The 57671-nt window shown below is 55.0% G+C and carries 45 protein-coding genes, 1 pseudogene and 1 other annotated feature (1 of these 47 running past the window's edge); of the genes and pseudogenes, 28 read left to right on the top strand and 18 right to left on the bottom strand.

The genetic code is table 11. The features are described from left to right. A protein-coding gene (gene ettA, locus OB87_RS00230; RefSeq protein WP_033567441.1) for an energy-dependent translational throttle protein EttA crosses the window boundary here: on the bottom strand, window positions 1-1478 show its 5' portion. Its footprint begins 187 nt before the window's first position; 1478 of the gene's 1665 nt are visible here — the first part of the coding sequence; its start codon is at window positions 1476-1478; its stop codon lies off the left edge, out of view. 456 nt (window positions 1479-1934) lie between these two features. Here ettA and sltY point away from each other — a divergent pair, with 456 nt between their 5' ends. Together sltY and trpR are read left to right on the top strand one after the other, a co-directional pair. Continuing rightward, window positions 1935-3866 (top strand): murein transglycosylase, encoded by a 1932-nt coding sequence (gene sltY, locus OB87_RS00225; RefSeq protein ID WP_033567440.1) that lies wholly within the window; start codon window positions 1935-1937, stop codon window positions 3864-3866. Between the two features lie 188 nt (window positions 3867-4054). After that, entirely contained in the window at window positions 4055-4387 is a 333-nt protein-coding gene (gene trpR, locus OB87_RS00220; protein ID WP_033567439.1) for a trp operon repressor, read from the top strand. Between the two features lie 14 nt (window positions 4388-4401). Here trpR and yjjX read toward each other — a convergent pair whose 3' ends face one another. Beyond that, entirely contained in the window at window positions 4402-4941 is a 540-nt protein-coding gene (yjjX, locus tag OB87_RS00215) for an inosine/xanthosine triphosphatase (protein WP_033567438.1), read from the bottom strand. A 51-nt stretch (window positions 4942-4992) separates the two neighbouring features. Between yjjX and gpmB the strand changes: the two genes are divergently transcribed. After that, window positions 4993-5643, top strand: a complete 651-nt coding sequence (gene gpmB / locus OB87_RS00210) for a 2,3-diphosphoglycerate-dependent phosphoglycerate mutase GpmB (RefSeq protein ID WP_033567437.1) — start codon at window positions 4993-4995, stop codon at window positions 5641-5643. Here the strand turns inward: gpmB and robA are convergent. After that, window positions 5640-6506 (bottom strand): MDR efflux pump AcrAB transcriptional activator RobA, encoded by an 867-nt coding sequence (gene robA / locus OB87_RS00205; RefSeq protein ID WP_033567436.1) that lies wholly within the window; start codon window positions 6504-6506, stop codon window positions 5640-5642. The genes gpmB and robA overlap by 4 nt on opposite strands. 205 nt (window positions 6507-6711) lie before the next feature. Here robA and creA point away from each other — a divergent pair, with 205 nt between their 5' ends. Then, window positions 6712-7185 (top strand): protein CreA, encoded by a 474-nt coding sequence (creA, locus tag OB87_RS00200; protein WP_072025397.1) that lies wholly within the window; start codon window positions 6712-6714, stop codon window positions 7183-7185. Window positions 7186-7278: 93 nt separating this feature from the next. On the opposite strand, the gene arcA is transcribed toward creA, so the two are convergent. Next, window positions 7279-7995: a two-component system response regulator ArcA gene (arcA, locus tag OB87_RS00195; RefSeq protein ID WP_012768295.1), complete on the bottom strand. Its 717-nt coding sequence runs from the start codon at window positions 7993-7995 to the stop codon at window positions 7279-7281. 565 nt (window positions 7996-8560) lie between these two features. On the opposite strand from arcA, the gene OB87_RS00190 reads away from it, so the two are divergent. The 4 genes from OB87_RS00190 (at window position 8561) to thrC (ending at window position 14377) form a co-directional block, all read left to right on the top strand. Continuing rightward, a complete protein-coding gene (locus tag OB87_RS00190; protein ID WP_033567434.1) occupies window positions 8561-9262 on the top strand; it encodes a tRNA/rRNA methyltransferase in 702 nt (233 codons plus the stop codon). Window positions 9263-9463: 201 nt separating this feature from the next. Continuing rightward, window positions 9464-9583: a sequence feature (Thr leader region), on the top strand. 112 nt (window positions 9584-9695) lie between these two features. Continuing rightward, on the top strand, window positions 9696-12152 hold the full coding sequence (gene thrA, locus OB87_RS00185) for a bifunctional aspartate kinase/homoserine dehydrogenase I (protein ID WP_033567433.1): 2457 nt from the start codon (window positions 9696-9698) through the stop codon (window positions 12150-12152). A 2-nt stretch (window positions 12153-12154) separates the two neighbouring features. Then, entirely contained in the window at window positions 12155-13084 is a 930-nt protein-coding gene (gene thrB, locus OB87_RS00180) for a homoserine kinase (protein WP_033567432.1), read from the top strand. A gap of 3 nt (window positions 13085-13087) precedes the next feature. Further along, window positions 13088-14377, top strand: a complete 1290-nt coding sequence (gene thrC, locus OB87_RS00175; RefSeq protein ID WP_033567431.1) for a threonine synthase — start codon at window positions 13088-13090, stop codon at window positions 14375-14377. 92 nt (window positions 14378-14469) lie between these two features. On the opposite strand, the gene yaaA is transcribed toward thrC, so the two are convergent. Beyond that, window positions 14470-15249: a peroxide stress protein YaaA gene (gene yaaA / locus OB87_RS00170; RefSeq protein WP_033567430.1), complete on the bottom strand. Its 780-nt coding sequence runs from the start codon at window positions 15247-15249 to the stop codon at window positions 14470-14472. Between the two features lie 331 nt (window positions 15250-15580). Between yaaA and tal the strand changes: the two genes are divergently transcribed. Continuing rightward, the gene (gene tal, locus OB87_RS00165) at window positions 15581-16534 is read left to right on the top strand and encodes a transaldolase (RefSeq protein ID WP_033567510.1); all 954 of its coding nucleotides are present in this window, start codon (window positions 15581-15583) and stop codon (window positions 16532-16534) included. A 30-nt stretch (window positions 16535-16564) separates the two neighbouring features. On the opposite strand, the pseudogene OB87_RS00160 reads toward tal, so the two are convergent. Further along, window positions 16565-17710 (bottom strand): annotated as a pseudogene (locus OB87_RS00160) (GGDEF domain-containing protein). 411 nt (window positions 17711-18121) lie between these two features. On the opposite strand from OB87_RS00160, the gene mog reads away from it, so the two are divergent. Both mog and OB87_RS00150 read left to right on the top strand, forming a co-directional pair. Beyond that, window positions 18122-18709 carry a molybdopterin adenylyltransferase gene (gene mog, locus OB87_RS00155; protein ID WP_033567429.1) on the top strand — a complete coding sequence of 196 codons (588 nt, stop codon included), beginning with the start codon at window positions 18122-18124 and terminating at the stop codon, window positions 18707-18709. A gap of 128 nt (window positions 18710-18837) precedes the next feature. Continuing rightward, entirely contained in the window at window positions 18838-20157 is a 1320-nt protein-coding gene (locus OB87_RS00150; RefSeq protein WP_033567428.1) for an MFS transporter, read from the top strand. A gap of 157 nt (window positions 20158-20314) precedes the next feature. Here OB87_RS00150 and satP read toward each other — a convergent pair whose 3' ends face one another. Next, window positions 20315-20887 carry an acetate uptake transporter gene (satP, locus tag OB87_RS00145; RefSeq protein ID WP_022634932.1) on the bottom strand — a complete coding sequence of 191 codons (573 nt, stop codon included), beginning with the start codon at window positions 20885-20887 and terminating at the stop codon, window positions 20315-20317. 385 nt (window positions 20888-21272) lie between these two features. Between satP and dnaK the strand changes: the two genes are divergently transcribed. The 4 genes from dnaK to nhaR all read left to right on the top strand — a co-directional run bounded on the left by dnaK (window position 21273) and on the right by nhaR (window position 26727). Further along, window positions 21273-23183, top strand: a complete 1911-nt coding sequence (dnaK, locus tag OB87_RS00140; protein ID WP_033567427.1) for a molecular chaperone DnaK — start codon at window positions 21273-21275, stop codon at window positions 23181-23183. 109 nt (window positions 23184-23292) lie between these two features. Beyond that, on the top strand, window positions 23293-24426 hold the full coding sequence (gene dnaJ / locus OB87_RS00135) for a molecular chaperone DnaJ (protein WP_033567426.1): 1134 nt from the start codon (window positions 23293-23295) through the stop codon (window positions 24424-24426). Between the two features lie 212 nt (window positions 24427-24638). Then, window positions 24639-25814, top strand: coding sequence for a Na+/H+ antiporter NhaA (nhaA, locus tag OB87_RS00130; protein ID WP_033567425.1), 1176 nt, complete (start codon window positions 24639-24641; stop codon window positions 25812-25814). A gap of 22 nt (window positions 25815-25836) precedes the next feature. Continuing rightward, window positions 25837-26727, top strand: coding sequence for a transcriptional activator NhaR (gene nhaR, locus OB87_RS00125; RefSeq protein WP_033567424.1), 891 nt, complete (start codon window positions 25837-25839; stop codon window positions 26725-26727). 69 nt (window positions 26728-26796) lie between these two features. On the opposite strand, the gene rpsT is transcribed toward nhaR, so the two are convergent. After that, window positions 26797-27060 carry a 30S ribosomal protein S20 gene (gene rpsT / locus OB87_RS00120; protein WP_033567423.1) on the bottom strand — a complete coding sequence of 88 codons (264 nt, stop codon included), beginning with the start codon at window positions 27058-27060 and terminating at the stop codon, window positions 26797-26799. Window positions 27061-27455: 395 nt separating this feature from the next. Between rpsT and ribF the strand changes: the two genes are divergently transcribed. The 9 genes from ribF (at window position 27456) to carB (ending at window position 40073) form a co-directional block, all read left to right on the top strand. Further along, window positions 27456-28397 carry a bifunctional riboflavin kinase/FAD synthetase gene (gene ribF, locus OB87_RS00115; protein WP_033567422.1) on the top strand — a complete coding sequence of 314 codons (942 nt, stop codon included), beginning with the start codon at window positions 27456-27458 and terminating at the stop codon, window positions 28395-28397. A gap of 34 nt (window positions 28398-28431) precedes the next feature. Continuing rightward, entirely contained in the window at window positions 28432-31257 is a 2826-nt protein-coding gene (gene ileS, locus OB87_RS00110; RefSeq protein WP_033567421.1) for an isoleucine--tRNA ligase, read from the top strand. Continuing rightward, window positions 31257-31763, top strand: coding sequence for a signal peptidase II (gene lspA, locus OB87_RS00105; protein ID WP_033567420.1), 507 nt, complete (start codon window positions 31257-31259; stop codon window positions 31761-31763). Before ileS ends, lspA begins: the two co-directional genes overlap by 1 nt. A 3-nt stretch (window positions 31764-31766) precedes the next feature. Then, entirely contained in the window at window positions 31767-32240 is a 474-nt protein-coding gene (fkpB, locus tag OB87_RS00100) for an FKBP-type peptidyl-prolyl cis-trans isomerase (RefSeq protein WP_033567419.1), read from the top strand. Further along, complete coding sequence (ispH, locus tag OB87_RS00095; protein ID WP_033567418.1) at window positions 32221-33171, top strand: 4-hydroxy-3-methylbut-2-enyl diphosphate reductase; 951 nt, start codon at window positions 32221-32223, stop codon at window positions 33169-33171. Before fkpB ends, ispH begins: the two co-directional genes overlap by 20 nt. 72 nt (window positions 33172-33243) lie before the next feature. After that, window positions 33244-34161: a ribonucleoside hydrolase RihC gene (gene rihC / locus OB87_RS00090; protein ID WP_033567417.1), complete on the top strand. Its 918-nt coding sequence runs from the start codon at window positions 33244-33246 to the stop codon at window positions 34159-34161. Window positions 34162-34337: 176 nt separating this feature from the next. Next, window positions 34338-35159 (top strand): 4-hydroxy-tetrahydrodipicolinate reductase, encoded by an 822-nt coding sequence (dapB, locus tag OB87_RS00085; protein ID WP_033567416.1) that lies wholly within the window; start codon window positions 34338-34340, stop codon window positions 35157-35159. A 453-nt stretch (window positions 35160-35612) separates the two neighbouring features. Next, window positions 35613-36761 carry a glutamine-hydrolyzing carbamoyl-phosphate synthase small subunit gene (gene carA / locus OB87_RS00080; protein ID WP_033567509.1) on the top strand — a complete coding sequence of 383 codons (1149 nt, stop codon included), beginning with the start codon at window positions 35613-35615 and terminating at the stop codon, window positions 36759-36761. An 87-nt stretch (window positions 36762-36848) separates the two neighbouring features. After that, the gene (gene carB, locus OB87_RS00075; RefSeq protein ID WP_033567415.1) at window positions 36849-40073 is read left to right on the top strand and encodes a carbamoyl-phosphate synthase large subunit; all 3225 of its coding nucleotides are present in this window, start codon (window positions 36849-36851) and stop codon (window positions 40071-40073) included. 98 nt (window positions 40074-40171) lie between these two features. Here carB and OB87_RS00070 read toward each other — a convergent pair whose 3' ends face one another. Further along, window positions 40172-40786: a LysE family translocator gene (locus tag OB87_RS00070; protein ID WP_033567414.1), complete on the bottom strand. Its 615-nt coding sequence runs from the start codon at window positions 40784-40786 to the stop codon at window positions 40172-40174. Window positions 40787-40946: 160 nt separating this feature from the next. On the opposite strand from OB87_RS00070, the gene OB87_RS00065 reads away from it, so the two are divergent. The 3 genes from OB87_RS00065 (at window position 40947) to folA (ending at window position 42771) form a co-directional block, all read left to right on the top strand. Next, window positions 40947-41726: a threonine/serine exporter family protein gene (locus OB87_RS00065; RefSeq protein ID WP_033567413.1), complete on the top strand. Its 780-nt coding sequence runs from the start codon at window positions 40947-40949 to the stop codon at window positions 41724-41726. Further along, the gene (locus OB87_RS00060; protein WP_033567412.1) at window positions 41711-42181 is read left to right on the top strand and encodes a threonine/serine exporter; all 471 of its coding nucleotides are present in this window, start codon (window positions 41711-41713) and stop codon (window positions 42179-42181) included. The genes OB87_RS00065 and OB87_RS00060 overlap by 16 nt, the downstream gene beginning before the upstream one ends. Before the next feature lie 107 nt (window positions 42182-42288). Next, a complete protein-coding gene (gene folA, locus OB87_RS00055) occupies window positions 42289-42771 on the top strand; it encodes a type 3 dihydrofolate reductase (protein ID WP_033567411.1) in 483 nt (160 codons plus the stop codon). 105 nt (window positions 42772-42876) lie between these two features. Here folA and apaH read toward each other — a convergent pair whose 3' ends face one another. The 6 genes from apaH to lptD all read right to left on the bottom strand — a co-directional run bounded on the left by apaH (window position 42877) and on the right by lptD (window position 49759). Continuing rightward, entirely contained in the window at window positions 42877-43719 is an 843-nt protein-coding gene (apaH, locus tag OB87_RS00050; protein WP_033567410.1) for a bis(5'-nucleosyl)-tetraphosphatase (symmetrical) ApaH, read from the bottom strand. Between the two features lie 6 nt (window positions 43720-43725). Then, entirely contained in the window at window positions 43726-44103 is a 378-nt protein-coding gene (gene apaG / locus OB87_RS00045) for a Co2+/Mg2+ efflux protein ApaG (protein ID WP_033567409.1), read from the bottom strand. A gap of 15 nt (window positions 44104-44118) precedes the next feature. Then, complete coding sequence (rsmA, locus tag OB87_RS00040; RefSeq protein WP_033567408.1) at window positions 44119-44937, bottom strand: 16S rRNA (adenine(1518)-N(6)/adenine(1519)-N(6))-dimethyltransferase RsmA; 819 nt, start codon at window positions 44935-44937, stop codon at window positions 44119-44121. Continuing rightward, a complete protein-coding gene (gene pdxA / locus OB87_RS00035; protein ID WP_033567407.1) occupies window positions 44930-45931 on the bottom strand; it encodes a 4-hydroxythreonine-4-phosphate dehydrogenase PdxA in 1002 nt (333 codons plus the stop codon). Before pdxA ends, rsmA begins: the two co-directional genes overlap by 8 nt. Continuing rightward, window positions 45931-47223, bottom strand: coding sequence for a peptidylprolyl isomerase SurA (gene surA / locus OB87_RS00030; protein ID WP_033567406.1), 1293 nt, complete (start codon window positions 47221-47223; stop codon window positions 45931-45933). Before surA ends, pdxA begins: the two co-directional genes overlap by 1 nt. Window positions 47224-47335: 112 nt before the next feature. Then, window positions 47336-49759: an LPS assembly protein LptD gene (gene lptD, locus OB87_RS00025; protein ID WP_081977326.1), complete on the bottom strand. Its 2424-nt coding sequence runs from the start codon at window positions 49757-49759 to the stop codon at window positions 47336-47338. 150 nt (window positions 49760-49909) lie between these two features. Between lptD and djlA the strand changes: the two genes are divergently transcribed. Beyond that, a complete protein-coding gene (gene djlA, locus OB87_RS00020) occupies window positions 49910-50905 on the top strand; it encodes a co-chaperone DjlA (protein ID WP_033567405.1) in 996 nt (331 codons plus the stop codon). A 96-nt stretch (window positions 50906-51001) separates the two neighbouring features. Here the strand turns inward: djlA and rluA are convergent, their stop codons facing one another. From rluA to OB87_RS00005, 3 genes are all read right to left on the bottom strand, one after another. Next, window positions 51002-51655: a bifunctional tRNA pseudouridine(32) synthase/23S rRNA pseudouridine(746) synthase RluA gene (gene rluA, locus OB87_RS00015; RefSeq protein WP_033567404.1), complete on the bottom strand. Its 654-nt coding sequence runs from the start codon at window positions 51653-51655 to the stop codon at window positions 51002-51004. 87 nt (window positions 51656-51742) lie between these two features. After that, window positions 51743-54646, bottom strand: coding sequence for an RNA polymerase-associated protein RapA (gene rapA, locus OB87_RS00010; RefSeq protein ID WP_033567403.1), 2904 nt, complete (start codon window positions 54644-54646; stop codon window positions 51743-51745). A gap of 211 nt (window positions 54647-54857) precedes the next feature. Further along, entirely contained in the window at window positions 54858-57230 is a 2373-nt protein-coding gene (locus OB87_RS00005) for a DNA polymerase II (protein WP_033567402.1), read from the bottom strand. Between the last annotated feature and the right edge of the window lie 441 nt (window positions 57231-57671).

The raw sequence follows: 57671 nt of genomic DNA, 5'->3' as shown, positions 1-57671 counted from the left end.
CAACCGGGGAATTCCAGCAGGGCGTTTTCCAGCGCGCGCAGGGTTTCGATATCCAGGTCGTTGGTTGGTTCGTCAAGCAGCAGCATGTTGCCGCCAACCTGCAGTAGTTTTGCCAGGTGCACGCGACCACGTTCGCCGCCAGAGAGCTCCCCGATACGTTTGCCCTGATCGACGCCTTTGAAGTTGAAGCGGCCGACATAGGCGCGGCTCGGGATCTCGAAATTACCGATACGCATAATGTCCTGACCGCCGGAGACTTCTTCCCATACGGTCTTGCTGCCGTCCATTTTGTCGCGGAACTGATCCACTGACGCCAGTTGCACCGTTTCGCCCAGCGAGATTGTACCGGAGTCCGGCTGTTCCTGCGCGGACAACATACGGAACAGGGTCGATTTACCGGCACCGTTGGGGCCGATAATCCCGACGATGGAGCCTTTCGGGATGGCGAACGACAGGTTATCAATCAGCACCCGGTCACCGTAGGATTTGGTGAGATTCTGCACTTCCAGCACTTTGTCGCCAAGGCGTGGGCCAGGCGGAATGAACAGTTCGCTGGTTTCGTTGCGTTTCTGGTATTCGACGCTGTTGAGTTCGTCGAAACGAGCCAAGCGTGCCTTGCCCTTGGCCTGACGGCCCTTCGGATTCTGACGCACCCACTCCAGCTCTTTCTCGATGGATTTACGACGAGCGGCTTCGGTGGAGGCTTCCTGTGCCAGACGCTGATCTTTCTGTTCCAGCCAGGACGAGTAGTTGCCTTCCCACGGAATCCCTTCGCCGCGGTCTAGCTCCAGAATCCAGCCAGCAACGTTATCAAGGAAGTAGCGGTCATGGGTGATGGCAACGACGGTGCCTTCGTAGTCGTGCAGGAAACGTTCCAGCCAGGCGACCGATTCCGCATCCAGGTGGTTGGTAGGTTCGTCGAGCAGCAGCATGTCCGGTTTTTCCAGCAACAGGCGGCAGATTGCGACGCGGCGACGTTCCCCCCCGGAGAGGTTGGCGATTTTCGCTTCCCACGGCGGCAGGCGCAGCGCATCAGCGGCCCGCTCAAGCTGGTTATCGAGATTATGACCGTCCTGAGCCTGAATAATCGATTCCAGCTCACCCTGTTCTTTCGCCAGCTTGTCAAAGTCGGCCTCTGGGTCGGCATAGGCGGCATAGACTTCATCCAGACGAGTCAGCGCGCGTTTCACGTCGCTGACAGCCTCTTCAACCGCTTCACGGACGGTATGTTCCAGATTTAGCTGGGGTTCCTGAGGCAGGTAACCGATCTTGATCCCTGGTTGCGGGCGGGCTTCGCCTTCGATGTCTTTATCAATCCCGGCCATGATGCGCAGCAGGGTGGATTTACCCGCCCCGTTCAGACCCAGCACGCCGATTTTGGCACCTGGGAAAAAACTGAGGGAAATATTTTTCAGGATATGGCGCTTCGGCGGCACAACCTTGCCGACGCGATGCATGGTGTAAACGTATTGAGCCACGTTGCTCTGAGCCTCTTTCTGTCCAGTTTAGCGTTATGCCATTAAAAGCATGGCGCCTGTAGGGGCATGATACCGGAAGCGCGCTGACGCTGCCGGTAAAAGGAATTTACTGTTGACGGAGTTTAGCTGTTTTCGCCGCGTGATCCCAGCCATCCCGTCATCGTGTTGCTGACTCTGGGAGGCAGCTTCCACCCACGATGGAATCATTGGGGTGAATATCAGCCGAAACTGCGGGCGCTCTGGTAAAAGGGGAGTAACGCTGCGAATTTCGTTCTGTTTTAAGCTGCTTTCGGCGTATCGTTGCCGGGTAGGATATGCCACACTGATTTAGTTTGAAAAAACTAACGTCAGCCAATGCAGTGCGGGTGTCATCGGTATGAGGACGATTGTCGTGAACATCGATGAGGATGTTTGGCGGTAATGTTGGAAACGATAACGAGTGAGGTCAGGGCAGTTATGTTCAAATTGGGGTATTGGCGATATGTGGCCGCCGTGCTGTGTCTCATTGGTGTATCGTGTCAGGCGCTAGCGGACTCTCTGGATGAGCAGCGGCAACGTTATCAGCAAGTAAAGTCTGCGTGGGACAATAACCAGATGGATGTGGTTTCCCAGCTAATGCCGACATTACGTGATTACCCGCTTTACCCTTATCTGGAATACCGGGCGCTGACGCAGGATTTATCGACGGTTAGCGAGGCGCAGGTCAAACAGTTTATGGCTTCGCATCCGACACTGCCTGCGGTACGCACGCTCAATAACAGCTTTATCAATGAACTGGCTCGACGTCAGGACTGGAATGGCCTGCTGGTGTTCAGCCCGGAGCAACCCAAGCCGGTCGCCTCTCTCTGCAACTATCTGTATGCCAAAGTCATGGTGGGGCAACCGCAAGGCGTTTGGGAACAGACCCGTGAAATCTGGCTGACCGGACGCTCATTGCCGTCGACCTGTGACAAGTTATTTTCTGCCTGGCAGCAGCAGGGCGGCTTGACGTCGCTCATGGTTCTTGAACGGATGCGGCTGGCGATGGATGCAGGTAGTGCCGGTCTGGTGAATCATCTTTCCAGACAATTGCCAGCAGATTACAAGACCATCACTGACGCGTTACTAAGATTGCAAAGTAACCCTAAAACGATCGAGCGTTTTGCTCGTTCTGTCGGCCCGACGGATTTTACCCGAAGAGCCGTATTATCAGCATTCAACCGCATTGCACGTCAGGATCCGGATGAGGCGCGGGCGTTGCTGCCGCAACTGATTCGCCTGCAAAAAATGCGTCCACAGGAGCGCCAGAGCATGGAGGATGACATCGCCTGGCGTCTGATGAGTAGCGATGCTACCGATGAGCAGGTGCGCTGGCGTGATGCCGTCATTTTGCGTAGTGCTTCTGTACCTCTGTTGGAACGGCGCGTTCGCATGGCATTGGGACAGGGAGATAGGCCGGGGCTGAAACAATGGATGGCGCGCTTGCCGGTCGATGTGCAGCAAAAGGATGAGTGGCGCTACTGGCGAGCGATACTGTTGATCGAACAAGGGCAAAAGCAGGAAGGCGAGAACCAACTGCGTGAGCTGATGACGATTCGTGGTTTTTACCCGATGGCCGCCGCGCAAAAGCTCAATGTGAACTATCCGCTGACCATTATGATTGCCGCTAAACCGGATCGTTCTATCGGGCAACTACCAGAAGTGGCGCGGGTACGCGAACTGATGTTTTGGGGACTGGAAAGCCTGGCTCGTTCAGAATGGGCAGGGCTGGTGGCCAGCCGGGAGCGGCCGCAGCAGGAAGCGTTGGCGCGTTTTGCCTTCGAACAGCATTGGTATGACCTGAGTGTCCAGGCCACAATTGTGGCGAAACTCTGGGACAATCTGGAGGAACGCTTCCCGTTGGCATGGAATGATGATTTCCGTCGGGCAACGCAAGGTAAGGGGATCAGCCAGAGTTATGCTATGGCGATAGCCCGTCAGGAAAGCGCCTGGAATCCGCAAGCGCGTTCCGCCGTGGGAGCCGCTGGCCTGATGCAACTGATGCCAGCCACTGCGCAGCACACTGCTGAAATGTTTAATATTGCCAGCTATACCAACAGCAGCCAGTTACTGGATCCGCAGATGAATATCCAGCTTGGCACCAGCTATTTGGACTCTGTGTACCAGTCGTTCGGCCAGAACCGCATTTTGGCATCCGCTGCCTATAACGCCGGGCCATCGCGGGTGAGTAACTGGTTGAAAGACAGTGATGGCCGTGTTGATGCGATTGCCTTTGTGGAAAGCATTCCATTTTCCGAAACGCGGGGATACGTCAAAAATGTACTGGCCTATGATGTTTTCTACCGTAGCCTGATGCAACAGCGCCCGACAACGTTGCTGATGGACAACGAGTGGCAGCGGCGTTACTGACTGTTAGCGGGGATTGCGCGATATGCGTATTCCCCGCCTTGCACCGATGAAGAAAAGTCCCACCATGTTGGCAGTCATTACCTTATAACTGTCTCGTTAAGGTGGGCGTTTATCCTATTTGTTACGCTTTTTTTCATTATGAATAGTATGTTATGCTGATGTACTAGTTAAATAGTATGGCGGCCATTATGACATCACCTTCACTTCATGATCCGGTATTTTCCGAACAAGACGATGAAAACTGGCAGGCGTTTGTCAGCCTGTTTCAACAGGCGATGGCTGAAGGGCTGGAACAACCGCTGCTGCAATTGCTGTTAACGCCGGATGAGCGAACCGCGCTGGGAACCCGGGTTCGTATTATTCAGGAATTAATGCGTGGTGAGATGAGTCAGCGTGAGCTGAAAAATGAGCTGGGTGCGGGCATTGCGACCATCACCCGAGGTTCCAATAGCCTTAAATCTGCCCCGGCCAGGCTGAAAGTCTGGCTGGAGGAACAGTTGCTACCAGAGAAGAAGGGATAGCCTTCGGGATGCAATCAAGCGGATGGTGCATGAATCGGGTGCTGATAAACCGGGTTATGAAATGGCACCAGCGCCAGCAGTAACGCCTGATAATACACGCTGGTTCTCGACAATTTGCCATCCGTGAATACGCCGATCGCGCCACCCTGACGCTTGATGTCCTGAATGCCGGTCAAGCGAGCCATTTCATCGCCCAGTTCACGACCTTCGCCAATTCCTTGCAGGATGCTTTCTGGCAATACCAGGCTGGCTGAACGGGATTCGCCGCGGATGACTGCATTTTCAATCACCATCCAGGCGAACGTCATGCTTTCTTCGATACCGGCTTCCACGCCTACCCAGAAATCAGCTTCCGGACGGACCTGCCGCGCTCTCATCACCCGGTTCCTGGCACCTGTTCTGGTTTCGACAGAACCTAATGGTTGGCTAGGAACCCCACTATCGACATCAACCCCTTCAATGCGGCAATTATCCACACCAAAAACGTCGGCAAATGCTAAAGTGATGGCGTTAATCTTGGCCGGGTTGGTCGTAGAAGCGACAACATGGTACATAATGTTTCCCTACCTTGTAGTTAATTTGACGCAGTATAACGGAAAAAAATCATGTTACAGGTATATCTTGTTCGCCATGGTGAAACAGAGTGGAACGTGGCGCGACGCATTCAAGGGCAGTCGGACAGTCCGCTAACCTCCGGTGGCGAGCATCAGGCCCAACTGGTGGCTACAAGGGTCCGGAAGCTGGGGATTACCCATATCTTTACCAGCGATCTGGGGCGTACCCGCCGTACCGCCGAGATTATCTCGCAGGCTTGCGGCGATTGTCCGGTGATTATGGAGCCAGCGCTGAGAGAACTGAACATGGGCGTGCTGGAGGAAAGGCTGATTGATTCGCTGAGCCTCGAAGAAGAGCGCTGGCGTAAACAATTGGTGGACGGCACCCGCGATGGCCGTATTCCCAACGGAGAATCCATGTCGGAATTGGCGCTGCGTATGCAGAGCGTGCTGGCAAAGTGCCTGGCGCTGCCGGAAGGCAGCCGACCGCTGCTGGTGAGTCACGGTATTGCGCTGGGCTGTCTGCTGAGTACGTTGCTGGGATTACCGGCCTGGGCGGAGCGTCGCTTGCGGCTACGCAACTGTTCATTGTCTCGCGTTGATTATCAACAGAGCCCCTGGCTGGCACCCGGATGGATAGTAGAAACCGCCGGAGACGTCTCCCATCTTGACGCTCCAGCGTTGGATGAATTACAGCGTTAATGCTGAATGGGGATCAGGTATTCGCAGCGGATGATCTTGGGCGGTTCAGCATCCTTGTGGCCTTGGGGGTAAAAGCGTTCGGCATCAAAACCTTTACGGCGAGTCAGTTTATACGTCGGTAGGCAGGTGTCGTATAACGTGATGATGAAATCCTGTAAATCATCTGCCGGGCCTTCGTAAATAAACATGGCATAGTCGCCGCTCGGTAATACCACCGGCTCGCCAGGATGCACACCCTCTGGGACATGATGCGGCTCCAGCGCGGTGGTATACAGCACTTCATGTTCATCATCCTTCTCCTTACTTGGGCGAGAATGATGCAGACCATACAGCACCGGCGGGACCTGTTTGACTTCTCCCAAATACTGCCGCCAAAAATGGACGCGTATCTCGGTACGAAAACAGGTAATTTGCTCCAGGTTACAGGTATAGCTCTGGGTCAGCCCAACCAGCTGTGTTTCCGGCAAGTTGACAAATGCCGGTTGCGGCATGGTAAAGGCACCAAGGCGAATCGGTGGGTGGATACCAAAAGTATTCCAGTCATCCGACCGACGATAGGACGCTGGCGTCTGGGCAAACTGCTTTTTGAACGCACGGGTGAACGTCTGTTGTGAATCGAAACGGTACTGCAAGGCGATATCAAGAATCGGGCGACTGGTCAGACACAGTGCAACAGCCGCTTTGGTGAGCCGACGGGCACGAATGTATGAGCCAATAGCATGACCCGTTACGTCCTTGAACATTCTCTGCAAATGCCACTTGGAATAGCCGGCCTTGGCTGCGACATTATCCAGCGATAAAGGCTGGTCAAGATGACCCTCCAGCCAGTTGAGCAGGTCACGTATGATACTGGCTTGATCCATAGATCGTCCTCATAGAACACACCGAGAGCTAAGCGTATAAGCCCGGCATAATAGCAATTTTTTCCCTGGGGCACTTACCAAGATTTTTGTGCCTGATGATTAAAGAATCTGATTAACATAGGACGTTGAAGAAATCTATCCGATAAACGATTTTTGAACCACAGAAACCACGCCATGGCGGCAACAAAGTGAGAGAAAGGCAATGATGAAAAGACGAATTGCATTGATGGTGACAGCCCTGCTCTGCGGTGTAACGTCAGCCTGGGCCGAGGAAATCGGATCGGTCGATACGGTTTTCAAACTGTTGGGGCCAGACCACAAAATCATCGTGGAAGCGTTTGACGATCCGGATGTGGCAAACGTGACCTGTTATCTGAGCAGAGCCAAAACCGGCGGCATCAAAGGAGGGCTTGGCCTGGCGGAGGATACGTCAGATGCTGCCATTTCCTGCCAGCAAGTGGGGCCGATTACCCTGAGCGACAAGATTACCGGCAGCAAGGGAAAAGGCAGCGTGGTGTTTCAGCAACGCACGTCGCTGATTTTCAAGAAACTGCAGGTGGTGCGTTTTTACGATGCAAAACGCAATGCGCTGGTTTATCTGACCTATTCCGACCGTATAGTAGAAGGGTCGCCGAAAAACGCGCTCAGCGCGGTGCCGATTCTGCCCTGGAGTAAGTAACAGCTATTTCAGAAATAAATCGAGTTTTACAAATAAGAAAGCCGGGGCAGACCCGGCTTTTTACATACTGGCGCGTGATGAACGCGCTGGGAATCAGTCTTCCAGATCGCCGCAGAAGCGGTAACCTTCGCCGTGAATGGTGGCGATGATCTCTGGCGTATCGGCAGTGGATTCGAAATGTTTGCGGATACGGCGGATGGTGACGTCTACCGTACGGTCATGCGGCTTCAGCTCGCGGCCGGTCATTTTCTTCAGTAGTTCGGCACGGGATTGGATTTTTCCCGGATTCTCGCAGAAATGCAGCATCGCGCGGAATTCGCTACGCGGCAGTTTGTACTGCTCACCGTTCGGGCTGACCAGCGAACGGCTGTTGATATCCAGTTCCCAACCGTTGAAACGGTAGCTTTCTACCAGACGACGCTCTTCGGTGCCGCCGCCCAGGTTCATGGTACGGGACAGCAGATTACGTGCACGGATGGTCAGTTCACGCGGGTTGAACGGCTTGGTGATATAGTCGTCTGCGCCGATTTCCAGGCCCAGAATCTTATCGACTTCGTTATCGCGGCCGGTCAGGAACATTAACGCCACGCTTGCCTGCTCGCGCAGTTCACGCGCCAGCAACAAGCCATTCTTGCCGGGCAGGTTAATATCCATGATGACCAGATTGATGTCGTGCTCGGACAGGATGTTATGCATCTCGGCGCCGTCGGTGGCTTCGTGAACAACATATCCCTCGGCCTCAAAAATGCTTTTGAGGGTGTTACGAGTTACCAACTCGTCTTCAACAATAAGAATGTGGGGGGTCTGCATGTTTGCTACCTAAAATTGCCAACTAATTATAGAGATTCGAAAGTACAGAAGTCCTGGTTCTCTCGGGCGCTTTGGGAAATCGTGTTCACCGTTTTTTCGCCGACTGACTCAAGTACGTAAATATGTTTTGAAGCACTTGTTTCCACCTGACGCAAGCCTGATAACAGGTGGCGATGAGGTTTTTCAACAGGGCCTATTGTGGCGCACAGTTTAACCTTATTAACAGCGACATAACAGTGAGCACCGATTTCGCTGACTGGCAAATCTACGGTTCCATTGACATATATCAAATTTCATTGTAGCACGTTAGCAATTTGTGGAAAACGCGCTACGAATACCGCTTTCTATCACAATTTAACATTTTTATATTCACCACGGCATAATAAATGCTGATAACTGAAACGTTTTCACCTCTGTCGCACCATTCGGCGGTGTGTCAATGTGGCTACCGTTTCAGGTCATCTTATGGGGTTGGTCCAATCCCGGTGTGGACTTATTTTCCAGCGTAAATCATCGTTACATCTTGTTCATCAGCGCACCTGCCAGGTGCAGGCTGGGAGGTTGTGTGCAGTTTTATATCATTTTGGTGGCGCCTGCCCGAGCCGAAAACGTCGGTGCGGCAGCACGCGCCATGAAAACCATGGGGTTTGGCCGATTGCGGATTGTCGACAGCACGGCACATCTTGAACCCGCTGCACGTTGGGTGGCGCATGGTTCTGGCGATATTCTTGATGGTGTCGACGTTTTCCCGACGCTGGCCGACGCGTTGGCGGATGTTGAGTTCACGGTGGCAACCACCGCCCGTAGTCGCGCCCGTTTTCATTACTACTGTGAGCCAGCACAATTGCTGAATGTGTTGGAGGAAAAGCGACAATGGATCAGCTCTGCGGCGCTGGTATTTGGTCGTGAAGATTCCGGGTTGACCAATGAGGAGCTGGCGCTGGCGGATATCCTGACCGGCGTGCCGATGGCGGCGGATTATCCGTCATTGAATCTGGGGCAGGCGGTGATGGTGTATTGTTATCAACTGGCCTCGCTGATGCAGGTAACCGCGGCCGAGCAGACGCAGGCTGAGTCCGGACAACTGGCTGCATTGCGTGAGCGGTTTGCGCGTTTGCTGGTGCGGGTCGGCGCACAGCAGGACGAAAAACTGCGCGACTGGCTGCAACAGCGGCTCGGGTTATTGGAGCAACGTGACAGTGCCATGCTACATAGGCTGCTGCATGATGTGGAAAAAACGCTATTGGCAGAAGATCAGGAAAAATGAGGATTCCCTGGCGTATCATCATGACTGGCTATTTTTTCTGAATCATTGTTTGGTTTTTTTGTTTTTCCATAGTGATTTTATCCGCTGTCACTGGCGTAAAGTGGAGGGGAGAATGAAGAAATCCGTTGACTTAGCAGGGCGATTGCCCTAACTAATAGGGCAGATAATTTTTCGATCTACGAGAACGTTACGCAATGCATCACATCAGCCTGGTTACCACCACCATTATTATTACCACCGGTACGACGAGTAACGGTGCGGGCTGACGCGTACAGATGAATCCAGAAAAAGCCCGCACTTCACAGTGCGGGCTTTTTTTTTACCGTTATTGCGGGTTTATTGCTGCCCGCCAACCGTATAAGGCCGTTGCAAATGGCTTTCAAAAACGCTCCCAGCGTTTTTGGCAACTGAAAATTCAGGAGAATAGACAAAAATGCGAGTGTTGAAATTTGGCGGGACCTCGGTAGCTAACGCAGAACGATTTGCGCGTGTTGCCGATATCATCGAAAGCAATGCACGTCAGGGACAGGTCGCAACGGTGCTGTCGGCACCGGCGAAAATCACCAATCACTTGGTGGCCATGATTGAAAAAACCGTGGCTAAACAGGATATCCAGCCAAATATCACCGAAGCAGAAGTCATTTTTGCCGATTTGTTGCAGGGACTGGCGCAATCCCAACCCGGTTTTGCCTATGACCGGCTGAAAGCGCGGGTAGACGAAGAATTTTCCCAGCTCAAACAGGTGCTGCATGGCATCGCTTTGCTGGGGCAGTGTCCGGACAGCGTCAACGCCGCCATTATCTGTCGGGGTGAAAAGCTCTCCATCGCCATCATGGAAGGTGTATTTCAGGCACGTGGTTATCAGGTATCGATCATCGACCCAGTACGCAGCCTGCTGGCGCAAGGCCATTATCTGGAGTCCACAGTCGATATCGCCGAGTCCACCCGCCGCATTGATGAACAGGCGATCCCTGCTGACCATGTGATCCTGATGGCGGGCTTTACCGCCGGTAATGACAAGGGTGAACTGGTGGTGCTGGGCCGCAACGGTTCTGACTATTCAGCGGCGGTGCTGGCTGCGTGTCTGCGGGCTGATTGTTGTGAGATCTGGACTGACGTCGACGGCGTGTACACCTGTGACCCGCGTCAGGTGCCGGATGCGCGATTGCTGAAGTCGATGTCCTACCAGGAAGCGATGGAATTGTCCTACTTCGGCGCCAAGGTTCTCCACCCCCGCACTATCGCTCCCATCGCCCAGTTCCAGATTCCCTGCCTTATCAAGAACACCGAAAACCCTCAGGCACCGGGCACCCTGATCGGGCTGGAAAGCAACGATAACCAGTATCCGGTCAAAGGCATCACCAACCTGAACAACATGGCGATGATCAACGTGTCCGGCCCCGGTATGAAAGGGATGGTCGGGATGGCGGCTCGTGTGTTTGCTGCCATGTCTCGCGCTGGTATCTCGGTGGTGCTTATCACCCAGTCTTCTTCTGAGTACAGCATCAGTTTTTGCGTGTCTCAGAGTGAGTTGCCGCGCGCGCGCAAAACGCTGGAAGACGAATTCTATCTGGAACTGAAAGAAGGCGTGCTGGAGCCGTTGGACGTGGTGCAACGGTTGGCGATCATTTCCGTGGTCGGCGACGGTATGCGCACGCTGCGCGGCCTGTCTGCTCGTCTGTTTACCGCGCTGGCCAGCGCCAACATCAACATTGTGGCAATCGCACAGGGCTCGTCCGAGCGCTCGATTTCGGTGGTGGTGAACAATGACGTAGCGACCACCGGCGTGCGGGTAGCGCATCAGATGCTGTTCAACACCAATCAGGCATTGGACGTGTTTGTGATCGGCGTCGGCGGCGTCGGCGGTGCCTTGCTGGAGCAGATTCAGCGCCAGCAGCCGTGGTTGAAACAAAAACACATCGACGTGCGGGTATGTGGCATCGCCAATTCCAAAGCGATGCTGACCAACGTGCACGGCATTCCAATGGATCGCTGGCGCGACGAGTTGGCGCGGGCGCGTGAACCGTTTAGCCCGGCTGCGCTCAGCCGTTTGGTGAAAGAGTATCACCTGCTGAACCCGGTCATCATCGACTGTACCTCCAGTCAGGCCGTTGCCGATCAATACGCCGATTTCCTGGCGGACGGCTTCCATGTTGTCACGCCGAATAAGAAAGCCAACACCGGCTCGCTGCGTTATTACCACCAGTTGCGTCAGGCGGCGGCCAAATCCCGTCGCAAGTTCCTGTATGACACCAACGTCGGTGCTGGCCTGCCGGTGATCGAGAACCTGCAGAACCTGCTGAACGCCGGTGATGAGTTAATTCGCTTCAACGGTATTTTGTCCGGTTCGCTGTCCTTTATCTTCGGTAAACTGGATGAGGGCATGTCGTTGTCCGCAGCCACGCTGTTGGCGAAAGAAAAAGGCTTTACCGAGCCGGATCCGCGCGATGATCTGTCCGGTATGGACGTGGCGCGTAAGCTGTTAATTCTGGCGCGTGAAGCCGGTTATGAACTGGAGTTGGAAGACATTCAGGTTGATTCCGTGCTGCCGCCGGAATATGCACAGGGCGATGTCGCCAGCTTCCTGGCGCGCCTGCCGGAGCTGGACGCCGAATTTGCCCGCCGAGTTGAAGCCGCTAGGGCAGAAGGTAAAGTGTTACGCTACGTCGGTAAGATCGACGACGGCAAGTGCCAGGTGACGATCAGCGCAGTGGGCGGCAACGATCCGCTGTTTAAGGTGAAGGATGGCGAGAATGCGCTGGCGTTTTACAGCCGTTATTACCAGCCGCTGCCGCTGGTGTTGCGGGGTTACGGGGCAGGCAATGATGTGACGGCGGCCGGGGTGTTTGCAGACCTGTTGCGTACGCTGTCGTGGAAGGTGGGAGTGTGAGAATGGTGAAGATTTATGCCCCGGCATCCATCGGGAATGTGAGCGTGGGGTTTGACGTGCTGGGCGCGGCGGTATCGCCGGTGGACGGCACGCTGCTGGGTGACTGCGTAACCGTGCGGGAAGCCGAACTGTTTAGCCTGCATAACGAAGGGCGTTTTGTCAGCAAGCTGCCGGACAACCCGAAAGAAAATATCGTTTATCAGTGCTGGGAGCGTTTCTGTCAGGAGATCGGCAAGACCGTGCCGGTCGCCATGACGCTGGAAAAAAACATGCCGATTGGTTCCGGGCTGGGGTCCAGCGCCTGTTCGGTGGTCGCTGGTCTGATGGCGATGAACGAATTCTGTGGCAAACCGCTAGACGATACCCGCCTGCTGACGCTGATGGGCGAGCTGGAAGGGCGTATTTCCGGCAGTGTGCATTACGACAACGTGGCACCGTGCTTCCTGGGTGGTATCCAACTGATGGTTGAAGAGATGGGTATCGTCAGCCAGCCGGTGCCGGGATTTGACGACTGGTTGTGGGTGATGGCTTATCCAGGCATCAAGGTATCTACGGCTGAAGCTCGGGCGATTTTACCGGCGCAGTACCGTCGCCAGGATTGCATCAGCCACGGCCGCTATCTGGCGGGCTTTATCCACGCCTGCCATACCGGCCAGGCGGCGCTGGCGGCGACCCTGATGAAAGACGTCATCGCCGAGCCTTACCGCACGCGTCTGTTGCCCGGTTTTGCAAAAGCGCGTCAGGCGGCCAACGAGTTGGGCGCGCTGGCCTGCGGCATTTCCGGCTCGGGGCCGACGCTGTTCTCCGTGTGCAACAACATGGGCTCGGCAGAGCGTCTGGCAAGCTGGCTGCGGGAAAACTATCTGCAGAACGACGAAGGTTTTGTTCATATTTGCCGTCTGGATACCGCAGGCGCGCGACAATTGGGATAACGCATGAAACTGTACAATCTGAAAGATCACAATGAACAGGTGAATTTCGCCGAAGCGATCCGCAAAGGGCTGGGGAGCAATCAGGGCCTGTTTTTCCCGCTGGAGCTGCCGGAATTCGACCGCACGACGATTGATGAACTGCTGGAGCTGGATTTTGTCACCCGCAGCAGCCGCATTCTGTCAGCATTCATTGGTGATGAGATGTCTGATGAAACCGTCTACCAGCGTGTTAAAGCGGCTTTCCGCTTCCCGGCACCGGTCGTACCGGTGAGCGAGGACATTGCTGCGCTGGAGCTGTTTCACGGCCCGACATTAGCATTCAAGGACTTCGGTGGCCGCCTGATGGCGCAGATGCTGGCGGAAGTCGCGGGCGATCAACAGATCACGATCCTGACAGCCACGTCTGGCGATACCGGCGCGGCGGTGGCTCATGCGTTCTACGGTTTGAAGAATGTGCGGGTGGTGATCTTGTATCCGAACGGCAAGATCAGTCCGCTACAGGAAAAACTGTTCTGTACGCTGGGTGGCAACATTCACACTATCGCTGTCGACAGCGATTTCGATGCCTGCCAGGCACTGGTGAAGCAGGCATTTGATGATGAGGAACTGAAGCGTGCCATTGGGCTGAACTCTGCCAATTCCATCAATATCAGTCGCTTGCTGGCGCAGATCAGCTACTATTTTGAAGCGGTAGCACAGTTGCCGCAGGAAGCGCGCAATCAGCTGGTGGTATCGGTGCCGAGTGGTAACTTCGGTGACCTGACCGCTGGACTGCTGGCGAAATCGCTGGGCCTGCCGGTAAAACGCTTTATCGCCGCCACCAACGCTAACGACACGGTGCCGCGTTTTCTGCAAAGCGGTGCCTGGCAGCCAAATCCGACCGTGGCAACGCTGTCTAATGCGATGGACGTAAGTCAGCCGAACAACTGGCCGCGTGTGGAAGAGCTGTTCCGCCGTAAGAACTGGCAACTGAAAGCGTTGGCGTTCGGCGCGGTGAGCGATGAGACAACCAAAGCCACCATGCTGGAACTGGAATCGCTGGGCTACACGTCCGAGCCGCACGCGGCGATTGCTTACCGCTTGCTGCGTGATCAGTTGCAACCGGGCGAATACGGCTTATTCCTGGGCACCGCCCATCCGGCGAAGTTCAAGGAAAGCGTTGAGGCGATTCTTGGTAAGACACTACCGTTGCCGCAGGCGCTGGCGGAACGTGCCGATTCGGCGCTGCTGTCGCACCACTTTGCACCGGACTTCGCGCAGTTGCGTAAATTCCTGATGGAATTGCCGCACTAATTCTGCAACGTATTACTTTCGCACGTATGACGGCCGGAAAGGGGGAAACCGCTTTCCGGCCGTGTTCGTTTATGGAACGGTACTTTGTTTTATCAGGCGTTGCGCTCGTGGCGCTTGAAGATCAGTTCGTCTGCCGAGGAGTCGGTGGCGTCAAAGTAATAGCCTTCGCTGTCGAAAGCTTTCAGTTGCTCTGGTGTGGTCAGGCGGTTCTGAATGATGAAGCGACTCATCAGGCCGCGCGCTTTCTTGGCGTAGAAGCTGATCACCTTAAACTTGCCATTCTTCTCATCGAGAAAGACCGGTTTTATCAGCCGTGCCTTGAGCCTGGCCGGTTTGACGGATTTGAAGTATTCGTCGGACGCCAGATTGATCAGAATATCGTCGTTCTGTGCTTTCAGCGCCTGATTGAGCGTTTCGGTGATGGTATCGCCCCAGAACTGATACAGATCGTTGCCCGCGTCGTTTTTCAACCGGATGCCCATTTCCAGCCGGTAAGGCTGCATCAGGTCCAGCGGCCGTAGCACGCCGTACAGACCGGACAAAATACGCAGATGCTGCTGGGCGAAATCGAAATCCGCCTCGTTGAAATCCTCCGCTGCCAGCCCGGTATAAACATCGCCTTTGAACGCCAGCAACGCCTGGCGCGCGTTATCCAGCGAAAATTCCGGGTGCCATTCCTGAAAGCGGGCTGCATTCAGGTCCGCCAGTTTGTCGCTGATGCCCATCAGCGACGCAATTTCCGCCGGGGTCAACTGTTTACAGTGCCGTATCAGTTGCTGGGAATGCTCCAGCAGAACGGGCTGCGTGTAGCGTTGGGTCGGCAGCGGGCTGGTGTAATCCAGCGTCTTGGCAGGTGAAAGGGTGATCAGCATAAACGTATCCCGTTAGTGTCTTGAATGGCCTTACTGTAGCAAAAGCCGCTAAAAAAGGGGCGATAGCTGTGACAGGTGTGATAAATCGGTGTTGTGTCGTTTCTCTGGTGATTTTTCATCAAAACCGGGTGAAAAGAAAAATAGATGATGCTTATTCTATTGATTTTTAATTGAAAAAAAGCACTGCATCCTAAGCGCGGTTTTTTCTGGTCCGCTTGCGCGGGCTTGGGCGCGTGTTATTATCAGGCTCTGGCGACAGTTCCTGCCACCAGTTCATGCACAAGCGCTCGTGTACACAAGTACAGGCGCAAACAAAATGAGAAAGGCCAACATGACGGATAAACTGACTTCCCTACGCCAATTCACCACCGTGGTGGCGGATACCGGCGATATCGCGGCAATGAAGCTTTACCAGCCGCAGGACGCCACCACCAACCCTTCCCTGATTCTGAATGCTGCGCAAATCCCGGAATACCGTGCGCTGATTGATGACGCTGTGACCTGGGCCCGCGCGCAGAGCAACAAACGCGAGCAGCAGATTGTCGATGCGACAGACAAACTGGCGGTCAATATTGGTCTGGAAATTCTCAAGCTGATTCCGGGGCGCATCTCTACCGAAGTGGACGCCCGCCTCTCTTATGACACCGCAGCGAGCGTCGCTAAAGCTAAGCGCCTGATCAAACTGTACAACGATGCTGGCATCAGCAACGACCGTATTCTGATCAAACTGGCCTCCACCTGGCAGGGTATCTGCGCCGCCGAGCAGCTGGAAAAAGAAGGCATCAACTGTAACCTGACCCTGCTGTTCTCGTTTGCTCAGGCGCGTGCCTGTGCTGAAGCGGGCGTATTCCTGATCTCCCCGTTTGTGGGTCGTATTCTGGATTGGTACAAAGCCAACAGCGACAAGAAAGAGTTCGCGCCGCATGAAGATCCGGGCGTGATCTCCGTTACCGACATCTACAAATATTACAAACAGCACGGTTATGAGACGGTGGTGATGGGTGCCAGCTTCCGTAATGTCGGTGAGATTCTGGAACTGGCTGGTTGCGATCGCCTGACCATCGCACCAGCGCTGCTCAAAGAGCTGGCGGAAAGCCAGGGCGACGTAGTGCGCAAACTGTCTTACGGCGGTGAGGTGAAAGCGCGTCCGGCCAGGCTGACCGAGTCTGAATTCTACTGGCAGCACAATCAGGATCCGATGGCAGTGGACAAACTGGCTGACGGCATCCGTAAATTTGCGGTAGACCAGGAAAAACTGGAAAAAATGATCGCCGCGCTGCTGTAATACGCGACATCTCGTTAGTGTGGAAAACGGTCAGCTGGCGCTGGCCGTTTTTGTTTCTGCATCGCTCTGCACAGAGTGAGCAAGCGGGGTGGTGATCGTGCAATTGCGGGTTCTTTTCGCCAGATACAGGTTAATGTCGGCGCGACGAATGATTTCATCCAACCCTTCATCCGCTGACTCGATAGTCACCAGCCCAATGCTGACGGTAATTCCCGGCGAGATTGATGTTGGGGCGTGGCCGAGCTCATGGATTCCCTCTCTGACGCGCTCTGCTACACGCACGGCGTTTTCCTGCACGATGTTGGGCAGTATGACGGCAAACTCATCGCCGCCCAGGCGGCAGAGGATGTCATGGCGACGAAACGATTGACGAATAACGTCCGCCACCGCTTTTAATGCTTCGTCGCCTGCCGCGTGCCCTCATGTGTCGTTCACCTGCTTGAAGTGATCGATATCAATCAGCATGGCACACAGTGGCTTGTTTTCATGGCTCGCGGCTTTTAATGCACGGTTGGCTGACTGGTAAAACGCATCCCGACGCAGAAAGCCAGTCAGGTCATCGTAACGAGCGGTGGTGGGCAATTCGATCAGATATTTTTTGGCGACCAGCGACAGCAGGCTACCCATAACGGCAATCATCAGGCTGATACAGGCTAACGTGATGGTTTCCGCCGAGGTGGTGGCAATGCTGCTAAAACCGGGTGAGGAATCGAGCGTAGTGACGCGCACGCGTAGCCCGATCAGCTTGTCTGTGGGGGAAAGGATCGGCATGACGGTGGTGAGTTGATCCTTTTCCGGCGGGTTACCGGCGGACGGCAGCAGATTCTGGCATACCCGGATGATCGCCATATCGTTAAGAGAAAGATTCAGTTCTGACAGCCGGTTGATACATTCATGGCTGGCATCACGGGTGTTGAATGCCATGATGCGCACACGGGAAAACATTGAGTTACCGACTTTGTAAAAATGGTCGCTTTCAGTGATTTCGCCGCTGGTGTTATAGGATTCGTACAGACGAATGATGCTGTCGAAATTGCGTTTTTCCTCCTGCCAGTCTTTTTGGTGGGAGTTCAACAACAACAGACTGGTCAAGGCGGCGGAAAACAGGCCAAACAACACAAACGCGGAAACCGGATTGGCAAGCAACCTGACGATGTTATCTTTAATGAAATTCATTCACTTTTCCTGCATTTCCCGATGACGCACCGTTGCCCGGCAATGACTTTTACGTACAGAGTCGCTCCGCTCGGAGATTTCGCTTGTCGGGGGAACTGGAGGGTGCCCGGAGTTCGCACTGTCATCATGAATGCTGTGGTTTCCGTTCACTTTCCTTGTTCAATCTGGCTGCGACAATCATGCTGGCTGAGGTAGACTGTTAATTATTGTTTTTGTCAGAAATGTTAACCGATAAACGAGAATTAACTCGTTGAATCGTTAGATATTGTGCACGGTTGCAATGCATTTTTTGGCGGCACCGTGCAGATTTCGAGCATTGTCGCATTCGCGAGCAGATTTTTGAATGGATTTAACGCTTCGGATAGTTAATCAGACTGATAGAATAAAATTTTTGATAAACAAGAGGTGCTTATGAACAGTCTATGTGTTGGTTTGGTATCCATTTCTGATCGCGCGTCCAGCGGTGTCTATCAGGATGAAGGCATTCCGGCTTTACAGGCATGGCTGGAGGAAGCACTGACCACTCCCTTCGACGTGCAAACCCGGCTGGTGCCAGATGAGCAACCGTTGATCGAACAGACGCTGTGTGAATTGGTGGATGAGTGCGGTTGCCATTTGGTTCTGACTACTGGCGGCACGGGTCCGGCGCGTCGGGATGTGACGCCGGATGCCACGCTGGCGGTGGCCGATCGGGAAATGCCGGGATTCGGTGAGCAGATGCGGCAGATCAGCCTGCGTTTTGTTCCCACCGCTATTCTGTCGCGCCAGGTTGGCGTGATCCGTAAACAGGCGCTGATTCTCAACCTGCCAGGGCAACCGAAATCCATTCGCGAGACGCTGACCGGCCTGAAAGATGCGTCCGGCCAGGTTATCGTGCCGGGGATTTTCGCCAGTGTTCCCTACTGCATCCAACTGCTGGAAGGGCCTTATATCGAAACCAATCCGGACGTAGTAGCAGCTTTTCGCCCCAAGAGTGCGATACGCGATATAAAAAACTGAAGTTGACGCAATTTGTTGATAACCATCGCCCGGTGTTGGTGTGTCAAAAATCTGCCGCTATAGTAAGGTTTTATTTACACGGCAATTTGAAATTATTTTCTTATTGTACTGGCATTGTGCGGTGATTTATGGCTGGCGAACAACACCGTCGATTAAATCGACACGACTATCATACCCTCTCATTGGCGGCACTGGGCGGCGCGCTGGAGTTTTACGACTTCATCATCTTCGTCTTTTTTGCTGCGGTTATCGGCGATCTGTTTTTCCCGTCGGATATTCCTGAGTGGCTGCGGCAGGTTCAAACCTTTGGCATCTTTGCCGCCGGTTATCTGGCTCGCCCGCTGGGTGGTATCGTGATGGCCCATTTTGGCGATCGGGTCGGTCGCAAAAAAATGTTCAGCCTGAGCATCTTACTGATGGCTCTGCCCACGCTGGGAATGGGGATGTTGCCGACCTATACGTCCATCGGCATCGCGGCTCCTTTGCTGCTGCTATTAATGCGGGTACTCCAGGGTGCGGCTATCGGTGGTGAAGTACCGGGTGCCTGGGTGTTTGTCGCGGAACACGTTCCCCGCTCCCGCATTGGCATCGCCTGTGGCACGCTGACCGCTGGGCTGACGCTGGGGATTTTGTTCGGTTCGATGATTGCTACGCTGCTGAATACGTTATTGCCGCCTGCGCAGATCGTTGCCGGTGGCTGGCGTATTCCCTTCTTTATCGGTGGCATCTTCGGACTTATCGCGCTGTATTTGCGCCGTTGGTTGCAGGAAACGCCGGTTTTCCGCGAAATGCAGGCGCACAAAGCGCTGGCGGACGAACTGCCGCTGAAGACCATCGTGCTACGTCATAAGAAAGCGATACTGGTTAGCATGTTGTTGACGTGGATATTGTCCGCTGGGATTGTCGTCGTAATTCTGATGGCACCGGTGTATCTGCAAAAATTGTATGGCATCCCGGCGGCGTTGACATTACAGGCTAACAGTCTGGCCACGGTGGCGTTGATGGTCGGCTGTATTATCGCCGGGCTGGCGGCGGACCGGATTGGTGTGGGGCGAACCTTCATCATCGGCAGTGTGTTGTTTGCGGCTTGCAGTTGGTTGTTTTATTCCCATGCCGCGCAGAGCCATAGCCTGTTGTTTGTCAGCTATGCGCTGGCGGGGTTGAGCGTCGGGGTGGTGGGCGCGGTGCCTTACGTCATGGTGCGGGCGTTCCCGGCGGCGGTGCGTTTCTCCGGTATTTCCTTCTCGTATAACGTGGCATACGCCATTTTTGGCGGCATGACGCCCATTTTCGTTACGCTGATGATGAAATGGACACCGCTGGCACCGGCTTTCTATGTGTTGGCGTTGTGCACATTGGGGTTGGTACTGGGTGTGTATCTGCAGAGTTATGCTCACCGTGAAGTGGAAGCGCAGGCTGAGCAGGTGGGTTCTCCCGCCAGGATTTAACCGATTACGGGTAGTCGAGAAAACGTGGATATTCGGATAAATCGGATAAAAAAGAGAGGCGCATCAAGCGCCTCTCTTTTGGTCTATACAAAACCCCCAGTAAGGGCAGGGAGCCGTTGCATTGACTTACGTTGGTGCCGTTCTACGCGGTGTTCTGTCAGTGTGCGCCGCGAGCACCAATCGGCAGTACGGTTCGGCCATACTGTTCGTTAAGTACTTCGGCCATCGCCAGATAAATGGCACTGGCACCACAGATGATGCCTTCATAACCAGCGAAGGTCAGCAGTGCATGGTTGCCGGTGATGTTGCCGATCGCCAGCAGGGCGAACAACACGGTCAGGCTGGCGAATACGAACTGCAATGCGCGGTTGGCACCTAGCGTGCCGAAGAACATGAACAGGGTGAAGATGCCCCACAGCGCCAGGAACACGCCGAGGAACTGTGCGTCGGCGGCTTCCGCCAGGCCCATTTTCGGCAGCATGATGATGGCGACCAGCGTCAGCCAGAATGCGCCGTAGGAGGTAAAGGCTGTCACGCCAAAGGTATTGCCTTTCTTATACTCCAGCAAACCAGCCAGGATCTGGGCGATGCCGCCGTAGAAGATTCCCATGCTCAGAATAATGGAAGTCAGTGGGAAAAAGCCTGCATTGTGCAGGTTTAACAGAATGGTGGTCATCCCGAAGCCCATCAGTCCCAGTGGGCCCGGATTCGCCAACGTTTTAGCGTGCATACATCCTCTGCAATAACAAAATGGTCAATGTGGTGTTGTGTCTCAAGGTTTACCCGGCGGGCGTACCTATGAGGTAAACGGCGCGTCGCCAGTACCCGCTGTCAGGCCGGGTCAATCCCTTTTCTGCGGCGAGCGCGGCATCATAGCGGGCGGCAATGGGCGATACAACCAGATAGGATGCGAATACTTTGATCAAAAACCGGGAAGATGCAGTTTTTTTTGGTTAGTGCCCCTTGATGCAGGAATTGTCGTCCCCATCTTAGAGTCATCAAGCGGTTTGACCGAAAAAATAAAGACGATTTCGGGGGTGTTGAAAAGCAACATTTCGCCCGCATAGTAGGTTAAACCACCACACCGGATATGACTTTTAAGTGGAGATGTTTAGATGGGTAAGATTATTGGTATCGACTTGGGTACAACCAACTCTTGTGTAGCGATTATGGACGGTACGCAGGTTAAAGTACTGGAAAACAGCGAAGGCGATCGCACCACGCCTTCCATTATTGCCTATACGCAAGATGGTGAAACTCTGGTTGGCCAACCGGCTAAACGTCAGGCGGTGACTAACCCGAAAAATACGCTGTTCGCCATTAAGCGTCTGATTGGTCGTCGTTTCCAGGATGAAGAAGTACAGCGTGATACCAACATCATGCCGTACAAGATCATTCCGGCCGACAACGGCGACGCATGGGTTGACGTAAAAGATCAGAAGCTGGCTCCGCCGCAGATTTCCGCAGAAGTGCTGAAAAAAATGAAGAAAACGGCGGAAGACTATCTGGGTGAAACCATCACCGAAGCGGTTATTACCGTACCGGCTTACTTCAACGACGCCCAGCGCCAGGCGACCAAAGACGCTGGCCGTATCGCGGGTCTGGAAGTCAAACGTATTATTAACGAACCGACGGCGGCTGCGCTGGCTTACGGCCTGGACAAAGGTGTCGGCAACCGCACTATCGCGGTATATGACCTGGGCGGCGGTACGTTCGATATCTCCATCATTGAAATCGATGATGTTGACGGCGAGAAAACCTTCGAAGTGCTGGCGACCAACGGTGATACCCACCTGGGCGGTGAAGACTTCGACAGCCGTATGATCAACTACCTGGTTGACGAATTCAAAAAAGAGCAAGGCTTTGACCTGCGTAACGACCCGCTGGCAATGCAGCGTCTGAAAGAAGCGGCGGAAAAAGCGAAGATCGAACTGTCTTCTGCTCAGCAGACCGATGTGAACCTGCCGTACATCACGGCGGACGCGACTGGCCCGAAACACCTGAACATCAAGGTAACTCGCGCCAAACTGGAATCGCTGGTTGAAGATCTGGTAACCCGTTCTCTGGAGCCGCTGAAAGTGGCATTGCAGGATGCCGGGCTGTCGGTTTCCGAAATTCACGATGTGATCCTGGTCGGCGGTCAGACACGTATGCCGCTGGTACAGAAGAAAGTGGCCGATTTCTTCGGTAAAGAACCGCGTAAAGATGTGAACCCGGACGAAGCCGTCGCAATTGGCGCTGCGGTACAGGGTGGTGTGCTGGCTGGTGACGTGAAAGACGTGCTGCTGCTGGACGTTACACCGCTGTCTCTGGGCATCGAAACCATGGGCGGCGTGATGACCCCGCTGATTACCAAGAACACCACTATCCCGACCAAGCACAGTCAGGTGTTCTCGACGGCGGAAGACAACCAGTCTGCGGTGACTATTCACGTACTGCAGGGTGAGCGTAAGCGCGCCCACGATAACAAATCACTGGGTCAGTTCAACCTGGATGGTATTCAGGCAGCACCGCGCGGTATGCCGCAGATCGAAGTGACATTCGACATCGATGCCGATGGCATCCTGCACGTTTCCGCTAAAGACAAGAACAGCGGCCGCGAGCAGAACATCACCATCAAGGCGTCTTCTGGCCTGAACGAAGACGAAATCCAGAAGATGGTGCGTGACGCTGAAGCTAACGCCGAAGCGGACCGTAAATTTGAAGAGCTGGTGCAGGCGCGCAATCAGGGTGACCACCTGCTGCACAGCACCCGCAAACAGCTGGAAGAAACCGGCGACAAGCTGGCCGCTGCCGATAAGACTGCTATTGAAGACGCGTTGAAAGAGCTGGAAACTGCACTGAAAGGCGAAGATAAAGCAGACATCGAAGCGAAGATCCAGAAGTTGGCGGAAGCGTCTACCAAACTGCTGGAAGCCGCTCAGCAGCAACAGGCTCAGGCCGGTGCTGCTGGTGCCGACAATGCAGCCCGTCAGGATGATGATGTCGTTGACGCTGAGTTCGAAGAAGTCAAAGACAAGAAATAATCGCCCTTAAGCGGGCGCAGTAGCGGTAGCTCATACTGTTGCTGGCAACCAGCACGGGCGTCGGGGAAACTCTGCGCCCGTGCACGCATGTTGAGGGCAGGAAAAAAGAATGGCGAAGCAAGACTACTACGAGATTCTGGGCGTTGCGAAAGGCGCGGATGAGCGCGAAATCAAAAAGGCTTACAAACGGCTGGCGATGAAATATCACCCGGATCGCAATCCGGGCGACAAAGATGCTGAAGCCAAATTCAAGGAAGTCAAAGAAGCCTATGAGATTTTGACCGATGCTCAGAAACGCGCTGCCTACGATCAGTATGGACATGCTGCGTTTGAGCAGGGTGGCATGGGTGGCGGCGGTGCCGGTGGTTTCGGCGGTGCTGATTTCGGCGATATCTTTGGTGATGTTTTCGGTGATATTTTTGGCGGTGGTCGCCGTCAGCGTGCAAGCCGAGGTTCTGACTTGCGCTACACCATGGAATTGACGCTGGAAGAAGCGGTACGTGGTGTCAGCAAAGAGATCCGTATCCCGACGCTACAGGAATGCGACGTTTGTCATGGCAGCGGTGCCAGACCGGGCAGCAACGCGGTGACCTGTCCAACCTGTCACGGCAACGGACAGGTACAGATGCGTCAGGGGTTCTTCACCGTGCAACAAACCTGTCCGCACTGTCATGGTCGCGGTAAGATCATCAAAGATCCTTGCACGAAGTGTCATGGTCACGGGCGCGTTGAGAAAAGTAAGACGCTGTCGGTCAAGATCCCGGCAGGGGTTGATACAGGCGATCGCATCCGTCTGGCGGGTGAAGGGGAAGCAGGGGAATTTGGTGCCCCGGCTGGCGATCTGTACGTGCAAGTGCAGGTGCGCGAACACCCAATCTTCCAGCGAGAAGACAACAATCTTTATTGCGAAGTGCCGATCAACTTTGCGATGGCGGCGCTGGGCGGTGAAATTGAAGTGCCGACGCTCGATGGGCGTGTAATGCTGAAAGTCCCCGCGGAAACGCAAACCGGCAAACTATTCCGTATGCGCGGCAAAGGCGTGAAATCGGTACGCGGTGGTATGCAGGGTGACCTGCTGTGCCGGGTGGTGGTGGAAACCCCGGTCAATCTGAGCGATCGTCAAAAACAACTGCTGCAGGAATTGCAGGAGAGTTTTGGCGGTCCGACAGGTGAAAGCAACAGTCCGCGCTCCAAAAGTTTCTTCGATGGTGTGAAGAAATTCTTTGACGATCTGACTCGCTGATCCTGGTCACACCGTGACGCAATGATGCAAACCGGCTGGTTTACCTGGCCGGTTTTTTTATTGGCGTTACTCAATAATTCGATTTTTTCGAGCATTAATTCAGTTTAAAACTGCTTTTAACGATGAGTACTGTGGCTTAACCTTGCTATCCATTATTGAGCAGTGATGCTCATCAACGATGTTCAGGAACGATGCTGTAAGGGAGAATAAAAGTGATAAAACTGTTCCGCTATCTCACTGGGCTGGAAGCGGCAGCTGGCATGATTTTGATTGCCGCGACGCTGCTGGCGTTACTGGCCGCCAATATACCGACCACATTACAGTGGTATCAGTCTTTTCTGGAGATACCAGTGGTGATGGGCATTGGCGGGCTGGAAATTAACAAGCCGCTGCTGCTGTGGATCAATGATGGCTTGATGGCGCTATTTTTCCTGCAGGTCGGTCTGGAAGTAAAACGCGAACTGGTGGTCGGTGCACTGGCGAGCCGACGGCAAGCGATACTGCCAGTCGTGGCGGCTTTTGGCGGGATGTTGGTTCCTGCACTGTTTTTTCTGTTGTTCAACGCCTCTGATGCGGAAACGCGCTCCGGTTGGGCAATTCCAACCGCGACGGATATTGCTTTTGCGGTAGGTATTCTGGTCTTGTTGGGTAAGCGGGTGCCGACAGGACTGAAAGTGTTCCTGCTGGCGTTGGCAATCATCGACGATTTGGGCGCGATCGTAATTATTGCCCTGTTTTATACCCAGCAACTGCACTGGGTGGCGCTGTCGGGTGCGCTGGCGTCGATCGTGCTGTTGGCCTACATGAACTATCAACAGGTGATGAAAACGTCGGCTTATCTGCTGGTCGGAATCGTGCTCTGGGTCTGTATTCTGAAATCCGGTGTACATGCCACGCTGGCCGGTGTGATTGTTGGCTTCTTCATTCCGTTGCGCGTTCCGTCGGGTCACCCTTCTCCCGCCAGTACGCTGGAGCATGGTCTGGCAAGCTGGATCGCGTTTTTGGTCATTCCGTTGTTTGCCTTCGCCAATGCTGGCATTACGCTGCAGGGTGTCGACGCTGAACATTTGTTATCGCCTTTAACGTTGGGCATTGCCAGCGGGTTATTGCTGGGTAAACCGATTGGCGTGTCGTTGTTTAGCTGGCTGGTGATCCGCTTTGGGTTGGGGAAATTACCCGCCGGTGTGGATTTCCGTCAGGTGATGGCGGTATCGGTGCTGTGCGGTATTGGATTCACCATGTCTATCTTCATTACGTTGCTGGCATTTAGCGACGTATCGGCAGAGGACATTCTGTATGCCAAACTGGCGATCTTACTGACGTCGTTTGCAACGGCGGTGCTGGGTTATCTGACGCTCCGTTCGGTATTGCCTGCCGTACAACGCTAAGGCGTGTATGAGAGGAGATCGTATGTCGCACATCAACTTCAACCATCTCTATTATTTTTGGCAGGTGTGCAAGACCGGTTCGGTGGCGGGGGCCGCCGAACGGTTGTTCCTGACGCCGCAGACGATTACCGGACAGATCAAGTCGCTGGAAGAACGCTTGCAGGGCAAACTGTTCAAACGTAAAGGGCGGGGACTGGAGCCAACCGAGCTGGGTCAACTGGTGTTTCGCTATGCGGACAAGATGTTTGCGTTGAGCCAGGAAATGCTGGATATCGTGAATTACCGCAAGGAGTCCAGCCTGCTGTTTGATGTTGGCGTTGCGGATGCCTTGTCCAAACGACTGGTGAGCCGCGTGCTGGAAACGGTGGTGAATGAACAGACGCCGATTCATTTGCGCTGCTTCGAGTCTACCCATGAAATGCTGATCGAGCAGTTGAGTCAGCATAAGCTGGACATGATTCTGTCGGATTGCCCGGTCGATTCCGGCCAGCAGGCGGGGCTGTTTTCCCGCAAGCTCGGTGAATGTGGTGTGAGTTTCTATTGTCGTCAACCGGGGCCGAGCGTGCCTTTTCCTGGTTGTCTGTCGCAACGTAAGTTATTAATTCCGGCGCGCCGTACCATGCTGGGCCGTAAGTTGGTCAACTGGTTTAGTGAACAAAGTTTGCAGGTCGATATTATGGGCGAGTTTGATGACGCCGCATTGATGACGGCTTTCGGTATGAGCCACGATGCGGTTTTTGTTGCGCCGTCTCTACATGCCCGCGAGATGGCCGCGCAAGACGACATCATGGAAATTGGCCGCCTCGACAACATTCAGGACGAGTATTACGTCATCTTCGCGGAGCGTATGATCCAGCATCCGGCGGTACAGCGTGTCTGTAATGAGGACTTTTCTTCTCTGTTTTGCGAATGAAGCCTGGTATACGGGCACAAAAAAACCGGCCTGAGCCGGTTTTTTCAGCGATTCATCACGTAAACGTGATTACTGCATCGCGTTGATCTGCGCAATCAGATTGGATTTATGACGAGCAGCTTTGTTTTTGTGGATCAGACCTTTGCTGGCCTGACGATCCACGATCGGTTGCATGTCATTAAATGCTTTCTGTGCAGCTTCTTTATCGCCACCGGCGATGGCCGCATACACTTTCTTGATGAAAGTACGCATCATGGAGCGACGGCTTGCATTGTGCTTGCGGCGCTTCTCAGACTGTACGGCGCGTTTCTTAGCTGATTTGATATTAGCCAAGGTCCAACTCCCAAATATATTCTATCGAGGACAATTCAAAGGCCGAGGAATATGCCCTTTTAGCCTTCTTTTGTCAATGGATTTGTGCAAATAAGCGCCGTTTGTACGCCAGCGCTTGTTACGTTGTGATGGCGCGGGATTTTAACAGCTTAAGCGTCGGGAATACAGCCTTTCGCGTCATAAATTCACCGTTTGCCGCCTTTGTTACGTCAAGCGTTTGATTACGGGTTAAAAGCCGCGTGCCCGGTGAGGCGTCTGATTTTGGTATATGAAATATTCTCATCAAAGCGGGAGGGCGAAATCCGCCGGGTCAACAATAAAAGGCATGAATCGCGGGTTAACCTTGCTCGCTGTACAAGGTATAATCCGCCGATTTCCACTGTTTTGAGCCAGTTATGCAGCTAATTCGCGGTATACACAATCTTCAGGCCTGCCATTACGGCTGTGTGCTAACTATTGGTAACTTTGATGGTGTCCACCGCGGACATCAGGCATTGCTTGAACGCCTGAAACAGGAAGGGCAGGCTCGCGGGTTGCCGGTCATGGTGATGATTTTTGAACCTCAACCGCTGGAGCTGTTTGCTGCCGATAAAGCACCGGCACGACTGACCCGTCTGCGTGACAAGGTAAAATATCTGGCGCAGGCCGGTGTGGATTATCTCTTATGTGTCACTTTTGACGCCAGTTTTGCTGCGAACCATGCCAATACCTTTATCTCCAGCCTGCTGGTGGAAAAGTTGGGCGTGAAGTTTCTGGTCGTAGGGGATGACTTCCGCTTCGGGGCTGGTCGGGAAGGGGATTTCCTGTTATTACAGAAAGCCGGGGCCGAGCAGAATTTCGAGGTGATCAGTACGACCACGTTCTGCAGCAGCGGCAAACGGGTGAGCAGCACCGCGGTGCGCGAAGCGCTGGCACAGGACAACCTGGCCCTGACGGAGGAACTGTTGGGTCATCCGTTCGGTATTTCTGGTCGGGTGGTGCACGGCAACGAGCTGGGGCGCACCATCGGTTTCCCCACGGCTAACCTGCCGCTCAAGCGCCAGGTGTCGCCAGTCAGCGGTGTGTATGCAGTTAAGGTATACGGGTTGGGCGATGCGCCGTTGCCCGGCGTGGCCAACATTGGCACTCGTCCGACCGTGACTGGAGACAAACGTCAGCAACTGGAAGTCCATCTGCTGGATATAACACTGGAGCTGTATGGCAGACATATAGATGTGGTGATGTGTAAAAAATTACGTAGTGAGCAGCGGTTTGCTTCGCTGGATGCGCTGAAGCAGCAAATCGCCAACGATGTGGTGGCCGCCCGTGAGTTCTTCGGGTTGAAGGCACCGGTTTAATTTTTCTCTAGCCGAAAACGAAATCGAGAAGCGAATGAGTGACTATAAAACTACCCTGAATCTGCCGGAAACAGGGTTCCCGATGCGTGGCGATTTGGCCAAGCGCGAACCTGACATGCTGAAACGTTGGTATGAGCAGGATTTGTACGGGATTATTCGTGGCGCCAAGAAGGGTAAAAAAACCTTTATCCTTCATGACGGCCCGCCGTATGCGAACGGTAACATTCACATTGGTCACTCGGTTAACAAGATTCTCAAAGACATTATTATCAAGTCTAAAGGCTTGTCCGGCTATGATTCGCCGTATGTCCCCGGCTGGGACTGTCACGGCCTGCCGATCGAGCTAAAAGTAGAACAACTGGTGGGCAAGCCGGGCGAGAAAGTCAGCGCCGCGCAGTTCCGCGAAGAGTGCCGCAAGTATGCCGCCGAGCAGGTTGCCGGGCAGAAGAAAGACTTCATCCGTCTGGGCGTGCTGGGCGACTGGGATCGTCCCTACCTGACGATGGATTTCAAGACCGAAGCCAACATTATTCGTGCGCTGGGCCGCATCATCGAGAACGGTCACCTGCACAAAGGTGCCAAGCCGGTGCACTGGTGTGCCGACTGCGGTTCTGCGCTGGCGGAAGCGGAAGTGGAGTATTACGACAAAACTTCTCCCGCGATTGATGTCGCGTTCAACGCGGTTGACCGCGCAGCGGTGCTGGCGAAATTCGGCCTGGCTGCCGATGCGGTAAACGGCGATGTGGCGTTGGTTATCTGGACCACCACCCCCTGGACGCTGCCAGCCAACCGCGCTATTGCCCTGAATACCGAGATTGATTACGTGCTGATTCAGTTGGCAGGTAAAGCTATCATCGTTGCTGAAGGGCTGGCTGACGCGGTTGCTAAACGCGTTACGGGGAGCGACGTCAGCGCCCGTCTGGGTCACGCCGTCAAAGGCAGCGATCTGGAATTGCTGCGCTTCCGTCATCCGTTTATGGGTTTTGATGTACCCGCCATCCTGGGCGATCATGTTACGCTGGACGCGGGGACAGGGGCGGTGCATACCGCCGGTGGCCACGGCCCGGACGACTATGTCATCAGCCAGAAATATCAGTTGGAAATCGCCAACCCGGTCGGGCCGAACGGCTGTTATCTGCCGGGCACCTTCCCAGGGCTGGACGGCCTGTTCGTGTTCAAAGCCAACGACAAGATTGTCGAACTGCTGCGTGAGCGTGGCGCGCTGCTGCATGATGAAAAATTGCAGCATAGCTACCCGTGCTGCTGGCGTCACAAGTCGCCGATTATATTCCGCGCCACGCCGCAGTGGTTTGTGAGTATGGATCAGAAAGGGCTGCGCGCTCAGTCGCTGTCCGAAATCAAAGGCGTGCAGTGGATCCCGGATTGGGGTCAGGCGCGCATTGAGTCCATGGTGGCGAACCGTCCTGACTGGTGTATTTCCCGTCAGCGTACCTGGGGCGTGCCGATGTCGCTGTTCGTGCATAAAGAGACGCAGGCGCTGCATCCGCGCACGGCTGAACTGATCGAAGCTGTTGCCAAACGTGTCGAACAGGACGGCATTCAGGCGTGGTGGGATTTGAACCCAGCTGACCTGCTAGGCGCGGACGCCGCCGATTATGAAAAAGTACCCGATACGCTGGATGTCTGGTTCGATTCCGGGTCGACCCACGCTTCGGTGGTGGATGTGCGTCCGGAATTCAGCGGCCACGCGGCGGATATGTACTTGGAAGGTTCTGACCAGCATCGTGGCTGGTTCATGTCTTCACTGATGATTTCTACTGCGATTAAAGGCAAAGCGCCGTACCGTCAGGTGCTGACCCACGGCTTCACCGTGGACGGTCAGGGCCGCAAGATGTCGAAATCCATCGGCAACACCGTCAGCCCGCAGGATGTGATGGATAAGCTGGGTGCCGATATTCTGCGTCTGTGGATCGGTTCTACCGACTATTCCGGCGAAATAGCGGTGTCCGACGAGATCCTCAAGCGTTCCGCAGATGCCTACCGCCGTATCCGCAACACCGCGCGTTTCCTGCTGGCGAACCTGAATGGCTTCGACCCGGCGCAGCATAGGGTGAAACCGGAAGACATGGTGGTGCTGGACCGCTGGGCGGTGGGGTGTGCCAAAGCCGCGCAGGACGAAATTGTTGAAGCTTATGAAAGCTACGATTTCCACCGAGTGGTACAGCGTTTGATGCAGTTCTGCTCCATCGAGATGGGGTCGTTCTATCTGGACATCATCAAGGACCGTCAGTACACGGCGAAGCATGATAGCGTGGCGCGTCGCAGCTGTCAGACCGCACTGTTCCATATCGCTGAAGCGTTGGTTCGTTGGATGGCCCCGATTATGTCGTTTACCGCCGATGAAATCTGGGGGTATCTGCCGGGCGAGCGCGCGCAGTATGTCTTCACCGAAGAGTGGTATGACGGTTTGTTCGGGCTGGCTGACAGCGAGCCAATGAACGATGCTTTCTGGACCGATATACTGAATGTGCGTAGCGAAGTGAATAAAGTCATCGAGCAGGCGCGTAACGACAAGTGTGTCGGTGGTTCGCTGGAAGCCGCGGTGACGTTATATGCCGACGACGCGCTGTTTACGCGCCTCAACAGCTTGCAAGGCGAGCTGCACTTTGCCTTGTTAACCTCCAAAGCGCGTTTGGAACATGGCGAAAATGCACCGGCGGATGCACAGCAGAGTGAATTACCTGGCCTGAAAGTTGTCCTTAGTAAGGCCGACGGGGAGAAATGCCCGCGTTGTTGGCACTATGAAACGGATATCGGCAGCAATGCCGCGCATCCAGAGGTGTGTGGTCGCTGTGCGACTAATGTTGGCGGCAATGGCGAAGAGCGTAAATTTGTCTGATGAGTAAATCTATTGGAGCAACGGGTCTGCGCTGGCTGTGGCTGGCTGCGCTGGTACTGGTGGTCGATTTAGGCAGCAAGCAGTGGGTGATGACCCACTTCCAGCTGGGCGAATCGGTATCGCTGGTGCCATTCTTCAATTTTACCTATGCCCATAACTATGGCGCTGCGTTCAGCTTCCTGGCGGATAAGGGGGGCTGGCAGCGTTGGTTATTTGCCCTGATCGCATTGGTGATTATTGTGGCGCTGCTGGCGATGATGCATCGCTCCAGTGCCAGCCATAAGCTGAACAATATCGCCTATTCATTGATTATCGGCGGCGCGATCGGCAACCTGGCTGACCGGCTGGTACATGGCTATGTCATCGATTTTCTTGATGTTTATGTCGGTGATTGGCATTACCCGACCTTTAATCTGGCAGATAGCGCGATTGTGGTGGGTGCACTGTTGATTGTGCTGGAGGGGTTTCTGGCTTCTCCGCAAAAAAAACAGGCGGAAGGTAAATAACGCATGACGGAATTCGTGACAAATGGCTGCGAAGTGCTGGTGCACTTTACGCTGATGCTGGAAGACGGTTCTGTGGCAGAAGCAACGCGCGAAAACGGTAAACCGGCGATGTTCCGGCTGGGAGACGGTAGCCTGTCAGCCGCGCTGGAGGCCCAGTTACTGAACATGCGTGTCGGTGACCGCCGTCAGTTTAGTCTGCCACCGGAGTCGGCATTCGGCCCTTCGAATCCGGACCTGATCCAGTTCTTCCTGCGTCGCGATTTTGCGCAGACCGGTGTGCCCGACGTGGGCACCATCATGTTGTTCAGCGGTATGGCCGGTAACGACATGCCAGGCATTATCCGCGAGGTGGCGGAAGAGTCGATAACGGTGGATTTTAACCATCCACTGGCTGGGCACACCATCACGTTTGACGTGGAAGTGCTGGAGATTCATCCCCTTCAGACGGAGGTAACGCATGAAAATCCTGCTGGCTAATCCCCGTGGATTTTGTGCTGGTGTCGATCGCGCCATCAGCATTGTTGAGCGGGCGCTGGAGGTCTATGGTGCGCCGATTTACGTCCGTCATGAAGTCGTGCATAACCGCTATGTGGTGGAAGGGCTGCGCGAGCGCGGTGCTATCTTCATTGAACAAATTGAAGATGTGCCGGATGGTGCCATTCTGATTTTTTCCGCGCATGGTGTCTCACAGGCGGTGAGGGCAGAAGCTAAAGGCCGGGAGCTGACCGTTTTTGATGCCACCTGCCCGCTGGTAACCAAGGTGCATATGGAAGTGGCACGTGCCAGCCGCAAGGGAACAGAGGCTATCCTGATAGGCCATGCCGGGCATCCCGAAGTGGAAGGCACCATGGGTCAGTACAACAACCCGAAAGGTGGCATGTATCTGGTGGAAGGCCCTGAGGATGTCTGGGCGTTGCAGGTAAAAGACGAGTCTAATCTCTGTTTTATGACCCAAACCACCTTGTCGGTAGATGATACCTCTGCGGTGATTGACGCGCTGCGGGCGCGTTTCCCGCAGATTGTCGGGCCGCGCAAGGACGATATTTGCTACGCCACCACTAACCGTCAGGAAGCGGTACGTAACCTGGCGGCGGAGGCGTGTGTGGTGCTGGTGGTTGGCTCGAAAAATTCTTCCAACTCCAATCGTCTGGCTGAGCTGGCGCAGCGCGTTGGTAAGCCGTCTTACCTGATTGATTCCGCAGATGATATTCAGGAAGAGTGGTTGAAGAATGTTGCCTGTGTTGGTGTCACGGCCGGTGCTTCCGCGCCGGACGTGCTGGTTCAGCAGGTGATCAAACGCCTGCAGAATATGGGCGGGCAGATTGCGATGGAGATGCAGGGGCGCGAAGAGAACATCGTGTTTGAAGTGCCGAAAGAACTGCGCATGGATGTTCGTGAAGTGGAATAACACGTTCGCCTTATCATTATGAGAAGATGCCAGACGATGAAAATCGCCTGGCATTTTTTTAGGAGCAAGCACATGAATCGACTCCCTATTATTCTGGATACCGACCCAGGCATTGACGACGCCGTTGCTATCGCTGCCGCCTTGTTCGCTCCTGAACTGGATCTGAAGCTAGTTACCACGGTGGCGGGAAATGTGGATGTGGAAAGAACCACCCGCAATGCGCTGCAACTGCTGCATTTCTGGGGCTCGACGGTGCCGGTCGCACAAGGTGCGGCGACGCCGCTGACGCGTGCGCTGGGTGATGCGGCCTATGTCCACGGCGAGTCTGGGATGGCGGGTTACGACTTTGTGGCGCATGACCGGGTAGCGCTGGAAAAGCCTGCCGTGCAGGCGATGTATGAATGCCTGAGCGGTAGCGACGAACCGGTAACGTTGGTCACCATTGGGCCACTCACCAATGTTGCGTTGTTGCTGACTCAATACCCGCAGTGTAAAAACAACATCAAGCGTCTGGTGATGATGGGCGGTTCGTCAGGGCGCGGTAACTTTACGCCGAATGCGGAGTTCAATATGGCGATTGACCCGGAAGCGGCGGCGCGAGTGTTCGGCAGCGGTATCGACATTGTGATGTGTGGTCTGGATGTCACCAATCACGCGGTGCTGGCTCCTGATTATCTGGAAACGTTACCGGGGCTTAATCGAACGGGCGCTATGCTTCATGCGTTGTTTAGTCACTATCGCAGTGGCAGCATGGCGACCGGATTGCGTATGCATGATTTGTGCGCTATCGCTTATCTGGTGAAACCGGCGTTGTTTACCCTGCAACATTGTTTTGTTGGGGTAGAAACCCGAGGCGAGTACACCGCAGGCACCACGGTGGTTGATCTTCAACATCGCCTGAACCGCCCAGCTAACGCACAGGTAGCGTTAGCACTGGATGTGGACGGCTTTCGCGCCTGGGTGGCGCAGGTGTTGGCGCTGGCACCCTGAGTATCAGGGGCGGCCTGAGGCAGCGGCTGGCGGCAGGGGGAAACAATAGCTTTTACTGATATCCCCGTTGTTTTGTCATAAATTTCTAATTATTGGCGTTTTCGGCTGGCAGCCCCTGACTGGGCTGGTTAACCTGATAACCTTTTCTCATTCATCAACAGATAAAGAGTACGAATATGCGTGATGCACAAATCCGTGTCGCTATCGCGGGAGCGGGTGGCCGCATGGGGCGACAGTTGATTCAGGCTACATTGCAGATGGATGGCGTAGTGCTGGGCGCTGCGCTGGAGCGTGAAGGTTCATCCCTACTGGGTAGCGATGCGGGAGAACTGGCTGGCGCAGGTAAAACGGATGTGATTGTACAAAGCCGCCTTGAGGCGGTAGTTGACGATTTCGATGTATTTATCGATTTCACTCGCCCGGAAGGCACGCTGAGTCATCTGGCTTTTTGTCGTCAGCACGGTAAAGGGATGGTGATTGGCACCACGGGGTTTGACGATCAGGGCAAAGCGGCTATCCAACAGGCCGCGGCTGACATTGGGATTGTATTTGCTGCCAACTTTAGCGTTGGGGTGAACGTGCTGCTCAAACTGTTGGAAAAAGCAGCCAAAGTGATGGGCGACTACACGGACATTGAGATCATTGAAGCGCACCATCGCCACAAAGTTGATGCACCATCGGGCACTGCGTTGGCAATGGGCGAAGCGATAGCCGGGGCGCTGGGCCGCGATCTGAAGCAATGTGCGGTTTATGCACGTGAGGGCTATACCGGCGAACGTGATCCGAAAAGTATTGGTTTTGCCACCATTCGGGCTGGCGATATCGTGGGTGAACATACCGCGATGTTTGCGGATATCGGTGAGCGTATAGAGATAACTCACAAGGCTTCCAGTCGAATGACGTTTGCAAATGGTGCTGTCAGGTCCGCATTGTGGGTAAGCTCTCGTAATCATGGTCTTTTTGATATGAAAGATGTGCTTGGACTTGATGATATATAGTGGGTTGAAATATTTATATATTTAACTTATTGATTTTAATGGCGCTAAATATAGCGCCTTTATTTTTATTGTAAAATGTCATTCTTGTCATTATTTTTAATTAAGGTGTGTATTTTTTCATGTTATCTGTCTTTTTGTGGGGTGGGTATTAACCATTTGCGATTCCGCTTACCGTTTTTGGCGTGATTTTAATCACTTCATCATTCATTGGCGCTGGCAACCGTTTACTTTTGATAGTTGATGTATGTTTTTGCGGGTATGGCTGCGTATTACCTCCTGAAGCCATAAAATAGTGAAAAAAAATCCGGTTTGGCTAGACAACGGTCAGGGGCATCATTAAAATGCGCGCAATTTGCCGAAAATTTGCCTTACAGGTGGTTTTTGCATTGATTTAGTCCGTTAAATCTGAATTAATATGCAAATAACATGATTTTTTATTCCTTGGAGGGTGTTTTGATTAAGTCAGCGCTATTGGTTCTGGAAGACGGAACCCAATTCCACGGTCGGGCCATTGGGGCAGAGGGAGCGGCAGTGGGGGAAGTGGTTTTCAATACGTCAATGACCGGTTATCAAGAAATCCTCACTGATCCTTCCTATTCCCGCCAGATTGTCACTCTTACTTATCCCCATATCGGTAATGTCGGCACCAATGAAGCCGATGAAGAATCTCCCGCCGTTCATGCTGAGGGCCTGGTCATTCGTGATTTACCTCTGATTGCCAGCAACTACCGCAGCGAAGAAAGCCTGTCTGATTACCTTAAGCGCAACAACATCGTGGCGATTGCGGATATCGACACCCGCAAACTGACGCGACTGCTGCGTGAAAAAGGCGCACAGAACGGCTGCATTATCGCGGGCGATGCACCGGATGCGGCGCTGGCGCTGGAAAAAGCTAAAGCGTTCCCTGGCCTGAAAGGGATGGATCTGGCGAAAGAGGTGACCACCCACTCCAGCTATAGCTGGTTGCAGGGAAGCTGGACGCTTGAAGGCGAGCTGCCAGCGGCAAAAACCGAGAACGAACTGCCGTACCACGTGGTGGCGTACGATTATGGCGTGAAGCGCAATATCCTGCGTATGCTGGTGGACCGCGGCTGCCGTCTGACCGTCGTACCGGCACAAACCCCGGCAGAAGATGTGCTGAAACTGAATCCGGACGGCATTTTCCTCTCCAACGGCCCTGGTGACCCGGAGCCGTGCGATTACGCCATCAAGGCGATTAAAGCCTTCCTGGAAACCGATATTCCGGTGTTCGGCATCTGTCTGGGCCACCAGTTGCTGGCGCTGGCCAGCGGCGCGAAAACCGTCAAGATGAAGTTCGGTCACCACGGCGGCAACCACCCGGTGAAAGATCTGGACGGTAATCGTGTGATGATCACCGCGCAAAACCACGGCTTTGCGGTAGACGAAACGTCTTTACCCGCCACGCTGCGCGCGACGCACAAATCGCTGTTCGACGGTTCGCTGCAGGGCATTCACCGCACCGATAAGGCGGCGTTCAGCTTCCAGGGGCACCCGGAAGCCAGCCCCGGCCCGCATGACGCCGCGCCGCTGTTCGATCACTTCATCGAGCTGATTGAGTCTTACCGTAGCCATACCAAATAATCAGAATCCGTTTAGTCACGCTGCGATAAAAGTACAAGGCGGGAACGCCGACGCAGCGGTGAGTAAACGGGTTCGCAGGAGCGAAAAATGCCAAAACGTACAGACATAAAAAGTATCCTGATTCTCGGTGCCGGTCCGATCGTGATCGGTCAGGCGTGCGAGTTTGACTACTCCGGCGCTCAGGCGTGCAAAGCGCTGCGCGAAGAAGGTTACCGTGTGATTCTGGTGAACTCCAACCCGGCCACGATCATGACCGACCCGGAGATGGCCGACGCCACCTATATTGAACCGATCCATTGGGAGGTGGTGCGTAAAATCATCGAAAAAGAGCGTCCGGACGCAGTGCTGCCGACGATGGGTGGCCAGACAGCGCTGAACTGTGCGCTGGAGCTGGAGCGTCAGGGCGTGCTGGAAGAATTCGGTGTGACCATGATCGGCGCTACCGCCGACGCTATCGATAAAGCCGAAGATCGTCGCCGTTTCGACATCGCAATGAAGAAGATTGGCCTGGAAACCGCTCGTTCCGGCATCGCGCACACGATGGAAGAAGCGCTGGCGGTGGCGGCGGACGTGGGCTATCCCTGCATTATCCGCCCGTCCTTTACTATGGGCGGCACCGGCGGCGGTATCGCTTACAACCGTGAAGAGTTCGAAGAGATTTGTACCCGCGGTCTGGATCTGTCGCCGACCAAGGAACTGCTGATCGACGAATCGCTGATCGGCTGGAAAGAGTATGAAATGGAAGTGGTGCGGGATAAAAACGATAACTGCATCATCGTCTGCTCCATCGAAAACCTCGACGCGATGGGGATCCACACCGGTGACTCCATCACCGTGGCGCCGGCGCAAACCCTGACCGACAAAGAATATCAGATCATGCGTAACGCCTCGATGGCGGTACTGCGTGAAATCGGGGTGGAAACCGGCGGTTCCAACGTGCAGTTCGCGGTTAATCCGAAAACCGGCCGTCTGATCGTCATCGAAATGAACCCGCGCGTGTCCCGTTCTTCGGCGCTGGCCTCCAAAGCCACCGGCTTCCCGATCGCCAAGATCGCCGCCAAGCTGGCAGTCGGCTATACGCTGGATGAGCTGATGAACGACATCACCGGCGGCCGTACCCCGGCGTCGTTCGAGCCGTCCATCGATTACGTGGTCACTAAGATCCCACGCTTCAACTTTGAAAAATTTGCCGGTGCCAACGACCGCCTGACCACGCAGATGAAATCCGTGGGCGAAGTGATGGCGATTGGCCGCACCCAGCAGGAATCACTGCAAAAAGCGCTGCGCGGTCTGGAAGTGGGTGCCACTGGCTTCGATCCGAAAGTGAGCCTGGATGACCCGGAAGCGCTGACCAAAATCCGCCGCGAGCTGAAAGACGCCGGTGGCGACCGTATCTGGTATCTGGCGGATGCGTTCCGTGCCGGGATGTCGGTTGATGGCGTATTCAACCTGACCAATATTGACCGCTGGTTCCTGGTGCAGATCGAAGAACTGGTGCGTCTGGAAGAGCAGGTAGCTGAGCTGGGCGCTAACGGTCTGACGAAGGAATTCCTGCGTCTGCTGAAGCGTAAAGGCTTTGCCGACGCCCGTCTGGCGAAGCTGGCCGGCGTGTCTGAAGGTGAAATTCGTAAGCTGCGTTACAAATACGACCTGCACCCGGTCTACAAGCGCGTGGATACTTGTGCTGCCGAGTTTGCTACCGATACCGCCTACATGTACTCCACCTATGACGAGGAGTGCGAAGCCAACCCGAATCAGGATCGCGACAAGATCATGGTGCTGGGCGGCGGTCCGAACCGTATCGGTCAGGGCATCGAGTTCGACTACTGCTGCGTGCACGCGGCGCTGGCACTGCGTGAAGACGGCTATGAAACCATCATGGTCAACTGTAACCCGGAAACCGTATCTACCGATTACGACACCTCCGATCGTCTGTATTTCGAACCGGTAACGCTGGAAGACGTGCTGGAGATCGTGCGTATTGAGCAGCCGAAAGGCGTCATCGTGCAGTACGGCGGCCAGACCCCGCTGAAACTGGCGCGTCAGCTTGAAGCCGCCGGTGTACCGGTGATCGGCACCAGCCCGGACGCCATCGACCGCGCGGAAGACCGCGAGCGCTTCCAGCAGGCGGTCAACCGTCTTGGCCTGAAACAACCGGCCAACGCCACCGTCAGCACCATCGATCAGGCGGTGGAAAAAGCGGTCGGCATCGGCTATCCGCTAGTGGTGCGTCCGTCTTATGTCCTGGGCGGCCGCGCGATGGAAATCGTTTATGACGAAGCCGATTTGCGCCGTTACTTCCAGACTGCGGTCAGCGTGTCTAACGATGCGCCGGTACTGCTGGACCGTTTCCTGGACGACGCGGTGGAAGTGGACGTTGATGCTATCTGTGACGGCGAGCGTGTGCTGATTGGCGGCATCATGGAGCATATCGAGCAGGCTGGCGTGCATTCTGGCGACTCCGCCTGCTCGCTGCCAGCTTATACCCTGAGCAAAGACATTCAGGATGTGATGCGTCAGCAGGTAGAAAAACTGGCGTTCGAGCTTTCCGTGCGTGGCCTGATGAACGTGCAGTTCGCGGTGAAGAACAACGAAGTGTACCTGATTGAGGTTAACCCGCGTGCCGCCCGTACCGTACCGTTCGTTTCCAAGGCGACCGGCGTGCCGCTGGCGAAAGTAGCGGCCCGTGTGATGGTTGGGCAGACGCTGGCGCAGCAGGGCGTCACTAAAGAGGTGATCCCGCCGTACTACTCCGTCAAGGAAGTGGTGCTGCCGTTCAACAAGTTCCCTGGTGTAGACCCGATCCTCGGGCCGGAAATGCGCTCTACCGGTGAAGTGATGGGGGTGGGCCGTACCTTCGCCGAAGCCTTTGCCAAAGCGATGCTGGGCAGCAACTCGCCGATGAAGAAAACCGGCCGTGCATTGCTGTCGGTGCGCGAAGGCGACAAGGCGCGCGTGGTGGATCTGGCGGCTAAACTGCTCAAGCACGGTTTTGAACTGGATGCGACCCACGGCACCGCCGTGGTGTTGGGCGAAGCGGGTATCAATCCTCGCCTGGTGAACAAGGTGCATGAAGGCCGTCCGCACATTCAGGATCGCATCAAGAATGGCGAATACACCTACATCGTCAACACCACGGCTGGCCGTCAGGCGATTGAGGATTCCAAACTGATTCGCCGCAGTGCGTTGCAGTACAAAGTGCATTACGACACGACGATGAACGGTGGTTTCGCCACGGCGATGTCGCTGAACGCTGACCCAACCGAGCAGGTGATTTCCGTTCAGGAAATGCACGCCCGTATTCAGGGGTAACCGCTAAAAAAAACCGTGCCGGTTTCGGCACGGTTCTGTGGAAGATAAAACCGGTTAGTCGTATCTGACCGGTTTTTTTTCGTCTGTATAACCAGGGGTTAGCTTAAGGCGACCTTGATACCGAGGGTGATCAATACGCCGCCGAGCAGTTTGTCGATCAACTTTTGGGCTTTGCTCAGGCCACGACGTACTGGCTCGCTTTGGATCAGGATAACCAGCAGCGGCCACCAAATCAGCGTCAGTCCCCAGATGATTCCGGCATACCACAGTTTTTCGCCAAAGCTGGAATTCAGGCTCAACACCTGGGTGAACACCGCCAGGAAAAACAGCGTGGCTTTCGGGTTCAGCAGGTTGCAGAGGTAGCCCTGAATAAAGGCCTTCCACAGCCCGACCTGCTGCGGTGCCAGGCCGGACAGGTCCAGCTTGCTACCACCGCGTGAGCGTAGCGCCTGAATACCTAACCAGATCAGGTAGGCGGCACCGACGTATTTCAGCAGGCTAAACAACCAGGGCGTAGTGGTGATGACCACCGCCAGCCCAGCGACGCAGTAGGCCATGTGGGTGGCGACACCGGCAATGACGCCGACCGCGGTCATCATGGCGGCTAGCCGTGGGTAGCGGACCGCGTTTTTGATCACTAAGAAGAAGTCTGGACCGGGGGAAATCATCCCCAGTGCGGCGATGGTCGCAACAAATAAAGAGGTTTCAAGCATGGTGGATTACGAATAACAATCAAGGATTCGACTGGAAAATGTGGGCATAATACCGCCGGTGGCATTTTTTCGCACTATCAATCATCGATTTGAAATGTTAATAAACTTATAAAAACCACGCTTATAGTGGTTGTATTCAGGCAGGGGACGGGAAAGTAACATGGTAAATGAAACCACGCAGCGGGATATCACCCGGTTGTGTATTCAGTGCGCGCTGTTGCTGTTGCAGCATGGTGCGGAAAGTATGTTGGTCGAGCAGCTGTCGTCGCGGCTCGGCGTTGCGCTGGGGATGGACAGTGTGGAAAGCTCGATTTCGGCTAACGCGATTGTGCTGACCACCATCATGCAGGGGCATTGCCTGACCTCCACCCGCAAAAATGTGGATCGCGGCATCAATATGCACGTGGTGACCGAGGTGCAGCATGTGGTGATCATGGCCGAGCATAAGTTGCTGGATGTGGACGGGGTGGCAAAGCGTTTTAGTCATATCAAACCGCTGCGTTATCCGCGCTGGTTGATGGTGACGATCGTAGCGCTGTCGTGCGGCTGTTTCAGCCGTCTGAACGGTGGCGGCTGGGATGCGTTTCTGGTCACGCTGATTGCCAGCGGCATGGCGATGTATGTGCGGCAGGTGCTAACCGCCCGGCATCTTAATCCGTTGATTAACTTCTGCATCACGGCGTTTGTGGCAACATCGGCGTCTGGGTTGCTGATGCGAGTGCCCGGTCTGGAGCATAGTTCCTCTGTGGCGATGGCCGCCAGTGTGTTGCTGTTGGTGCCTGGTTTCCCATTGATCAACGCGGTGGCGGATATGTTTAAAGGTCATGTCAACACCGGGTTGGCGCGCTGGACGATGGCCAGCCTGTTAACACTGGCGACGTGTATTGGTGTGGTAACGGCAATGGCGGTATGGGGGTTACACGGATGGTCATGGAACTGATTTGGGCGCTGATTCAGGACATGGTGCTGGCCGCGGTGCCTGCGGTGGGGTTCGCGATGGTCTTTAACGTGCCGGTGAAGGCATTGCCTTATTGCGCGTTGCTGGGGGGGTTAGGGCACGGCGTGCGTTTTCTGATGATTCGTTTTGGTATCCCCATCGAATGGGCGACTTTCGTCGCCTCTATCATGGTGGGTATCATCGGCATTCGCTGGTCCCGCTGGTTTCTGGCGCACCCGAAAGTGTTTACGGTTGCCGCTGTGATCCCGATGTTTCCCGGTATTCCGGCCTATACCGCGATGATTTCGGTGGTGCAGCTTTCCCATCAGGGGTATAGCGAAGCGTTGATGCAAATGCTGATCACTAACTTCCTGAAGGCCAGTTTTATCGTTGGTGCGCTTTCCATCGGGCTGTCATTACCGGGGATCTGGATTTATCGCAAACGACCGGGAGTATAAGGATTCGGTGTTCTCTTAAATATAGGGGGGCGGCCCGGTAATCATATCGACGCATGAACAGGCTTTCCGTATAGTGGCACCAATTTTGTAGCCTGCAGGGTTTTACCATGGTGATTAGTTTGATTGCCGCACTGGCGGTGGATCGTGTGATTGGTATGGAGAATGCCATGCCGTGGCACTTGCCAGCCGATTTGGCGTGGTTTAAGCGCAACACACTTAGCAAACCCGTGATTATGGGGCGCAACACGTTCCGCTCTATCGGTCGGCCGTTGCCGGAGCGGCTGAATATTGTGGTGAGCAGTCAACCGGGTGATGATGACCGTGTGACTTGGGTAACGTCGCTGGAAGCGGCACTGACGGCGGCGGGCGACGTGGACGAGGTAATGGTGATCGGTGGCGGCAGTATCTATCAGCAGATGTTGCCACAAGCCAACCGCCTTTATCTGACCCATATTGACGCCGAGGTGGAAGGTGATACCCATTTTCCGGATTACGAACCGGACGAGTGGGTTTCCACCTTCAGCGAGTTTCACGACGCGGACGAACAAAACACTCATAGCTATTGCTTCGAGATCCTCGAACGTCGCTGATTGCCGCTAATCTCCCTATCTCAAACCCGCTCATCGAGCGGGTTTTTAAATATATCTCTATGCAATCGTCACGCACTATGACGTAACCATGCACTATGACGTGACTTAGATAGCTGAGGCGGTATCGGTATCCAGCGACATCAGCGATGGTTGGGTGAAGTAGTGTTGGTCTTCCCAACGCAGGCAAGTGAGTGCGCCACCCCAGCAACAGCCGGTATCCAGCGCGTAGATGCCTTCCGGTGTGCCTTTTCCTTCCAGTGATGCCCAGTGGCCGAACGCAATCGCGTATTCAGCCGCTACCGGCCCCGGCAGGTCGAACCAGGGTTTCAGCAACGACGGTGCCTGTGTCGGCGGCTCTTTGCACAGCATGTCGAGCTGACCGCCGGAGAAACAGTAGCGCATACGAGTAAACACGTTGGTGCTGAACCGTAAGCGCGCCAGCCCGCTGAGTTCCGGGCTCCAGTGGTTTGGCATATCACCGTACATCGCGTCCAAGAACAGTGGGTAACTATCACTGCTGAGGATCGCTTCCACTTCCCGTGCACACATCTTAGCGGTATCCAGATCCCACTGCGGCGTGATACCTGCATGGGCCATCACCAGTCTGCGTTCGTCGTCCACTTGTAACAGCGGTTGACGGCGTAGCCAGTTGATCAGGTCATCCGCATCTGGTGCCGATAATAGCGCGTCCAGACGATCTTTGGGTTTGTTGCGGCTGATGCCCGCGTACACGGCCAGCAGGTGTAAATCATGGTTGCCGAGCACCATGCGCACTGCATCACCCAGCGAACGGACATAGCGCAGTACGTCCAGTGAGTCGGGGCCGCGAGCGACCAAATCGCCGGTCAGCCACAACGTGTCATTCTCGGGGTCAAAGGCAACTTGCGCCAACAGCGATTTGAGTTCAACGGCACAACCGTGAACGTCGCCAACAAGATAGGTAGCCATAGTCTTTCAGTGTATCAGTGAGGGAATGGCCAGGCGGAATACGGTAATGGGAACCTGAAATGTTTCACCCTGATGGTCAATCATCTGGTAATGACCTTCCATGGTGCCCATCGGTGTTTCCAGAATAGCACCGCTGGTGTACTGGAATTCATTACCTGGCTGGATCACGGGTTGCAGGCCGATCACGCCTTCACCCTGAACTTCGGTTTGCTTGCCGTTGCCGTTGGTAATCATCCAGTAACGGTTGAGTAGTTTGACGTCATGACGACCCAGATTGCGGATAGTGATGGTGTATGCGAACACGAAGCGCCCTTCCTCTGGCTGGGACTGCGCTTCTACATAAAAGCTCTGAACCTGTATACACACTCGGGGCGCATTCATCATGACGACAACTCCAGCTTATTCCTGCGATGTGGGATGCGCGGTCAGCCATTCGGCCAGACGGCAGTATTGCGCAATGGTGACGTTTTCCGCCCGGACGTTCGGGTCCACTTCCAGCTCAGTGAGCTGTTCCGGTGTGAACAGGTTGCCCAGGCTGTTGCGCAGCGTTTTGCGACGCTGATTAAAGGCTTCCGTGGTGATCCGGCTCAGAATACGGGTATCCACCACCGGATACGGCGACGAGGTGTGCGGCACCAGACGTACTACAGCAGAATCCACTTTCGGTGCCGGTTTGAAGGCTGTCGGTGGCACTTCAAGCACCGGAATTACCTGACAATAGTACTGCGCCATCACGCTCAGACGACCGTAAGCCTTGCTGTTCGGTCCCGCCACCAGCCGGTTTACCACCTCTTTCTGCAACATGAAGTGCATGTCGTGAATAGCCTGAGTATAGCTGAACAGGTGGAACATCAGCGGTGTCGAAATATTATACGGCAGGTTACCAAAAACCCGCAGCGGTTGTCCCGCCTGTTGTGACAGGGCGGCGAAATCCACCGTCATCGCATCCTGCTGGATGATGGTCAGCTTGTCCCTGAGCGTCGGGTGAACCTCCAGCCGGGCGGCCAGATCGCGGTCCAGTTCCACCACGGTAAAGCGGTCAATACGTTCGCCGACTGGAATGGTAAGCGCCCCCAGACCGGGGCCGATTTCCACCATGGCCTGACCCGGTTGTGGGTGGATGGCGGAAACGATACTGTCGATCACAAACTGATCGTTGAGAAAATTTTGGCCAAAACGCTTACGAGCGAAGTGGCCTTGATGGACGCGATTATTCATTACGGTTAGCAATCATGTGGATAGCGAGATTTAATGCAGTGCGGAAGCTGCCCGGATCGGCCTGACCGCTGGCGGCAAGCTCCAGCGCGGTGCCGTGGTCGACGGAGGTGCGGATAAACGGCAGCCCCAGCGTGATGTTGACGGCCCGGCCAAAGCCCTGATATTTCAGCACCGGCAGGCCTTGATCGTGATACATCGCCAGTACAGCATCGGCGTGTTCGAGATACTTGGGTTGGAACAAGGTATCGGCTGGCAGTGGGCCAACCAACTGGATACCGGACTGACGCAGTTCATCCAGCGCGGGAATAATGACATCCAGTTCTTCACGTCCCATATGGCCGCCTTCGCCAGCGTGCGGGTTCAGGCCGCAGACGTAGATGACCGGTTGAGCGAGGCCGAATTTGCGCTGCAAGTCCTGATGCAAAATGGTGATCACTTCATGCAGGCTGTCGCGGGTGATGGCGTCCGCGACGTCTTTTAACGGCAGATGCGTGGTCGCTAGCGCGACACGCAGCTCCTCGGTTGCCAGCATCATCACCACACGCTGGCAGTGGCTGCGCTCGGCAAAAAACTCGGTATGGCCGGAAAACGGAATTCCGGACTCGTTAATGATGCCTTTATGCACCGGCCCGGTGATCAGCGCGGCGAAGTCGCCTTTCAGGCAACCGTCGCAGGCGCGGGTCAGCGTGTCCAGCACATAACGGCTGTTTGCCACATTCAGTTGCCCCGGCACCACGGTTGCGTCGGTGACGACTGGCAGCAGCGTCAACGTCCCGGCTGCTTGAGCTTGCGCACTCTGGTGCGGCTGGTACTCACGCAATGTCAGCGGCAGTTTCAGCGCCAGCGCACGGCTCAACAGTAAGTCGGCGTCAGCGCACACCACCAGTTCCACCGGCCAGCTTTGCTGGGCCAGTGCCACCACCAGGTCAGGACCAATCCCGGCGGGTTCGCCGGGGGTGATCACGACTCGCTGCACCTGCGCTTCAGTTGGCATCAGTTCTGCCCATTCAGGATTTTCACGTAAGCCGCAGCGCGTTTTTCCTGCATCCAGGTTTGCGCTTCTTCGGCGAACTTACGGTTAAACAGCATACGATAGGCCCGATCTTTCTGTGCTGCGTCGGTCTTGTCCACCTGACGGGTATCCAGCAACTGAATCAGATGCCAGCCGAAGGAGGAGTGCACCGGCGCGCTGATTTCGCCTTTCTTCAATTGGGTCAGCGCATCACGGAATGCAGGATCATACATGTCTGGTGATGACCAGCCCAGATCGCCACCCTGATTAGCGGTGCCCGGATCCTGAGACAGCTGTTTGGCGGCGTTGGCAAAGCTTAACTTACCGCTTTTGATCTGACTTGCGATGTCTTCCAGTCTGGCTCTGGCCTGTGCATCGTTCATGACCACCGAGGTACGTAGCAGAATATGACGCGCGTGCACTTCGGTCACCGAGACGGGCTGATCACCGCCACGAGTATCATTGACTCGCAGAATATGAAAGCCGACACCGGAGCGGATCGGCCCGATAACCTGGCCTTTCTGCGGATTAGTCAGACGTTCGGCGAACAACGACGGCAGTTCTTGCGGACGACCCCAGCCCATTTGTCCGCCTTTCAGTGCTTGCGGGTCGGCGGAGTAGGTGATAGCCAGTTTGCCGAAGTCGGCACCCTGCGAGGCTTCTTTCACCAGACGATTGGCCAGACTTTCCGCTTTGTCGACCTGATCCTGTGTCGGGTTTTCCGGCAGTGGGATCAGAATCTGGCTCAGGTTAACCTCGGGGCCGCTTGCTCCCTGACTGGCGATCTGTTGGGCCAGCGAATCCACTTCCTGCGGCAGTACCGTAACCCGACGACGTACTTCACTGTTGCGTACTTCGGCAATGGTCATGTCTTTGCGAATCTGGCTACGGTAAGTATCAAAGCTGATGCCTTCTGCCGCCAGACGGCTACGCAGTTGATCCATACTCATGCGGTTCTGCGCGGCGATATTGACGATGGAGCGATCCAATTGCTCGTCGGTTACCTGAACGCCCATTTTCTGCGCCATCTGCATGATGATGTTATCCATGATCAGGCGCTCCAGAATCTGGTGACGGAGCGTAGCGTCATCTGGCAGTTGTTGGCCAGCTTCTTGCGCGTTTAGCTTGACGGACTGCAACAGGCTATTGATATCGCTTTCCAGAACCACACTGTTGTCGACGATCGCGGCGATCTTATTGACCTCTTGCGGTGCCGCAAACGCCATGTTGGCACTCAGTGCCAGTCCCAGAACAAGCGCTCTCCAGTTCTTCATACCTTTCCCGTTAATTTTATCCGCCAGGGCGGGTTAAATGTTTAATCGCTACCGGTCATTAGACGTTTATTGTCGCCAGAGTTCCCGGCGTTACATTATTCAGAAAACATCGTCAGAACGCGCGCTGGTAAGGCAAAATACCGTTTTTCAGCATTTTTTCCGTACCCAGACTGTAATTGCTGCTCAGGCCACGCAGTTCAAAGCTAAAGCCAATCTTGTTGTCGTAAACGCTTTGATTGGTGTTGTTGTCCCACTTGGTGATTTTGCGCTCATAGCCGACGTTCACCGCCCAGCAGCAGGTGTTATATTGCAGGCCCAGCAACTGGTCAGCCGGTTGGTTAGCCTTGGTGTCATAGTAATAAGCACCCACGATAGCCCAGCGATCCGTCAACGGCCAACTGGCGGTAGCACCTACCTGCGAGATACCTTGCTGGAAGCCTGGGTTGGTCACCGTCGGCAACATAGCCTGAATATATTTCGAACTGGCGAAACGGTAGTTCAACTGGAACACTCTTTCACCACCACCACGGTATTCCAGCACGGCGTCACCGAGCGTGAAATCCTTCAGGCGTTGGTCATACTGTGCGCCGCCGCGAATACCCCAGTTGTCGGCGAACTTCCAGTACGAGTCTCCCGCCCAGTTCAGGCTGCCACGGTCATCGTTCTGGTCAATGCTCGAACTGGTGCCGGTGCGTGGACGTTCAAAATAATAAATCTGACCCAGTGAGGCATTGAAGCGCTCTTCCAGCGCACTGTCGTACATACGGGTGGTGACACCGGTTGATACCTGATTAGCCGAGGCGATGCGATCCAGGCCGCTGAAGGTGCGATCGCGGAACAGACCAGCGTAATCTGCCTGTAACAGCGTAGAGTCATAAGCGCGGATCGTTGACTGGTCGCGGTATGGCACAAACAGGTATTGCGCCCGTGGCTCCAGCGTCTGGGTGTAGCCTTTAGCCCAATCCATATCGCGTTCAAACACCATCTTGCCGTCGGTTTTGAACTGCGGCATCACTCGGTTGACACTGCTTTTCAATCGTTGTGATTCTAGCTGTTGGCTTGTGGAATTATTTGGATTGTCTCTGTAGGCATCCAGATTTTCCTGCTGGTAATGGGTGGCTAGCAGCTTGGTTTCAGTATTCAGGCTGGCCCAGCCGTTGGAAAGCGGCAACGACAGTGTCGGCTCTATGTGGAGCCGCGTAGCGTCCGGCATATTGGGATTGATGTTGGTAAATTTCGCCGCCTGGCCGTAGAGGTATAAATCGAAGGGGCCGATATCATTTCTGACGAAGTTGATATCCAACTGCGGCATGGCCCGGTACACGTCCTGACTAGCCAGGTTACTGAAGATTTGGTATTGGCGTGTCGACAGCGTAGCGTCCCAGTTACGGGTTGCGTAACCAAGACTGAATTTCTGGGTGGCATAACCGTCGGTGGTGTTACCGTAGACCGAGTCCAGATCGGTGAAATAGTTCTGGTCGCTGACCTTGGTGTAATCAACGTTGATACGCCATACCTGATCAACAACGCCGCTGTGCATCCAGTGGAACAGCCAACGGGTGTAATTGTCATCCGCCGCGTAACCTGACTTTCCAGACAGTACGTCGTTTTTATACTGCCTGTCGTCCTGCAGCCAGTCGAATTCCACCACACTTAAACCGAGGCGGGATAAGTGACGGAACTCGTTCTGCCACTGGATGCCACGGTTGGTCTGCACATGCGGCGTGATGGTGGCATCGTAGTTGGGGGCGATGTTCCAGTAGTAAGGGGTTATCAGTTCAAAGCCATTACGGCTACCGTATTTGGCATTGGGGATCAGAAAACCGGAACGGCGCTTATCACCGATAGGCAATTGCATGTAAGGGCTGTAGAACACGGGGACGCCAGCAATGTGGAAGCGGGCATTCCAAATTTCAGCGACTTCCTCCTGCCGGTCCTGGATCACTTCCGAACCGACGACACTCCAGCTATCATCACCGGGCAAACAGGATGTAAACGAGCCGTTATCCAGAATGGTGTAACGGTTATTTTCACGCTGCTTCATCTTATCAGCATCGCCGCGCCCCTGACGCCCCACCATTTGATAGTCGCCGTCTTCCACGTCGGTATCTTTGGTGTTGAGGTTAGACCAGGCTCGTGGGCCTCTCAGGATGACCTGATTGTCATCGTAATGCACGTTACCGATGGCGTTGACGGTGCGGAGTGGGTCAGCCTGACCAGGTTGTTGTTTCTGATGCAACTGTACCTGATCGGCGGTAAGCACGCGGTTACCCTGCTCGACGTTGACGTTACCTGTAAAAACGGCGCTGTCTGGGTAATTGGCCTGTGACTGATCGGCTTTGATGTGCACCGGCAACTGGCTGGTATCGCCATTAACCAGCGGACGATTATATACGGGAACGCCTGACATACATTGAGAGGCGAGATCGGCCAGTGCGTGCTGGCTGTATAGTGCCGACCAAATTAATGAGGCCAGCAGGGTTGGAAAACTTTTTTTCATACGCGGTATCAGGTGTTCCGTCATCAAGGGCATCATGCCGGCAAACGGTCAGAGACTATATCAGCCACCGGCGTGGCACCAGTGCAAAATCCCCGCCATTTTCTATGCGTTGCCGTTAGGAGCAAAGATAAATGACGGGTATGATAAAGCAATTTTTGGCCGACGGCATGGGGATTTGAGGAGTATATGCGGTATTGGGGAAAGTTGCTGGGGCTAGTGCTGGGGATTGCGTCCAGTGCTGGTGTCGGCGGGTTGATAATCGGACTGTTGTTAGGTCATTTGCTTGACAGAGCCCGTGCATCCCGTCAGCGCGACTTTTTTTCCGCGCAAGCTACTCGCCAGGCACTGTTTTGCCTGACAACTTTTCAGGCGATGGGGCATCTGGCTAAATCGAAAGGTCGGGTAACGGAGTCCGATATTCGCATCGCTACCACCATGATGGACCGGCTGGAGTTGCATGGCGAGGCGCGTAGTGCCGCACAACAGGCGTTTCGTGAAGGTAAAGCCAGCCAGTTTCCGCTACGTAGCAAATTGCGCAAACTGCGCGATGCCTGTATTGGTCGCTTTGATTTGATCCGGATGTTTCTGGAGATTCAGCTCCAGGTGGCGTTTGTGGACGGCGTGTTGCATCCTAGCGAGCGACGGTTGTTGTACCTGTTCGCCGATGAACTGGGGGTGACCCGCGAACAGTTCGAATTGTTCATGCGCAATATGGAACGTGGCAACCACCAGTCATCAAAGCAGAACAACAGCAGCGGCTACCAGTCGCGGCAAGGTAGCCATCAGTCGCGGCAGAACAGCAATTATCAGTCCCGGCAGAACAACTATCAGTCTCGACAGAACAGCAATCAGTCTCGACAAAACAGCAATCAGTCATCGCGTCAGGGCAACAAATCTTACCAGCGGCGAAACCAGTCGTATGGTGGGCAGTCTTACGGCCAACGGCCACCCGTGTCGTCGTATGGCCCGACGATTGAGAGCGCCTGCCGCACGCTGGGCGTGCGCAGCAGCGATGACGCCGCCACGGTGAAACGGGCTTATCGTAAACTGATGAGCGAACACCACCCCGATAAGATGATGGGCAAGGGCCTGTCACCGCGCATGATTGAAATGGCCAAGCGCAAAGCGCAGGATATTCAGGCCGCCTATGAGTTTCTCAAAATCAACAAATTTTCCCGCTGATTTTCTTCCCTTTATGCTCTGATTGTCTCCCGTTAGCGCGTGTCTTTCAGGACGCGTCGTTCTCTGCGAAGCCGTTGTAACGCCAGAGTCGGGGCGCTAGAAATCCGCTTCGCAGCGGAAATGCATCGGCGTGTTAAATGCCGGATGGGTGATCGCCAGCTCCTGCGCGTGCAGCAGCAAGCGGGGGGCCATGGCTTTGGCCTGCGGGTGGGCGTAGAAGCCGTCACCGAGAATGGGGTGACCCAGCGCCAGCATGTGGACGCGTAACTGGTGCGAGCGACCGGTTACCGGCATCAGCTTCACACGGGTGGTGCCGTCGCTGTCCCGTGATAGCACGACATAACCGGTCTGAGCAGGTTTACCCTGTTCAAAACAGACTTTCTGTTTTGGGCGATTCGGCCAGTCGCAAATCAGCGGCAGATCAACCAATCCGTCATCCGACACCAGATGGCCCCAGACGCGGGCGATGTAGGATTTCTTCGGTTCCCGCTCGCGGAATTGACGTTTTAGCTCCCGTTCCGCCGCTTTGGTTAGCGCCACCACCATCACGCCGCTGGTCGCCATGTCCAGACGATGGACAGACTCGGCGGCGGGAAAGTCGGCCTGAATGCGGGTCATGATGCTGTCCTTGTGCTCCTCGGCACGGCCGGGGACGGAGAGCAGTCCGCTGGGTTTGTTCACCACCATGATGTGCTTGTCCTGATACAGGACATGCAGCCAGGGATCGCGGGGTGGGTTGTAGGGTTCCATGAAGGGCTCCGGCATCGCGGCAAGAAACGATCTTGCCGCGATGTGTATCGTGTATATAGACAGCAGTATATAGACAACCGATGGGGCTTACTGGTGCGTCACCACCACCAGACGGATGGCATCCAGACGCCAGTTGGCCTGCTGCAGGTTAAGCAGCACTTGTTCGCGCTGTTCTTCCAGTGCCTCCAGTTCGTCGTCACGGATGTTCGGGTTGACGGCTTTGAGCGCTTCCAGACGTTCCTGTTCGCGGCGTAACTGTGTTTCGGCGTTACGCTGCGCGTCGGCGATCAGTGCTTGCGCCTGCGCTTCCACCAGCGGTTGGGCTTTCTGCAACATGTCATGTACATCGTCCTGCACCGCATTCACCAGTTTGCTGGAGGTGTGGCGGTTTACCGAACTCAGTTGGCGGTTGAAGCTCTCGAACTCCACCTGCGCCGCCAGATTGGTGCCTTTGCGGTCCAGCAGCACGCGAATCGGTGTTGGCGGCAGGAAGCGGGTCAGCTGCAATTTCTTCGGCGCTTGCGCTTCCACCACGTATACCAGTTCTGCCAGCAAGGTGCCGACCGGCAGCGCCTTGTTTTTCAACAGTGACACGGCGCAACTGCCGGTGTCGCCGGACAGGATCAGGTCCAGACCGTTGCGGATCAGCGGGTGTTCCCAACTGACGAATTGCGCGTCCTCTCGGGACAACGCCTGGTCGCGATCGAAGGTGATGGTACAACCGTCCTGCGGCAGGCCGGGGAAATCCGGCACCAGCATATGCTCGGATGGCGTCAGCACGATCAGGTTATCGCTGCGGTCGTCCTGATGAATACCGATGATGTCGAACAGGTTGAGGGCAAAATTCACCAGATTGACGTCGTTATCCTGCTCGGCGATCGCTTCGGCCAGTGCCTGCGCCTGTTCGCCGCCGTTGGAATGCATCTCCAGCAGGCGGTCGCGGCCTTGTTCCAGTTGGACCTTCAGCGCATCGTGCTGCTGGCGGCAGCTGTGGATGAACTCGTCCAGTCCTTCCTGTTCGGACGGTTTGGCAAGCAGGTTGATGAGTTGCTCGTAGTGGCCGTCGTAAATCGAACGACCGGTCGGACAGGTGTGTTCGAACGCATCCAGCCCCTCGTGATACCAACGCACCAGCAGCGCCTGAGCGGTGTTTTCCAGATAAGGCACCAGAATCTGGATATCGCGGCTCTGACCGATACGATCCAGTCGGCCGATGCGCTGTTCCAGCAGATCCGGGTTAAACGGCAGATCAAACATGATCAGGTGGCTAGCGAACTGGAAATTGCGGCCTTCGGAACCGATCTCGGAACAGATCAACACCTGCGCGCCTTCCTCTTCGGAAGCGAAGTAGGCAGCCGCGCGGTCACGCTCCAGAATCGACAGCCCTTCGTGGAACACCGCAGCGCGGATGGCTTCGCGGGTGCGTAGCACCTGCTCCAGTTGCAATGCAGTGGCCGCCTTGGCGCAGATCACCAGCACTTTCTCTTCGCGGTGGCTGGTCAGAAAATCCAGCATCCATTCGACGCGCGGGTCGAAGCTCCACCAGGTGGCGTTGTCGTCTTCAAATTGCTGATAGATCTGCTCTGGATAGAGCATGTCGCGTGCGCAGTCTTCCGCAGATTTGCGGGCATTCATAATGCCGGACACGCGGATCGCCGTCTGGTACTGCGTTGGCAGTGGCAGCTTTACCTGATGCAGTTCGCGTTTCGGGAAGCCTTTCACCCCCTGACGGGTGTTGCGGAACAGCACACGGCTGGTGCCGTGGCGGTCCATCAGCATGGTGATCAGTTCCTGACGCGCGGTGGCGCTGTCGTCGCTGCCGCTGGCGATGGACTTCAGCAGCGGTTCGATATCCTGCTCGCCCAGCATGTCGCCGAGTGCGTTACGCTCGCTGTCATTGATGCTGTTGCCGCTTAGCAACAGGGTGACCGCATCGGCCACCGGGCGGTATTGCTGTTGTTCGGCGATAAACTCGTGATAATCATGGAAGCGGTTCGGGTCGAGCAGACGCAAACGGGCAAAGTGACTTTCCTGACCCAATTGTTCCGGCGTCGCCGTCAGTAGCAGTACCGCAGGGATTTCACCCGCCAGTTTTTCAATAGCGCGGTAACCGGCGCTGGGTGCGTCTTCGCTCCATACCAGATGGTGCGCTTCATCGACGACCAGCAGATCCCAGTTGGCGTCCAGCAGTTGCTCGAAACGGGACGGGTTGCGGCGCACAAAATCCAGCGAACAGATGATCAACTGCTCGGTTTCAAACGGGTTGTCGCTGTCAAGGCGGGCTTCGGCGTAGCGCTCGTCATCGAACAGAGAAAACAGCAGGTTGAAGCGGCGCAGCATCTCCACCAACCACTGATGCTGCAAGGTTTCCGGCACCACGATCAGCACGCGTTCCGCCCGACCCGCCAGCAACTGCTGGTGGATAATCATACCGGCTTCAATGGTTTTACCCAGCCCTACTTCGTCTGCCAGCAGTACGCGCGGTGCATGGCGCTGGCCCACTTCGCGGGCAATATACAACTGGTGTGGGATCAGACTGGCGCGCATACCGCGTAGCCCACCCCACGGCTCCAGCGCCTGTTGGTGCTGGTGCTGGCGGGCGCGGTAGCGCAGCGCAAAGCGATCCATTCGGTCGATTTGACCGGCGAACAGCCGATCCTGCGGCTTATTGAACGTCAGCTTACTATCAAGGAACACTTCCCGCAGTTCGGCGGGTTCATCGGTGTCCAGCCGCTGACCGATATAGGTGCGCAGGCCATTCTCGTCACGCACGTCCTCCACTCGTAACTGCCAGCTTTCGTGGCTGGTGATGGTATCGCCGGGATTGAACATGACACGGGTGATAGGCGCGTCATTTCTGGAATAGAGACGGTTTTCGCCACTGGCCGGAAACAGTAGAGTCACCATGCGGGCATCCATCGCTACTACCGTACCCAATCCTAAATCGCTTTCTGTATCGCTGATCCAGCGTTGACCAAGTGTAAAAGGCATAAATTCTAAGCTCGATACTCGTCGTTGTCGGAGAATGTCTGAACAGAGGGCCGCCGACCTCTGCGTTCGGCAATACCTTACCCGCCCTGCGCGACAGTGATGATGTCGGGCACAGCCTATGATGCGGGGGTGGGGAACGCCTGATATTTTGAAAGGGCGCTATGGTACTGGATGGTGGCCTGTTCGTCACCTGTCAGGCACCACCGGATTGCTAAAATAGCCCCATCTGTCCGGTAATCAGTGTAGCAAAATCGTCGTGAATGAAAGGCAGTATCGCATCGGCGACCGGTTGTAACTGTTTTTCCACATAGTGGCTGTAATCCAGCGGCGAGCGGCGATTCTCCAGCGGTTCCGGGCCATTCACCGTGATGACGTAGCTTATCCAGCCACCACTCTGGTATTGCAACGGGCGGTCATGCTGGCGGTTGTAGTCGTCGGCCATTCTGGCGGCGCGGACCTGTGGCGGCACGTTACGTTGATAGTCGCTCAGCTTGTGGCGCAGGCGTTTGCGGTACACCAGCAGGTCGTCGTATTCGCCGCTCAACGTCTTCGCCACATACTCCCGCACCCACTCCTGATAGGGTTCACGGTGGAAGATACGCTGGTAAAGCTGTTGCTGGAATTGCTGCGCCAGCGGTGTCCAGTCGGATCGCACCGTTTCCAGCCCTTTAAACACCATCTGCTCGCCCTGTGCGGTAAGGGTCATACCGGCGTAGCGTTTTTTGCTGCCCAGTTCAGCACCGCGAATGGTGGGCATCAAAAAACGGTGAAAATGGGTTTCGTACTCCATCTCCAGCGCGCTGTTCAGCCCGTGTTGCTGGTGGAGGTGCTGTTGCCACCAGTCGTTGATATAGGCCACCAATTCACGGCCGATAGCTTCTGCCTCGTCCTCGCGGTGAGCGCGTTTAAGCCAGACGAAGGTCGAGTCGGTATCGCCGTAAATCACCTGATAGCCTTTGGCTTCAATCAGAGAACGAGTCTGGCGCATGATCTCATGGCCGCGCAAGGTGATGGAGGAGGCCAGGCGTGGGTCGAAAAAGCGGCAGCCGCTGGAACCCAGTACGCCATAAAACGCATTCATGATGATTTTCAGCGCTTGCGATAACGGCTTGTTGTTTTCCTGCTTGGCGAGGTCGCGCTGGTGCCAGATGCTTTCGACAATGGCGGGCAGACAATGGTGACGACGGGAGAACCAGGCACCACGAAAGCCTTCCACCGCATGTTGCTCATCCGGCTGCTGCAAACCGGTGACCAGACCGATCGGGTCGATCAGAAAAGTGCGGATGATCGAGGGATACAGGCTTTTATAGTCCAGCACCAGCACCGAGTCGTACAGACCGGGGCGGGAATCCATCACGTAGCCGCCTGGGCTGGCTTCTGGTGGTACTTCACCGAGGTTGGGGGCGACAAACCCGGCCCGGTGCATACGCGGCAGGTACAGGTGAGTGAACGCCGCCACCGAACCACCGCTGCGGTCCGCCGCCAGCCCGGTCACGCTGGCGCGCTCCAGCAAAAAAGGCATCAGATGGGTTTTCTCGAAAATGCGCGTCACCAGTTCGCAATCTTTCAGGTTGTAGCGCGCCAGCGCGGGTTTATCCTGCTGAAAGCGCTGTTCAATCTCTTCCAGCCGCTGATAGGGATTGTCGCTGGCCTTGCCTTCGCCCAGCAGTGATTGAGAGACAAATTCCAGGCTGAACGAGGCAAAGTTCCAGGTGGCGGATTTTAGCGCTTCAATGCCGTCCACGATCAGCCGCCCCGGCGCACCGGCGAAAAAGTGCCCTTGCCGGTAGCCGTGCTCGCGCCATTCCAGCGCCTGACCACCACGTCCGAACTGTAGTGGAATGCGGTAACGCTCGGCGTGTTGTTGCAGCACCCGCAGGTCAAACTGCACCAGATTCCAGCCGATGATCACATCCGGGTCGTGGGTTTGCAGCCACTGGTTGAGTTTCTCCAGCAGTTGCGGGCGACTGGCGACGTAGTCCAGCGTCAGATCGCCAGCATCGTCGGCGTTGCCGTTTTCTGGCCCCAGCATAAATACCTGGCGCTGGCCGCAGCCTTCCAGGCCGATGCAGTACAGCTCGCCGTGACGGCTGGTTTCGATATCCAGCGACACGGTTTTCAGTGGCGGGCGATAGTCAGAGGCAGGCTTCAGTCTGACGTTATCGATCAGCCCGTCAGCGCGTTCTTCGCCGCTGAACCAGACCGGGGCGGTAATAAAGCGTTCCATCAGAAACCGCTCCGGCGGGCGGATATCCGCCTCGTACACCGCAATCCCGGCTTCCTGGAGTTTCTTCTCCAGCCGTAGCAATTGGCGATAGTGCAGACAGTAGAGCCCGAGTTGTGGCTCATGGTGGAAGTTTTTCAGTTCCAGCGGCCGCAACTGCCAGTGTTTTTCACCGCTCAGTAGCTGGGTAATCTGTGCCTGATGGCGCATCGGCACAAACGCCACCGCCTGCTGCGGCGCTAACCTGACCCGGCAGGGGCCGTTATCGGTCGCCAGCCAGCATTCGACCTGAACCCCGGCGGGCGTGTCCTGCCAGTGGCGGGTCAATACGAACCCCTGACGCGGTGGTGAAAGGGTCATGGCGTGTAGTCAGATGGATAAATGAAATAATGCAGTGAATTATGTATATGCATACAGTGTTTGTCCAGAGGTATTCCTCCTACATAAGTGATAACCCGCTATTATGTTTTGTTATTGTTAAAAACGTTTACTTCTTTAACCTGAGCGTATTCCATTCAGAATAAAACGATGAAAATGAAATGATTCCAGAAATAATCGCTGAAACCGGCAGACTGAAAGAATGATAAACAGAGAATAATACATTTATGGGGAAATCATGGGGAAATGCATGAACGCCAATATGGCAAGTTTTGCTATTGGTTGATTTATCTGTGAAAAATTACGCCATTTTCGCACTAATAAAAAGCATGGTGGTGACGCGTTGGTGCATGACCGTGAATGTGTAATCAGCAACGCCGGAAATTATTCATATCTTTTTCTTTGAGGGTGTAATTAAAATTG

Origin of the sequence: Dickeya undicola (assembly GCF_000784735.1) — a bacterium.
In the GTDB taxonomy this organism is placed as follows: Bacteria; Pseudomonadota; Gammaproteobacteria; order Enterobacterales; family Enterobacteriaceae; genus Dickeya; species Dickeya undicola.
Note: the sequence above shows the minus strand (reverse complement) of the source record. Positions and strands in the feature narration are given on the sequence as shown.

What these genes read in the sequence shown, in the direction of transcription:
- sltY (WP_033567440.1), top strand. Translation starts at nt 1,935, where the DNA reads ATGTTCAAATTGGGGTATTGGCGATATGTGGCCGCCGTGCTGTGTCTC.
- trpR (WP_033567439.1), top strand. Translation starts at nt 4,055, where the DNA reads ATGACATCACCTTCACTTCATGATCCGGTATTTTCCGAACAAGACGAT.
- yjjX (WP_033567438.1), bottom strand. Translation starts at nt 4,941, where the DNA reads ATGTACCATGTTGTCGCTTCTACGACCAACCCGGCCAAGATTAACGCC.
- gpmB (WP_033567437.1), top strand. Translation starts at nt 4,993, where the DNA reads ATGTTACAGGTATATCTTGTTCGCCATGGTGAAACAGAGTGGAACGTG.
- robA (WP_033567436.1), bottom strand. Translation starts at nt 6,506, where the DNA reads ATGGATCAAGCCAGTATCATACGTGACCTGCTCAACTGGCTGGAGGGT.
- creA (WP_072025397.1), top strand. Translation starts at nt 6,712, where the DNA reads ATGAAAAGACGAATTGCATTGATGGTGACAGCCCTGCTCTGCGGTGTA.
- arcA (WP_012768295.1), bottom strand. Translation starts at nt 7,995, where the DNA reads ATGCAGACCCCCCACATTCTTATTGTTGAAGACGAGTTGGTAACTCGT.
- thrA (WP_033567433.1), top strand. Translation starts at nt 9,696, where the DNA reads ATGCGAGTGTTGAAATTTGGCGGGACCTCGGTAGCTAACGCAGAACGA.
- thrB (WP_033567432.1), top strand. Translation starts at nt 12,155, where the DNA reads ATGGTGAAGATTTATGCCCCGGCATCCATCGGGAATGTGAGCGTGGGG.
- thrC (WP_033567431.1), top strand. Translation starts at nt 13,088, where the DNA reads ATGAAACTGTACAATCTGAAAGATCACAATGAACAGGTGAATTTCGCC.
- yaaA (WP_033567430.1), bottom strand. Translation starts at nt 15,249, where the DNA reads ATGCTGATCACCCTTTCACCTGCCAAGACGCTGGATTACACCAGCCCG.
- tal (WP_033567510.1), top strand. Translation starts at nt 15,581, where the DNA reads ATGACGGATAAACTGACTTCCCTACGCCAATTCACCACCGTGGTGGCG.
- mog (WP_033567429.1), top strand. Translation starts at nt 18,122, where the DNA reads ATGAACAGTCTATGTGTTGGTTTGGTATCCATTTCTGATCGCGCGTCC.
- OB87_RS00150 (WP_033567428.1), top strand. Translation starts at nt 18,838, where the DNA reads ATGGCTGGCGAACAACACCGTCGATTAAATCGACACGACTATCATACC.
- satP (WP_022634932.1), bottom strand. Translation starts at nt 20,887, where the DNA reads ATGCACGCTAAAACGTTGGCGAATCCGGGCCCACTGGGACTGATGGGC.
- dnaK (WP_033567427.1), top strand. Translation starts at nt 21,273, where the DNA reads ATGGGTAAGATTATTGGTATCGACTTGGGTACAACCAACTCTTGTGTA.
- dnaJ (WP_033567426.1), top strand. Translation starts at nt 23,293, where the DNA reads ATGGCGAAGCAAGACTACTACGAGATTCTGGGCGTTGCGAAAGGCGCG.
- nhaR (WP_033567424.1), top strand. Translation starts at nt 25,837, where the DNA reads ATGTCGCACATCAACTTCAACCATCTCTATTATTTTTGGCAGGTGTGC.
- ribF (WP_033567422.1), top strand. Translation starts at nt 27,456, where the DNA reads ATGCAGCTAATTCGCGGTATACACAATCTTCAGGCCTGCCATTACGGC.
- ileS (WP_033567421.1), top strand. Translation starts at nt 28,432, where the DNA reads ATGAGTGACTATAAAACTACCCTGAATCTGCCGGAAACAGGGTTCCCG.
- lspA (WP_033567420.1), top strand. Translation starts at nt 31,257, where the DNA reads ATGAGTAAATCTATTGGAGCAACGGGTCTGCGCTGGCTGTGGCTGGCT.
- fkpB (WP_033567419.1), top strand. Translation starts at nt 31,767, where the DNA reads ATGACGGAATTCGTGACAAATGGCTGCGAAGTGCTGGTGCACTTTACG.
- ispH (WP_033567418.1), top strand. Translation starts at nt 32,221, where the DNA reads ATGAAAATCCTGCTGGCTAATCCCCGTGGATTTTGTGCTGGTGTCGAT.
- rihC (WP_033567417.1), top strand. Translation starts at nt 33,244, where the DNA reads ATGAATCGACTCCCTATTATTCTGGATACCGACCCAGGCATTGACGAC.
- dapB (WP_033567416.1), top strand. Translation starts at nt 34,338, where the DNA reads ATGCGTGATGCACAAATCCGTGTCGCTATCGCGGGAGCGGGTGGCCGC.
- carB (WP_033567415.1), top strand. Translation starts at nt 36,849, where the DNA reads ATGCCAAAACGTACAGACATAAAAAGTATCCTGATTCTCGGTGCCGGT.
- OB87_RS00070 (WP_033567414.1), bottom strand. Translation starts at nt 40,786, where the DNA reads ATGCTTGAAACCTCTTTATTTGTTGCGACCATCGCCGCACTGGGGATG.
- OB87_RS00065 (WP_033567413.1), top strand. Translation starts at nt 40,947, where the DNA reads ATGGTAAATGAAACCACGCAGCGGGATATCACCCGGTTGTGTATTCAG.
- OB87_RS00060 (WP_033567412.1), top strand. Translation starts at nt 41,711, where the DNA reads ATGGTCATGGAACTGATTTGGGCGCTGATTCAGGACATGGTGCTGGCC.
- folA (WP_033567411.1), top strand. Translation starts at nt 42,289, where the DNA reads ATGGTGATTAGTTTGATTGCCGCACTGGCGGTGGATCGTGTGATTGGT.
- apaH (WP_033567410.1), bottom strand. Translation starts at nt 43,719, where the DNA reads ATGGCTACCTATCTTGTTGGCGACGTTCACGGTTGTGCCGTTGAACTC.
- apaG (WP_033567409.1), bottom strand. Translation starts at nt 44,103, where the DNA reads ATGATGAATGCGCCCCGAGTGTGTATACAGGTTCAGAGCTTTTATGTA.
- rsmA (WP_033567408.1), bottom strand. Translation starts at nt 44,937, where the DNA reads ATGAATAATCGCGTCCATCAAGGCCACTTCGCTCGTAAGCGTTTTGGC.
- pdxA (WP_033567407.1), bottom strand. Translation starts at nt 45,931, where the DNA reads ATGCCAACTGAAGCGCAGGTGCAGCGAGTCGTGATCACCCCCGGCGAA.
- surA (WP_033567406.1), bottom strand. Translation starts at nt 47,223, where the DNA reads ATGAAGAACTGGAGAGCGCTTGTTCTGGGACTGGCACTGAGTGCCAAC.
- lptD (WP_081977326.1), bottom strand. Translation starts at nt 49,759, where the DNA reads ATGATGCCCTTGATGACGGAACACCTGATACCGCGTATGAAAAAAAGT.
- djlA (WP_033567405.1), top strand. Translation starts at nt 49,910, where the DNA reads ATGCGGTATTGGGGAAAGTTGCTGGGGCTAGTGCTGGGGATTGCGTCC.
- rluA (WP_033567404.1), bottom strand. Translation starts at nt 51,655, where the DNA reads ATGGAACCCTACAACCCACCCCGCGATCCCTGGCTGCATGTCCTGTAT.
- rapA (WP_033567403.1), bottom strand. Translation starts at nt 54,646, where the DNA reads ATGCCTTTTACACTTGGTCAACGCTGGATCAGCGATACAGAAAGCGAT.
- OB87_RS00005 (WP_033567402.1), bottom strand. Translation starts at nt 57,230, where the DNA reads ATGACCCTTTCACCACCGCGTCAGGGGTTCGTATTGACCCGCCACTGG.